This is a genomic window from Pseudomonas sp. GW821-FHT01A09, from assembly GCF_058986725.1.
On the sequence record NZ_JBYSWB010000035.1, the window covers coordinates 1 to 41,213 of the forward strand.

The 41,213-nt window shown below is 61.4% G+C and carries 37 protein-coding genes and 2 tRNA genes; 13 read left to right on the forward strand and 26 right to left on the reverse strand.

The features are described 5' to 3' along the window. Nucleotides 1–279: 279 nt before the first annotated feature. A complete protein-coding gene (locus AC3WJP_RS26245) occupies nucleotides 280–4,572 on the forward strand; it encodes a DEAD/DEAH box helicase (protein ID WP_493724118.1) in 4,293 nt (1,430 codons plus the stop codon). Nucleotides 4,573–4,578: 6 nt separating this feature from the next. On the opposite strand, the gene AC3WJP_RS26250 is transcribed toward AC3WJP_RS26245, so the two are convergent. Continuing rightward, entirely contained in the window at nucleotides 4,579–4,836 is a 258-nt protein-coding gene (locus AC3WJP_RS26250) for a type B 50S ribosomal protein L31 (protein ID WP_493724119.1), read from the reverse strand. A gap of 280 nt (nucleotides 4,837–5,116) precedes the next feature. On the opposite strand from AC3WJP_RS26250, the gene AC3WJP_RS26255 reads away from it, so the two are divergent. Continuing rightward, complete coding sequence (locus tag AC3WJP_RS26255) at nucleotides 5,117–6,736, forward strand: FMN-binding glutamate synthase family protein (RefSeq protein WP_493724120.1); 1,620 nt, start codon at nucleotides 5,117–5,119, stop codon at nucleotides 6,734–6,736. 285 nt (nucleotides 6,737–7,021) lie between these two features. Next, nucleotides 7,022–8,167: an OpgC family protein gene (locus tag AC3WJP_RS26260; protein ID WP_493724121.1), complete on the forward strand. Its 1,146-nt coding sequence runs from the start codon at nucleotides 7,022–7,024 to the stop codon at nucleotides 8,165–8,167. 1 nt (nucleotide 8,168) lies between these two features. Here AC3WJP_RS26260 and nadA read toward each other — a convergent pair whose 3' ends face one another. Both nadA and AC3WJP_RS26270 read right to left on the reverse strand, forming a co-directional pair. Beyond that, nucleotides 8,169–9,227, reverse strand: coding sequence for a quinolinate synthase NadA (nadA, locus tag AC3WJP_RS26265; protein ID WP_493724122.1), 1,059 nt, complete (start codon nucleotides 9,225–9,227; stop codon nucleotides 8,169–8,171). Between the two features lie 181 nt (nucleotides 9,228–9,408). Then, nucleotides 9,409–10,722, reverse strand: coding sequence for an MFS transporter (locus AC3WJP_RS26270; protein ID WP_493724123.1), 1,314 nt, complete (start codon nucleotides 10,720–10,722; stop codon nucleotides 9,409–9,411). A gap of 415 nt (nucleotides 10,723–11,137) precedes the next feature. Here AC3WJP_RS26270 and AC3WJP_RS26275 point away from each other — a divergent pair, with 415 nt between their 5' ends. From AC3WJP_RS26275 to araH, 4 genes are read left to right on the forward strand one after another with little or no spacing between them, the layout of a single operon-like run. Next, nucleotides 11,138–11,956: an SDR family oxidoreductase gene (locus AC3WJP_RS26275; protein ID WP_493724124.1), complete on the forward strand. Its 819-nt coding sequence runs from the start codon at nucleotides 11,138–11,140 to the stop codon at nucleotides 11,954–11,956. A gap of 57 nt (nucleotides 11,957–12,013) precedes the next feature. Beyond that, nucleotides 12,014–13,018 (forward strand): substrate-binding domain-containing protein, encoded by a 1,005-nt coding sequence (locus tag AC3WJP_RS26280; protein ID WP_493724125.1) that lies wholly within the window; start codon nucleotides 12,014–12,016, stop codon nucleotides 13,016–13,018. 15 nt (nucleotides 13,019–13,033) lie between these two features. Further along, on the forward strand, nucleotides 13,034–14,575 hold the full coding sequence (gene araG, locus AC3WJP_RS26285; RefSeq protein ID WP_493724126.1) for an L-arabinose ABC transporter ATP-binding protein AraG: 1,542 nt from the start codon (nucleotides 13,034–13,036) through the stop codon (nucleotides 14,573–14,575). A 9-nt stretch (nucleotides 14,576–14,584) separates the two neighbouring features. Continuing rightward, complete coding sequence (gene araH, locus AC3WJP_RS26290) at nucleotides 14,585–15,556, forward strand: L-arabinose ABC transporter permease AraH (RefSeq protein WP_493724127.1); 972 nt, start codon at nucleotides 14,585–14,587, stop codon at nucleotides 15,554–15,556. Between the two features lie 2 nt (nucleotides 15,557–15,558). Here araH and AC3WJP_RS26295 read toward each other — a convergent pair whose 3' ends face one another. From AC3WJP_RS26295 to AC3WJP_RS26390, 20 genes are all read right to left on the reverse strand, one after another. Further along, a complete protein-coding gene (locus tag AC3WJP_RS26295) occupies nucleotides 15,559–16,206 on the reverse strand; it encodes a phosphotransferase (RefSeq protein WP_493724128.1) in 648 nt (215 codons plus the stop codon). Nucleotides 16,207–16,392: 186 nt separating this feature from the next. Beyond that, the gene (locus AC3WJP_RS26300) at nucleotides 16,393–17,205 is read right to left on the reverse strand and encodes a lipopolysaccharide kinase InaA family protein (protein ID WP_493724129.1); all 813 of its coding nucleotides are present in this window, start codon (nucleotides 17,203–17,205) and stop codon (nucleotides 16,393–16,395) included. Between the two features lie 173 nt (nucleotides 17,206–17,378). Then, a tRNA-Lys gene (locus AC3WJP_RS26305) sits at nucleotides 17,379–17,454 on the reverse strand. A gap of 60 nt (nucleotides 17,455–17,514) precedes the next feature. Next, nucleotides 17,515–18,201 carry a 7-cyano-7-deazaguanine synthase QueC gene (gene queC / locus AC3WJP_RS26310; RefSeq protein WP_493724130.1) on the reverse strand — a complete coding sequence of 229 codons (687 nt, stop codon included), beginning with the start codon at nucleotides 18,199–18,201 and terminating at the stop codon, nucleotides 17,515–17,517. A gap of 1 nt (nucleotide 18,202) precedes the next feature. After that, entirely contained in the window at nucleotides 18,203–18,850 is a 648-nt protein-coding gene (gene queE, locus AC3WJP_RS26315) for a 7-carboxy-7-deazaguanine synthase QueE (protein WP_493724131.1), read from the reverse strand. Nucleotides 18,851–19,024: 174 nt separating this feature from the next. After that, nucleotides 19,025–19,852 carry a tol-pal system protein YbgF gene (gene ybgF, locus AC3WJP_RS26320; RefSeq protein ID WP_493724132.1) on the reverse strand — a complete coding sequence of 276 codons (828 nt, stop codon included), beginning with the start codon at nucleotides 19,850–19,852 and terminating at the stop codon, nucleotides 19,025–19,027. Nucleotides 19,853–19,858: 6 nt separating this feature from the next. Next, nucleotides 19,859–20,359 (reverse strand): peptidoglycan-associated lipoprotein Pal, encoded by a 501-nt coding sequence (gene pal / locus AC3WJP_RS26325; protein WP_226505013.1) that lies wholly within the window; start codon nucleotides 20,357–20,359, stop codon nucleotides 19,859–19,861. A gap of 59 nt (nucleotides 20,360–20,418) precedes the next feature. After that, a complete protein-coding gene (gene tolB, locus AC3WJP_RS26330) occupies nucleotides 20,419–21,669 on the reverse strand; it encodes a Tol-Pal system beta propeller repeat protein TolB (protein ID WP_493724133.1) in 1,251 nt (416 codons plus the stop codon). A 47-nt stretch (nucleotides 21,670–21,716) separates the two neighbouring features. Next, on the reverse strand, nucleotides 21,717–22,793 hold the full coding sequence (gene tolA, locus AC3WJP_RS26335) for a cell envelope integrity protein TolA (RefSeq protein ID WP_493724134.1): 1,077 nt from the start codon (nucleotides 22,791–22,793) through the stop codon (nucleotides 21,717–21,719). Further along, the gene (tolR, locus tag AC3WJP_RS26340; protein WP_226505010.1) at nucleotides 22,793–23,248 is read right to left on the reverse strand and encodes a protein TolR; all 456 of its coding nucleotides are present in this window, start codon (nucleotides 23,246–23,248) and stop codon (nucleotides 22,793–22,795) included. Before tolR ends, tolA begins: the two co-directional genes overlap by 1 nt. A 14-nt stretch (nucleotides 23,249–23,262) precedes the next feature. Continuing rightward, entirely contained in the window at nucleotides 23,263–23,958 is a 696-nt protein-coding gene (tolQ, locus tag AC3WJP_RS26345) for a protein TolQ (protein WP_226505009.1), read from the reverse strand. A gap of 2 nt (nucleotides 23,959–23,960) precedes the next feature. Next, nucleotides 23,961–24,416 carry a tol-pal system-associated acyl-CoA thioesterase gene (ybgC, locus tag AC3WJP_RS26350; protein ID WP_493724135.1) on the reverse strand — a complete coding sequence of 152 codons (456 nt, stop codon included), beginning with the start codon at nucleotides 24,414–24,416 and terminating at the stop codon, nucleotides 23,961–23,963. Between the two features lie 138 nt (nucleotides 24,417–24,554). Further along, nucleotides 24,555–25,616, reverse strand: a complete 1,062-nt coding sequence (gene ruvB / locus AC3WJP_RS26355) for a Holliday junction branch migration DNA helicase RuvB (RefSeq protein ID WP_493724136.1) — start codon at nucleotides 25,614–25,616, stop codon at nucleotides 24,555–24,557. Continuing rightward, on the reverse strand, nucleotides 25,617–26,228 hold the full coding sequence (gene ruvA, locus AC3WJP_RS26360) for a Holliday junction branch migration protein RuvA (RefSeq protein WP_493724137.1): 612 nt from the start codon (nucleotides 26,226–26,228) through the stop codon (nucleotides 25,617–25,619). Nucleotides 26,229–26,347: 119 nt separating this feature from the next. After that, nucleotides 26,348–26,872: a crossover junction endodeoxyribonuclease RuvC gene (gene ruvC / locus AC3WJP_RS26365; protein ID WP_493724138.1), complete on the reverse strand. Its 525-nt coding sequence runs from the start codon at nucleotides 26,870–26,872 to the stop codon at nucleotides 26,348–26,350. Nucleotides 26,873–27,009: 137 nt separating this feature from the next. Then, the gene (locus AC3WJP_RS26370) at nucleotides 27,010–27,756 is read right to left on the reverse strand and encodes a YebC/PmpR family DNA-binding transcriptional regulator (RefSeq protein WP_493724139.1); all 747 of its coding nucleotides are present in this window, start codon (nucleotides 27,754–27,756) and stop codon (nucleotides 27,010–27,012) included. A 151-nt stretch (nucleotides 27,757–27,907) separates the two neighbouring features. Further along, entirely contained in the window at nucleotides 27,908–29,683 is a 1,776-nt protein-coding gene (gene aspS, locus AC3WJP_RS26375; RefSeq protein WP_493724140.1) for an aspartate--tRNA ligase, read from the reverse strand. Nucleotides 29,684–29,828: 145 nt separating this feature from the next. After that, entirely contained in the window at nucleotides 29,829–30,050 is a 222-nt protein-coding gene (locus AC3WJP_RS26380) for an FmdB family zinc ribbon protein (RefSeq protein ID WP_226505003.1), read from the reverse strand. A 117-nt stretch (nucleotides 30,051–30,167) separates the two neighbouring features. Beyond that, nucleotides 30,168–30,524: a ribbon-helix-helix domain-containing protein gene (locus AC3WJP_RS26385; protein ID WP_493724141.1), complete on the reverse strand. Its 357-nt coding sequence runs from the start codon at nucleotides 30,522–30,524 to the stop codon at nucleotides 30,168–30,170. 254 nt (nucleotides 30,525–30,778) lie between these two features. Next, the gene (locus AC3WJP_RS26390; protein ID WP_493724142.1) at nucleotides 30,779–31,249 is read right to left on the reverse strand and encodes a Dps family protein; all 471 of its coding nucleotides are present in this window, start codon (nucleotides 31,247–31,249) and stop codon (nucleotides 30,779–30,781) included. Between the two features lie 397 nt (nucleotides 31,250–31,646). Between AC3WJP_RS26390 and AC3WJP_RS26395 the strand changes: the two genes are divergently transcribed. Then, nucleotides 31,647–32,249, forward strand: a complete 603-nt coding sequence (locus AC3WJP_RS26395) for a cold-shock protein (protein ID WP_493724152.1) — start codon at nucleotides 31,647–31,649, stop codon at nucleotides 32,247–32,249. A 75-nt stretch (nucleotides 32,250–32,324) separates the two neighbouring features. On the opposite strand, the gene AC3WJP_RS26400 is transcribed toward AC3WJP_RS26395, so the two are convergent. Both AC3WJP_RS26400 and AC3WJP_RS26405 read right to left on the reverse strand, forming a co-directional pair. Further along, nucleotides 32,325–32,531, reverse strand: a complete 207-nt coding sequence (locus AC3WJP_RS26400; RefSeq protein WP_493724143.1) for a SlyX family protein — start codon at nucleotides 32,529–32,531, stop codon at nucleotides 32,325–32,327. Further along, nucleotides 32,528–32,959 (reverse strand): HIT domain-containing protein, encoded by a 432-nt coding sequence (locus AC3WJP_RS26405; protein ID WP_493724144.1) that lies wholly within the window; start codon nucleotides 32,957–32,959, stop codon nucleotides 32,528–32,530. Before AC3WJP_RS26405 ends, AC3WJP_RS26400 begins: the two co-directional genes overlap by 4 nt. Before the next feature lie 907 nt (nucleotides 32,960–33,866). On the opposite strand from AC3WJP_RS26405, the gene AC3WJP_RS26410 reads away from it, so the two are divergent. The 4 genes from AC3WJP_RS26410 to AC3WJP_RS26425 all read left to right on the forward strand — a co-directional run bounded on the left by AC3WJP_RS26410 (nucleotide 33,867) and on the right by AC3WJP_RS26425 (nucleotide 39,586). Beyond that, a complete protein-coding gene (locus AC3WJP_RS26410; RefSeq protein WP_493724145.1) occupies nucleotides 33,867–35,186 on the forward strand; it encodes an OprD family porin in 1,320 nt (439 codons plus the stop codon). Between the two features lie 219 nt (nucleotides 35,187–35,405). After that, a complete protein-coding gene (locus AC3WJP_RS26415) occupies nucleotides 35,406–36,740 on the forward strand; it encodes an OprD family porin (protein WP_493724146.1) in 1,335 nt (444 codons plus the stop codon). A 145-nt stretch (nucleotides 36,741–36,885) separates the two neighbouring features. Then, the gene (locus AC3WJP_RS26420; protein ID WP_493724147.1) at nucleotides 36,886–38,601 is read left to right on the forward strand and encodes a proline--tRNA ligase; all 1,716 of its coding nucleotides are present in this window, start codon (nucleotides 36,886–36,888) and stop codon (nucleotides 38,599–38,601) included. A 13-nt stretch (nucleotides 38,602–38,614) separates the two neighbouring features. Beyond that, a complete protein-coding gene (locus AC3WJP_RS26425; RefSeq protein WP_493724148.1) occupies nucleotides 38,615–39,586 on the forward strand; it encodes a hypothetical protein in 972 nt (323 codons plus the stop codon). Between the two features lie 16 nt (nucleotides 39,587–39,602). Here the strand turns inward: AC3WJP_RS26425 and dinB are convergent, their stop codons facing one another. Then, nucleotides 39,603–40,664, reverse strand: a complete 1,062-nt coding sequence (gene dinB, locus AC3WJP_RS26430) for a DNA polymerase IV (RefSeq protein WP_493724149.1) — start codon at nucleotides 40,662–40,664, stop codon at nucleotides 39,603–39,605. Between the two features lie 277 nt (nucleotides 40,665–40,941). On the opposite strand from dinB, the gene AC3WJP_RS26435 reads away from it, so the two are divergent. Then, a tRNA-Met gene (locus AC3WJP_RS26435) sits at nucleotides 40,942–41,018 on the forward strand. Nucleotides 41,019–41,213 lie beyond the last annotated feature (195 nt).

Genomic DNA, 41,213 nt, shown 5'->3' on the forward strand with positions numbered 1-41,213 from the left:
TGGAAGGCCCATCGGGGCGTGCCCCGCGCAAGCGTGCCGGAACGCGGGAACCCCTCGCCCCAGCGAGGGGCCAATGGTGGGGGCGGCGACCCCAAGGCCGGCTCGAAAGCAGAACCACCCCGATCTCAAGCCCACCATGCCGAAGTGCGAACCTAGGGCCAATTACCCGCCGCCGCTGATCGATGCTTTTAGACGATGCCTGCAGTCCCCCAGGCGCCCCACCCGAGCAATCCGACGAACAACCTTGCAGCCGCCCGCCCCACACCCCATTAATCAGCCATGAACGCCCTACTCGACACCGCCCCGCTGCCGGGCTTCCATCCTGCGGTCCAGGCCTGGTTCCACCAGCGCTTCCCGGCACTGACGCCTGCCCAAGCACAAGCCTGGCCGTTGATCCAGAGTGGCCAGTCGACGCTCATCGCCGCGCCGACCGGTTCCGGCAAGACCCTCACCGCCTTCCTCGCGGTGCTCGACGAGTTGATCCGCGAAGGCCTCGCCCACGACGGCACGCTCCCCGAGCAGACCTTCGTGGTCTACATCTCGCCGCTCAAGGCGTTGTCCAACGACATCCAGATCAACCTGCAGGCACCGCTGCAAGGCATCAGCGAGCAACTGCAGCGCATGGGCCTGCCGCCAGTGCCGATCAGCACCGCCGTGCGCACCGGCGACACCCCGCAAAAAGACCGCGCCGCGATGCGCAAACGGGCACCGCATATCGTCGTCACCACCCCGGAATCGCTGTACGTCTTACTCGGCTCCGACAGCGGCCGGCAGATGCTCGCCAGCACCCACACAGTCATCGTCGATGAAATCCACGCCATCGCTGCCAGCAAGCGTGGCAGCCATCTGGCGTTGAGTCTGGAACGGCTGCAAGCACTCTGCCCGCGGCCACTGCGGCGTATCGGCCTGTCCGCCACGCAAAAGCCGATCGAGGCAGTGTCGCGCTTTCTGGCCGGCAGTCAGCGCCCGTGCGCCATCGTCGACATCGGCCATGCACGCCCACGAGATCTGGGCATCGAAGTGCCGCCGGTGGAGCTCGGCGCCGTCATGGCCAACGATGTCTGGGAGCTGGTCTACAACCGCCTCGCCGAACTCGTCAACGAGCACCGCACCACCTTGGTGTTCGTCAACACCCGCCGCCTGGCCGAGCGCTTGACCCGCCACCTCAGCGATCGCCTGGGCCGTGACGTCGTGGCCGCGCACCACGGCAGTCTGGCCAAGGAGCAACGCCTGGACGCCGAGCAACGCCTCAAGCGCGGCGACTTGCGGGTGCTGGTGGCCACCGCGTCGCTGGAGCTGGGGATCGATATCGGCGACGTCGACCTGGTCTGCCAGATCGCCTCGCCGCGCTCGATTTCGGCGTTTCTGCAACGCGTCGGGCGTTCCGGACACTTTGTCGGCGGCACGCCCAAAGGCCGGCTTTTCGCCACTTCTCGCGATGACTTGATCGAATGCGCGGCGTTGCTGGACTGCATCCAGCGCGGCGAACTGGATGTGCTGCATATCCCCGAAGCGCCACTGGACGTGCTGGCCCAGCAGATCATCGCCGAAGTCAGCTGCCAGGAATGGTCCGAGCAGGGGCTGCTGCAACTGTTCCGCAATGCCACGCCCTTTCAGGATGTCCAGGAAGCCGATTATCAGGCGCTGCTGGCAATGCTGGCCGAGGGCTACAGCGGCCGCCAAGGCGTGCGCAGTGCCTACCTGCACCGCGATGCCGTCAGCGGCCTGCTGCGCGGGCGACGGGGCAGCAAACTGACCGCAGTGACCAGCGGCGGCACCATCCCCGACAACGCCGACTACAGCGTCATCCTCGAACCCCAGGCGCTGAGTATCGGCAGCGTCAACGAAGACTTCGCGGTCGAGAGCATCGCCGGCGATATCTTCCAGCTCGGCAATACCTCCTACCGCATCCTGCGCATCGAGACCGGCCGCGTGCGGGTCGAAGACGCCCAGGGCATGCCGCCCAACATTCCCTTCTGGCTGGGCGAAGCGCCGGGGCGCAGCGCCGAACTGTCGCTGTCGGTGGCACGCTTGCAAGGGGCTATAGACGAGCGTCTGCAGGCCAGCGCGGGCAAGCTGGCGCCGGTGATCGACTGGCTATGCGAGACGCTCGCCCTGAACCTGGCCAGCGCCGAGCAACTGGTCGACTATCTGGCCCGCACACGCCTGGCGCTGGGTGCGCTGCCGTCGCAACAGACGCTGATCATGGAGCGGTTTTTCGACGAGTCCGGCGGCACCCAACTGATCATCCACACGCCCTTCGGCAGCCGCGTCAATCGTGCCTGGGGCCTGGCGCTGCGCAAGCGCTTCTGCCGCACCTTCAATTTCGAGCTGCAGGCCGCGGCCAGTGAAGATGCCATCGTGCTGTCGCTGTCGACCACCCATAGCTTCGAGCTGGATGACATCTGGCGCTATCTGCATTCGGCCAGCGCCGAGCAGATCCTCATCCAGGCGGTGCTCGATGCACCGCTGTTCGGCGTGCGCTGGCGCTGGAACGCCGGGACTGCCCTGGCCCTGCCGCGCTATGCCGGTGGGCGCAAGGTGGCGCCGCAGATCCAGCGGATGAAAAGCGAGGACCTGATCGCCACGGTGTTCCCGGACCAGATCGCCTGCCTGGAAAACATCGTCGGCGAACGCGAGGTGCCCGACCATCCGCTGGTCAAGCAGACCCTCGCCGACTGCCTGCACGAAGCCATGGACAGCGATGCCTGGCTGGCCCTGCTGCGGCGCATGGAACAAGGCGAAGTGCGCTTGCTCAGCCGCGACTTGCCCGCGCCATCGCCGTTGGCCGCGGCCATCCTCAACGCCCGGCCCTATGCCTTTCTCGATGACGCACCGCTGGAAGAACGGCGCACCCAGGCGGTGCTCGGCCGGCGCTGGAGCGACCCCGAGTCGGCCGATGATCTCGGCGCGCTGGATGCCCAGGCGATCGAGGATGTCCGCGAGCAGGCCTGGCCCGCCCCTACCGGCGCCGACGAGATGCATGAAGCGCTGATGCAACTGGCGCTGATCGAACAGGCCGAAGTCGATGCGCAACCCGCCTGGCAAGGTTGGCTCGAGCACTTGGCCAGCCAGGGCCGAGCGGCTAGCGTGCAGACCGGCGAACGGCGATTGTGGTTCGCCTGCGAACGTCTCACCTGCGTGCGGGCGGTCTATCCATCGACGGCCCCGACGCTCCCCGCACTGGCAGGTTTCGATCAGCTCTGGGAGGCCGATGCCGCGCGGGTCGAGGTGATCCGTGCGCGCCTCAGCGGTTGCGGGCCGATGCTGCTGGGGGACATCTGTCGGCCGCTGGCACTGGCGCCGATCGAAGTCGAACAAGCGCTGGCAGTGCTGGAGGGTGAAGGCTATGTACTGCGCGGGCAGTTCCGCCCGGGGGTACGCGATACCCAATGGTGCGAGCGCCACCTGCTGGCGCGCATTCATCGCTACACGGTCAAGCGCCTGCGCCGGGAAATCGAACCCGTGGCGCTGCAGGACTTCATGCGCTTTCTGTTCGATTGGCAGCATCTGTCCGAAGCCACGCGCCTACAAGGTCCGGCGGCCTTGGGCGCCGTGCTGCAACAATTCGAAGGGTTCAGTGCCCCGGCCGGTGCCTGGGAAAGCGAGCTATTGCCCAGCCGGGTGAAGGGGTATGCCCTGACCTGGCTGGACGACGCCTGTCGCTCCGGCAAGACCGTGTGGACCCGCCTCGGCGGCCGTGCCGGGGCCGGCAACACCCTGCGCAGCACGCCCATCGTGCTGTTGCCCCGGGCGCAGGTCGGCCTCTGGCGCAGCCTCGATGCTGTCCCTGCAGCGAGAGGGCTTGCCGCCGAAAACCCATCCGTCAACGAAGTCTCCCTGCGGGCGCAAAAAGTTCTCGACGTGCTGGCTGACCAGGGCGCGCTATTTTTCGACGAACTGAGCAGCGAAGCCCACCTGCTGCGCAGCGAGCTGGAAAACGCCCTGCAGGAACTGGTCGCCACCGGCCAGGTGAATGCCGACAGTTTCGCCGGCCTGCGCGCACTGATTACGCCCGCGAGCAAACGTCAGGCGCACAGCAGTCGCCGCGGGCGCGGGGCGTTCATGGGTGGGATGGATGATGCCGGACGCTGGGCCCTGCTGCGCAAACCGAGTGCCGGGCTGGCGCGCGATGAGGTACTCGAACATGTCGCCATGACCTTGCTGCGGCGTTATGGCGTGGTGTTCTGGCGGTTGCTGGAGCGTGAGGCCGGCTGGTTGCCGAGCTGGCGCGAGCTGCTGCGCACCTTGCATCGCCTGGAAGCGCGCGGCGAGATCCGCGGTGGGCGCTTCGTCAGTGGCCTGGCCGGGGAACAATTCGCCCTGCCCGAAGCCATACCGCTGCTGCGCGAAGTGCGCAAACGGCCCCTGGACGAGGCGCTGGTAACGGTGAGTGCGGTGGATCCGCTGAATCTGGTAGGGACCTTGCTGCCGGGCAGCAAAGTGCCCGCCATCAGTGGCAACCGCCTGGTCTACCGTGATGGTATTCCGGCGGCGGCGATGATCGCGGGCAAACCGCAGTACTGGATAGACGAAGACCCCGCGTTGCGCGAGGCCTTGATCCGTCGATAGTCACTTTCAAGCCTTGCTGCCAAAGCCTGCGAAGCGCTTGTTGAAGCCAGCGATGCGGCCTTCGGCCTGGGTCTTGCGCTGCTGGCCGGTGTAGATCGGGTGCGAGGCGCTCGACACATCGAGGGCCAGGTAAGGGTACGTGACGCCGTCGGTATGGGTGTGCGTGCGATCGGTATCGGCCGTCGAGCCGATCAGAAAGAACACGTCGGCGGCGGTGTCGTGGAACAGCAGTGGACGGTACTCAGGGTGGATTCCAGGTTTCATGATCAATCTCCAGACAGTGGAACAACTTGTTACATCATAACATAACAATAATATTGCGTAAGATCGATTGCTGATACCGGTCAGCCTCAGCGGCATAACGCATTACCGTCATCCATCCTTGGCTATTCTCCCCTGTTGATTCTTGACCGTCGCGAGATGGACTGTTGCGCTCAGCGCGCTTGTTTTCCCGCCAACCCAGGGAACAGAATGCCCATGGCACCGACGAAATATCGCAACCAGGACCCATCACCTAAAAAAAGAACCACTCCAAGGAAACCGTATGAGCCTTTCGTTGTTAAGTCGTTACGCTTTTTTTGCGGCATGCGTTCTGTTCACTCTCGTCACCCTCCCCTTCGAACATCATGAATGGCTCTGGCCGTTTACCTTGCTTACCGCCGTATTAAGCCTGATCGGCTTGATCGATTTGCTCCAGACCCGCCACGCGGTGCGCCGCAACTATCCGATCCTGGGCAATATCCGCTATCTGGTCGAGACCATCCGCCCGGAGATCCGCCAATACCTGCTGGAGTCCGACAGCGACGCGCTGCCCTTCTCCCGCGCCCAACGCTCACTGGTCTATTCACGGGCCAAGAACGAAACGGCTGACAGGCCCTTCGGTACCCTGATCGATGTCTATCATCCGGGCTTCGAATTCATCAGCCATTCCATGCGCCCGGCGCCCCTGAGCGACCCCACCGGCTTTCGGGTAACGGTCGGCGGCCCGCAGTGCAGCCAGCCCTACAGCGCCTCGATCTTCAACGTCTCGGCCATGAGTTTCGGCTCGCTGAGCGCCAACGCCATTCGCGCCCTCAACAAAGGCGCCAAGCTCGGCAACTTCGCCCACGACACTGGCGAAGGCAGCATCAGCCCTTATCACCGCGAAAACGGCGGCGACCTGACCTGGGAACTGGGCAGTGGCTACTTCGGCTGCCGGACCCGTGACGGTCACTTCGACCCCGAGCGCTTCGCTCAGCAGGCCCGCGATCCGCAAGTGCGGATGATCGAAATCAAGATGAGCCAGGGTGCCAAACCCGGACACGGCGGCATCCTGCCCAAACACAAGGTCACCCAGGAGATTGCCGACACCCGCGGCATCGAGATGGGCGAGGACTGCATCTCGCCCTCACGCCACAGCGCGTTCAATACGCCCATCGAGCTGATGCACTTCATCGCCCAACTGCGTGAACTGTCGGGCGGCAAACCGGTGGGCTTCAAGTTGTGCCTGGGGCACCCGTGGGAGTTCATGGGCATCGCCAAGGCCATGCTCGAGACCGGCATCCTGCCTGACTTCATCGTCGTCGATGGCGCCGAGGGCGGCACCGGCGCGGCGCCCGTGGAGTTCACCGACCACCTCGGCATGCCGATGCGCGAGGGCTTGCTGTTCGTTCACAACACCCTGGTGGGCCTGAACCTGCGGGACAAGATCCGCCTAGGCGCCAGCGGCAAGATCGTCAGCGCGTTCGACATTGCCAGCGTGCTGGCGATCGGTGCCGACTGGTGCAACTCGGCCCGCGGCTTCATGTTCGCCATCGGTTGCATCCAGTCGCAGAGCTGCCACACCAACAAGTGCCCGACCGGCGTCGCCACCCAGGATCCACTGCGCCAGCGCGCGCTAGTGGTCGAGGACAAGGCCGAGCGGGTGAAGAACTTCCATCACCACACCCTCAAGGCTCTGGCCGAGATGCTGGCGGCGGCCGGGCTGGAACACCCTTCCCAGCTCAAGGCCAAACACCTGGTACGGCGTTTGTCGGCGACCGAGATCAAGCTGTTTTCCCAACTGCACGTATTCCTCAAGCCCGGGGAGTTGCTAAACGGCGAACTGAGCGGCGAGTTCTATCCCAGGATGTGGGCGATGGCGCGGGCTGACAGCTTTGAGCCGAATGAAGAAGTAGCGGCCTGACCAACGGCTGTCATGGGCCTCACGCCAACGCAAGCGGGCGCTTCCCGGCGAAGCGTCCTGCGCCCCCACTGCAGCGTTCGAGTTAGCCGGCTACACCGGGGATAAGCAGGCAACACCACGCCCCGAGCGGCATGACCGTCTTGTGACATTCAGTAATACCCTCCCTTTGCAATTGCGCGCAAAAATGGGCACCCTGCGCCGCTGATCGATATCCCGCCCGCAAGCGGAACCACTGACTCGATCCCCCATCAGTTACTTAGACACCCCACGCTAGAGCGCACTGCCATGACTAACGGACGAGACCACCGGGTCGACTTTTTTCGTGGATTGGCCTTGATCTTCATTCTCTGGGATCACATTCCGCAAAACCCGCTGGGCAATTTGACCCTGCGCAACTTCGGCTTCAGCGATGCGGCGGAGATTTTCGTATTCCTCGCGGGTTACGCGGCCGTGCTTGCCTACGGCAAGATTGCCGTGCGCGATGGCTATCTGATCGCCAGCGTGCGGATCCTGCGGCGCGCCTGGACGCTGTACGTGGTGCACATCTTCCTGCTGGTGCTGTTGATGGGCATCGTGTTCTTCGCCAATGAGCATGTCGAGACCCGCGACATGGTCCAGGAGATGGGCCTGCTGCACTTCGTCAGCAACCCGCAACAGGCGATGGTCGACGAGCTGCTGCTGCGCTTCAAGCCCAATCTGATGGACCCTCTGCCGCTCTACATCGTCCTGCTGGGCTGCCTGCCGCTGGCGCTGCCGATTCTGGTCAAGTGGCCCAACCTGGCGGTCGGCCTGTCGGTGATGCTCTACGTGCCGGCAACCGTCCTGGGCTGGAACCTGTCGTCCTACGAGGGCGGCGGCGTGTGGTACTTCAACCCGCTGGCCTGGCAGATCATGTTCGTGCTCGGCGGTGTCGCGGCGCTACATGCGCAAAAGCCGGCAGTGGCGGATACTCGCCCGCTGCTGCGCCAACCGTTGTTCGTGGTCTGTGCACTCTATGTGATCGCTGCGGCGCTGATCGCGCTGGGCTGGAAATGGGCCCCGCTGCACGACCTGCTGGTACCCCGCAGCCTGGCCGACAAACTCTATCCCATCAGCAAGACCAATCTGGCCCCGGTGCGCCTGCTGCACTTTTTGGCGCTGGCCTACTGCACGGCCAAGTTGCTGCCCAAAGGCACCTGGGTCATGCACTGGAGCAGCCAGCAACTTTGCCTGATGGGCCGTTATTCGCTAGAGGTGTTCTGCTTCAGCGTGCTGCTGGCGCCGATGTCGGACATGGTCAACGCGCTGTCGGGCGATCGCCTGCCCATGCAGCTGGCAACCGCCATCGGCAGCGCCGGACTGATGCTGCTGCTGGCGGTATGGCTGGAGTTCAACAAGGGCTTGGGCAAACAGCCAGTGGCCCCGGCACCGCAACCGGTGCCGGTGACCTGACTCAGGCGTTGCCGGACAGCTTCATGCGCGCGGCCTGGGTGAAATCCAGCATGCGCCTGAGGGGCCGCACGGCATGGGGCACCACGGCGGGGTCGACGAAGATCTCATTGGTGCCTTCCTGCAGACACTGCAGAGTGCGCTCCAGCGTGTTCATCGCCATCCAGGGGCAATGCGCGCAGCTGCGGCATGCCGCGCCATTACCCGCGGTAGGTGCTTCCAGAAAGATCTTGTCCGGGCACAACTGCTGCATCTTGTAAAAGATGCCACGGTCGGTGGCGACGATAAAGTGCGTGTTCGGCAAACGCTGCGCCGCCGCAATCAGCTGGCTGGTGGACCCGACCGCGTCGGCCAGCTCGATCACCGACTCTGGCGACTCCGGATGCACCAGGATCGCCGCTTCCGGGTACAACGCCCTCATGTCCTCCAGTTGCCGCGACTTGAACTCCTCGTGGACGATGCAGGCACCGTCCCACAACAGCATGTCGGCGCCGGTCTGCTTCTGGATGTAACGCCCCAGGTGCTTGTCCGGGCCCCAGATGATGGTCTCGCCGTTGTCCATCAGGCTCTCGACGATTTCCAGCGCGCAACTGGAGGTCACCACCCAATCGGCCCGCGCCTTGACCGCCGCGGAGGTGTTGGCATACACCACCACGGTGCGCTCTGGATGCTGGTCGCAGAACGCCGAAAATTCGTCCACCGGGCAGCCCAGGTCCAATGAGCACGTGGCCTCGAGGGTCGGCATCAGGATGCGTTTTTCCGGGGTGAGGATTTTCGCCGTCTCGCCCATGAAGCGCACACCGGCCACGAGAATGGTCTGCGCCGCGTGCTGAGCACCGAAGCGTGCCATCTCCAGGGAGTCGGACACGCAACCGCCGGTTTCCTCGGCCAGCGCCTGGATCACCGGATCACAGTAATAGTGAGCCACCAGCACCGCATTGCGAGCCTTGAGCTCGGCGGCGATGGCAGCGCGATAGTGGGCTTCTTCTTCGGGTGTCAGCGGCTTGGGCTGCTTGGCATCTAAATGTGCCTGGACCAGAAGGCGTTCGGATATCTGCGTCATAAGGCTAGACCTGCGGGCGCGCGTGCGCGAAAGTCGAACATGTCACCCGGTCTGACACGAGAGCCGGGTGCGCAACCCCTGAAACCACGGTGTTTCAGGGGCTGGCGAAGGCTACAGAGGTTTACCTCAATGCTAAAGACCTTTTTGCCAGTGAACCACCAGCGCCGCCGCACAGCAATCGTCAGTCCGCCGAGGTGACCAGACGCAGGCCACTGGAGATCGCCCCGACCGCGGCAAACCCTGCGCCGATGCTCAAGGCCAGCAACGGGCCGCCGCCGGTGCCGGCGATACCGAAACTCAAGGCCACCAACGCTGCGCCCGTGGCCTGGCCGATCAAGCGCGCCGTGGCTACGGTGCCACTGGCGCCGCTGGCTCGCTCCCGCGGTGCGCTGGTCATCAAGGCCTTCTGGTTGGGAGCCTGGAAGAAGCCGAAGCCCGCCCCGCAAATGATCATCCGCGCGATGATGTCGCCGGCGCTGGGATCGGCCGGCAACAGCGCCAGCGATACCATGCCCGCGCTGAGGATCGCCAGGCCGATACCGCCCAGCAACCCCGGTGGATAGCGGTCGGACAGCCGGCCGGCAATCGGCGCGAAAAGCGCCACTACTACCGACCAAGGCGTCATCAGGAAACCCGTCTCGACCGGATTGCGCCCCAGAGTGGTCTCGAAAAAAAACGGCAGCGACACGAAGGCCAGCCCCTGAGTGGCGAACGAGCAGAACGCCGTCAGCGTCGACAGCGCGAACATTGGCCGCTTGAGCAGATCCAGCGGAAACATGGGCGCCGGATGGGCCCGCTCGCGATGGAGCATCAAGCCGCCGGCCACGAGGAATATCGCGAAGGCCAGCAGCACGCTGAAGCGCGAGCCCATTTGCGCGGCCTGGCCCAGGGAAAAGATCAGGGCCCCGAACGCGATCACATTGAGGCTCGCGGTGAAGTAGTCGAACTTCTGCGCGCGGACCTGACCCAGCGGCAAGGCATTCCAGGCAAACACCAGGGCAAATACGCCGATGGGCAAGTTGATGGCGAACAACCACGGCCAATTGGCCACCGACAGGATCAGCGAGGCGATGGTCGGCCCGGCAGCGAACGATGTGCCCACCACCAGCGCATTCATGCCCAGGCCGCGGCCCAGGCGCTCGCGCGGGAAGATCGAACCGATCAGCCCGGCGTTGACGCTCATGATCGCGCTGGCCCCCAGGCCTTGCAGCACTCGGGCACCGGTAAGGCTCGGCAGCGACCAGGCAAAGGTGCACATCAGCGACGACACCACGAACAGTATCAAACCGGCCAGGTAGACCTTGCGCTGACCGACGATCGACCCCAGCGCGGCGAACGGCAGGATGGTCGCCACGGCAGCCAGCTGGTAGGCATTGATGATCCACACCGATGCGGCTGGCGAGGCGTTGAGGTCGGCCGCGATCGCGGGCAGTGCGGTATTGGCGATGGCCGTGTCCAGTGTCGCCAGGGCGATGGACATCAGGATCGCCAGCATTCCGCGAAATTCCTGAGAGGTCAGTTTGGTCGAAGGAGAGCTTGCAAGGGAGTCCGCCATAAGTCCTCTATAGGGGTGATCGATGTCCGCGGTGCCCGCATGATGGACTATTGCGCGGGATTTGCAGATTAAAAACCACACCGCCAAGCAAATCCCACATTGAGGGACGCAAAATCATAGTTTGGGATTTTACTAAACTGGGTCTATATTGATTGCCAGCAGCTCAACGCACACAAAAAAAATAATACCGGTGATGCAATGCAACGCTATTCCCACGCTTGTTCCTGCGCGGCTCCCCTTGCTGATCGCCTCGGTCCGCGCGACCGCGCCTGCCTGAACCTCATCCTTCTTTCATACCGGCCCTCTCTGGATCGCCGGCGTTCGTCGTGCCTTTGTATAACAGGAGTCCGGATCCATGGCTGAACCTCTTTCCCTGCCCGCCGTACCTGAACCCCCGCGCGGCGAGCGCCTGAAAAACAAGGTGGTGCTGCTGACCGGCGCCGCGCAGGGCATCGGCGAGGCGATCGCCGCCTGCTTCGTCGCGCAACAGGCCAAACTGGTGATCAGCGATATTCAGGCGGAAAAAGTCGAAGCCGTGGCCGCCCGTTTGCGTGAGCGCGGTGCCGACGTCCAGGCCCTGCGCGCCGATGTCTCGCAGGCACGGGATCTGGAGGCCATGGCCCGCCATGCGCTGGAGCTGCATGGCCGCATCGATGTACTGGTCAACTGCGCGGGGGTCAACGTGTTCCGCGACCCACTGACGATGACCGAAGAAGACTGGCGCCGCTGCTTCGCCATCGACCTGGACGGCGCCTGGTATGGCTGCAAGGCCGTGTTGCCGCAGATGATCGAGCAAGGCGTGGGCAGCATCATCAATATCGCCTCGACCCATTCGAGCCACATCATCCCCGGCTGCTTTCCCTACCCGGTGGCCAAGCACGGGCTGCTGGGGCTGACCCGCGCCCTGGGCATCGAGTACGCGCCCAAGGGCGTGCGGGTCAATGCCATCGCGCCGGGCTATATCGAGACCCAACTCAACGTCGACTACTGGAACGGCTTCCCCGACCCGCACGCCGAACGTCAGCGCGCCCTCGACCTGCATCCACCGCGGCGCATCGGTCAGCCGATCGAAGTGGCCATGACCGCAGTGTTTCTGGCCAGCGACGAAGCGCCCTTCATCAACGCCTCGTGCATCACCATCGACGGCGGCCGTTCGGTGCTTTACCACGACTAAGCCCTGCAAGAACCCGAATCCGATACGGCTGTGCCCAATAAAAATAAGGAGTTGCCCATGAATCGTCGTAGTTTTTGCCGTACCGCCCTCGCCGTCACCGCCCTCAGCCTTGGCGCCAGCCTGTTTACGCTGGCCAGTGCCGCCGATCCGATCAAGATCGGTTTTCTGGTCAAACAGGCAGAAGAGCCATGGTTTCAGACCGAATGGGCCTTCGCCGAAAAAGCCGCCAAGGACAAAGGCTTCACCCTGATCAAGATCGCCGTGCCCGACGGTGAAAAGACCCTCTCGGCCATCGACAGCCTCGCCGCCAATGGCGCCAAGGGCTTTGTCATCTGCCCGCCGGACGTTTCCCTGGGCCCGGCGATCATGGCCAAGGCCAAGATGAACGACCTCAAGGTCATTGCCGTGGACGACCGCTTCGTCGACGCCAACGGCAAGTTCATGGAGGACGTCCCTTATCTGGGCATGGCCGCCTTCGAAGTCGGCCAGAAGCAAGGCAACGCCATGGTCGGTGAGGCCAAGCAGCGCGGCTGGGACTGGAAGGACACCTACGCGGTGGTCAATACCTACAACGAGCTGGACACCGGCAAGAAGCGCACCGACGGCTCGGTCAAATCCCTGGTAGATGCCGGCCTGCCCAAGGATCACATCATCTACGCCGCGCTCAAGACTCTCGACGTGCCCGGCAGCATGGACGCCACCAGCTCCGCCCTGGTCAAGCTGCCCAGCGCGGCGAAGAACCTGATCATCGGTGGCATGAACGACAACACCGTGCTCGGCGGCGTCCGCGCCACTGAAAGCGCCGGCTTTGCCGCGGCCAATGTGATAGGTATCGGCATCAATGGCACCGACGCCATCGGCGAGCTGAAAAAACCTGATAGCGGTTTCTTCGGCTCGATGCTGCCCAGCCCGCACATCGAGGGCTACAACACCGCCAGCATGATGTTCGACTGGATCAGCACCGGCAAGGAACCGCCCAAGTACACCGCCATGGACGAGGTCACGCTGATCACCCGCAAGAACTTCCAGCAGGAGCTGGAAAAAATCGGCCTGTGGAATTGATGCGGGAGCGCGCTCATGCAAGCACAACTCAGCACTCCCTCGCAGCCTGAAGCCTTTGCCAGCCTGAGCTTCAAGGGCATCGGCAAGAGCTTCCCGGGCGTGCAGGCCCTGGCCGATATCAGCTTCACCGCTCGGCCGGGCACCGTGCACGCGCTAATGGGCGAGAACGGCGCGGGCAAGTCGACCCTGCTGAAGATTCTCGGCGGCGCCTATACGCCCAGCAGCGGCCACTTGCAGATCGGCGACCGACAGGTAAGCTTCAGGTCCACCGCCGAGAGCATCGCCAATGGCATCGCGGTGATTCATCAGGAGCTGCATCTGGTGCCGGAAATGACCGTGGCCGAGAACCTGTTCCTCGGCCATCTGCCGGCGCGCTTCGGCCTGGTAAACGGTACCGAACTGCGCCACCGAGCACTGGCCCTGCTCAAGGGCCTGGCCGATGAAATCGATCCGCAGGACAAGGTCGGGCGCTTGTCGCTCGGCCAGCGGCAGCTGATCGAGATCGCCAAGGCGCTGTCCCGCGGCGCGCACGTGATCGCCTTCGACGAACCCACCAGCAGCCTCTCGGCAAGGGAAATCGACCGGCTGATGGCGATCATCACGCGCCTGCGCGACGAGGGCAAAGTGGTGCTCTATGTGTCGCACCGCATGGAAGAGGTGTTCCGCATCTGCGATGCGGTCACGGTGTTCAAGGACGGCCGCTACGTGCGCACCTTCGAGCAGATGAGCGAGCTCAGCCACGATCAGCTGGTCACCTGCATGGTCGGCCGCGATATCCAGGATATCTATGACTATCGGCCCCGGGCCGCAGGCGAGGTGATGCTCAAGGTCAGCGGGCTGCTGGGCCCTGGTTTGTCGGCGCCGGTGGACCTGCATGTGCGCCAGGGCGAGGTGCTGGGCCTGTTCGGCCTGGTGGGCGCGGGCCGTACCGAGTTGCTGCGCCTGCTCAGTGGCCTGGCGCGCACGAGCGCCGGTAGCATCGAGCTGGCGGGCAAGGCACTCACTTTGCGCTCCCCTCGGGACGCGATCGCTGCGGGGATTCTGCTCTGCCCCGAGGACCGCAAGAAGGAAGGCATCCTGCCGCTGGCCAGTGTCGCCGAGAACATCAATATCAGCGCTCGCAGTGCCCATGCTTACGCCGGGTGGCTGCTGCGCGGCGAATGGGAGCGTGCCAATGCGGACAAACACATTCGTGCCCTGAAGGTGAAAACCCCTTCGGCCGGGCAAAAGATGATGTTCCTCTCCGGTGGCAACCAGCAAAAAGCCATCCTTGGCCGCTGGCTGTCGATGCCGATGAAAGTCCTGTTGCTGGACGAACCTACCCGCGGCATCGACATCGGCGCCAAGGCCGAGATCTACCAGATCATCCACAACCTGGCGGCCAGCGGAATTGCCGTGATCGTGGTGTCCAGCGACCTCATGGAGGTCATGGGCATCTCCGACCGCGTGCTGGTGCTCTGCGAAGGCGAGTCACGCGGTGAAGTGGCCCGCGCGGATGCCAATGAAACCCATCTGCTGCACATGGCCCTGCCACGCCAGCGCTACCAAGCCCCCTGAGAGGTGTCTATGACTACGCAACACACTGCGCTGCCCAAACCCCACAAGAGCGTCAACCTGCGGCGCTTTCTCGATGACTGGGTGATGCTGATCGCGGCCATCGGCATCTTCGTGCTCTGCACGCTGCTGATCGACAACTTCCTCTCGCCGCTGAACATGCGCGGGCTGGGGCTGGCCATTTCCACCACCGGCATCGCCGCCTGCACCATGCTCTATTGCCTGGCGTCGGGGCATTTCGACCTTTCCGTCGGCTCGGTGATCGCTTGCGCCGGGGTGGTGGCGGCGGTGGTCATGCGCAGTACCAACAGCGTCTTGCTTGGGGTGAGTGCGGCGCTGCTGATGGGCCTGGTGGTCGGGCTGATCAATGGCATCGTGATCGCCAAGCTGCGGGTCAACGCGCTGATCACCACCCTGGCGACCATGCAGATCGTTCGCGGCCTGGCGTATATCTTCGCCGATGGCAAGGCGGTGGGCATCTCGGCGGAAAAATTCTTCGTGTTCGGCAACGGCCAGCTGTTCGGCGTGCCGGTACCGATCATCATCACCGTGCTGTGCTTCATGTTCTTCGGCTGGTTGCTGAATTGCACCACCTACGGTCGCAATACCATGGCCATCGGTGGCAATCAGGAAGCGGCGCTGCTGGCGGGGGTCAACGTCGATCGCACCAAGATCATCATCTTCGCCGTGCACGGGCTGATCGGCGCGCTGGCCGGGGTGATCCTGGCGTCGCGGATGACCTCAGGCCAACCGATGATCGGCCAGGGCTTCGAGCTGACGGTGATTTCCGCATGCGTGCTGGGGGGCGTGTCGCTGAGTGGCGGTATCGGCATGATCCGCCACGTGATCGCGGGGGTGTTGATTCTGGCGATCATCGAGAACGCCATGAACCTCAAGAACATCGACACTTTTTACCAGTACGTGATCCGCGGCTCGATCCTGCTGCTGGCAGTGGTCATCGACCGCTTGAAGCAAGGGCGCTAGCCTCAGGCTGGAATGGCGATGGCCGAGGCCAGTTTCACTGCGGTGCTTGCCTGCTGATCCTGCAGGTAGGCATCCAGAAACCCGCTGGTGTCGCCATCCAGCAGCAGCGCGCGATCCTGTTCCAGGCGCAGGACGTGCTTGAAGTTGCGCACCCGCAAGTTGCGCCGCAACGGCCGCTTGTAGGCGCGCAGATCGGCGCAGTCGATCAGGCCCAGTTGATTGTCGGGCGTCAGGATGATGTTGCCCAGGTGGGCCGAGCGGAAATAGATGCCCTTGTCGTGCAGCGTCGCCAGAAAGTGCCCCAGTTGCTTACGCAGCGCCTCGGGGTTTGCGGACTTTTTCAACGCCTCGCGCAGGGTGATGCCCGGCAGCGGGTCGTAATGCGCCGCATGGCTGGCGAGCGGCTTGATCCGGTAGACCGACAACACCCGGGGGCAAGGGATGTCGCGCTTGGCGAGCAATGTACAGTTGTCGGCAAAGCGTACCGCGTAGGGATACAGCGCAGCGGAAGTCAGCAGACGTTTACGGCGGAACAGCTTCAACATTGTGCCATCGGTGAGGCGCAGCACTTTGTCACCCGAACGGTCAGCTTCCAGAACCTCGGCACCTTCGCGCAGCATCATGTAGCGGGGCAGATCGAGGGTTTCCATCCGGGTGTCCATCGTAGGCGCCTAGTGTGGCTTAACGGTGCACATTTTATTACAAATTCGTATTTTCAGAAAGGTTGTGAAAACTTTGTCACGGGCGTCATAGAAATTCATTGATAGCCAGCATTCACTGGCTATTGAGCCGAGCACGAGGAGACGAACACTGGACTCCCCGACCAGCGGTAGCGATTATTGCGCAGCCAGCTTGCCGCCCTTGACCTTTTGGCCGGTCACTTCCTTGCGCATCGAGTGCCGATCGAGCTTGCCAGCCAGCCAGCGCAGGTAAGGCCGCAGTGGCGAGCCTTGCAGGTACTCACGAAGGAAGAACATGCGATCACTGCGGCTCAGAGCCCCGCTGTGGCGATTGAGGGTACCCAAGTCGCGCATACTCGGGATGAAGGGTACGAACACCCGGCGCGATTTTTCCAGGTCGATCAGTGCAACCTCATAATCGCCGTCCTGCTCCTTGACCATCAGATGCTTGGGGTACAGGCAACGGTGCTGGATACCGGCTTCGTGCATCTTGCGCACCGTACGAGCTACCGCGCTCAGCAGACGCCGACGCTGCCGCACGGGCATCGCCAGGGCCTCGCCTTCGTACATGATGTCCTCCATCGAGCGATAACCTTCCAGCGACTCGGTCATGAGCATCGCCTGCAGGTTGCCGTCACGAAAGCACTGGGCGAAGCACACCGGATTGAGCGTTGGCACGTTGTGCTTGCGCAAATGGCGGATGTTTCGGAACTCGCGAACGAAGGTGCCTTCGCCCCGGATCGGGTGCAACAGCGTGCGGTGGCCGTGGTTTTCCTGGCGCTTGAGATAAACGTTGGTCGACGTGCCTTCCGGCGTCGCGAAATTCATGCGGCACACGCCGCTCCAGCCACCCCGGCGGTAATTGGGCGGCTCGACCCAGTCGCCGCTCAAATCCCAGATTTTTTCATAGTCGTTCAAACCATTGAATTGCAGGAACGCCTGCCATTGCGGTGGAATAATAAACTTCACGCGAGGCTCCGATTCACAATTTGTCAAAATTTTCCCACGCAATTGTAAACCAAAGGTGATTTTTCAGAAGAATTCTTAAGAGCCTAATAACCGGGCATGGCTGAACGGCAAATCGCAGGCAAAAAAAAGCCGGAAAACACTGTGTGCTTTCCGGCTTTTCTCTTGATTCGAAATGGTGGGTCGTGTGGGATTCGAACCTACGACCAATTGGTTAAAAGCCAACTGCTCTACCAACTGAGCTAACGACCCGTTTCGTGGGGCGCATAATACTTCTTTTTACAGCTAATTCAACCCCTTACCGAAAATAAATCAAAAATAAGGCGTTGGATCGCTTACACCGGCGTTGGCAAAACCCTCGGCGCGCAGGCGGCAGCTGTCACATTTGCCGCAGGCCTGACCCTGATCGTTCGCCTGGTAGCAGGACACGGTCAGGCTGTAATCGACGCCAAGGGCAATGCCCGCCTTGACGATGTCGGCCTTGCTCATGTTCTGCAATGGCGCCTGGATAGTGAAGCCCTGCCCTTCGACACCGGCCTTGGTCGCCAGGTTGGCCAGGCGCTCGAAGGCCTCCACGAATTCGGGACGGCAGTCTGGATAGCCGGAATAATCCACGGCATTGACGCCGATGAAGATATCCCGCGCGCCGAGCACTTCGGCCCAGCCCAGTGCCAGCGACAGAAACACGGTATTGCGCGCTGGCACATAGGTGACCGGGATACCTTCGCCAGGGACTTCAGGCACATCGATGCTGCTGTCGGTGAGGGCCGAGCCGCCCATGCCGTCCAGATCCAGGCCGATGACCTTGTGTGCGACCACACCCCGCTCCCTGGCGACCCGAGCCGCAGCATGGAGTTCGGCGCGATGGCGCTGGCCGTAGTCGAAGCTCATGGTGTAGCACTGGTAACCTTGGGCCTGGGCCATGGCAACCACAGTGGCGGAGTCCAGGCCACCGGACAGCAGAATCACGGCTTTTTTCACGGTAGGTGTAGTGGTCATATCAGCGCCCCGGCTCGTCATTCCAAAGATATTTGTGCAATTGCATCTGCAGCCTGACCGGCAGGTTGTCGGCCACGATCCAGTCGGCCAGATCGGTGGCGCGCAGCTCGTGGTGGCTGGGCGACAACAGCACCTCGCCCGCCCGCTCCGCCAGACCGTACTGGATCATCTTGGAAACCGACCAGTCGTAGTCTTCCCGCGAGCAGAGAACGAACTTGACCTGATCGTTGCGGGTCAGTAAACCGATATTTTCATACAGATTGCGATGGGACTCCTTGGAGCCCGGCGTCTTGAGGTCCAGGACGCGGCTGACCCGTGGATCGACCTTGGAGATATCCAGCGCCCCGCTCGTTTCGAGCGATACCTCGTAGCCCGCATCGCACAATTGCTTGAGCAACGGGATAGCATTGGGCTGCGCCAGCGGCTCGCCACCGGTCACGCACACATAGCGCGGGCGATAGCTGGCAACCTGCTCGAGGATGGATTCGAGACTGCGCACCGTACCGCCACTGAAGGCGTAGGCGCTGTCGCAATACTGGCAGCGCAATGGGCAGCCGGTCAGGCGTACGAAAACGGTGGGCAGGCCAGCCGTTCGTGTTTCACCCTGCAACGAGTAAAAGACTTCGGTAATTCGTAGTGTGTCTTGCATATCCGCCACGGGCGTGACAGCTGAACAGGCTGTCCGCCTCCGTCAGGCACCTTGAAGAACCCGCGAGCGCGTGATCCCAAAAGGCGTGTTTCAGTAAAAGGGCGCAAATTCTAACGAAAAAACCCGCGACGAGCGCGGGTTTATTCAATCGGCCGGGCCGCAGCCCGACAGCGCTTACATATGTTGCAGATCGCGCTGAGCCAGTTGTGCTGCAGAAGTGCCCGGGTATTGGGTCACCACCTGCTGCAGAATCGGTTTGACCCGGTCGGTATGGCCAAGCCGACGCTCTACGTCAGCAAGCTTGTACAGCGAATCCGGCACCTTGGCATGCTTGGGGTACAACTGGCTGACCTTGGCGAAGGCCTGACCGGCACCTTGCAGGTCGCCCTTGGCCAGGTTGACTTCACCCAACCAGTACTGAGCATTGCCCGCATACTGGCTGTTAGGGTACTTGCGCAAGAACGCGGAGAAAGCCTGGCTGGCCTTGTCGAAGTCCTTGGCCTTGATCAGGTCGAAGGCAGCATCGTAATAGAGCTTTTCCTTCGCCGGATCGCCGGGTTCGCTGCTGCCCGCGCCTTGATCGGCGGGAGCGGCCGGGGTGCCAGCGGCGTTGATATCGCCACCAGCAGGAGAATTCTGTGCGGGAGCCTGCTGCTGTGGAGCATTGCTGGCACCGGCTTGTATACGACTGTCGAGATCCTGATAGCGCTGCAGTGCTTCTTGTTTCATCTGCTGGATATCGTTCTGCTGGACTTCGACCTGACCGCGCAAGCGGTTGATGTCTTCCTGCATTTGCTGCAGCTGCATGAACAGCTCACCCTGCGCCGAGACAGGAGCGCTAGCTCCTCCCCCGGCCGAGGCGCCGCTCGTACCATAACCCGTCGGCGGATAATTGCTGCCCCCGCTGGAGGCGCCATTACCATCGACTACAGGAACTGCTGCACCTGCCATAAGCGGCAGGGACAGCGCCAGGATCGTTACAGCACGGCGGCACGTTCGCATATCGAATTACTTACGCAGTTCGACGCGACGGTTTTGAGCCCAGGACTGCTCGTCGTTGCCGGTAGCGACTGGACGCTCTTCGCCGTACGAAACGACTTCCAGCTGAGCTGGCGAGACGCCTTGCAGTACCAGGTAACGCTGAACAGCTTTGGCGCGACGCTCGCCCAGAGCCAGGTTGTACTCGCGAGTACCACGTTCGTCGGTGTTACCTTCCAGAACGACTTTGGCGCCGCTGGCTTTCAGGTCTTTAGCGTGAACGTCCAGAGCGCGCAGGGCTTCTGGTTTCAGATCCGAGCTGTCGTATTCGAAGTAGAAAGTGGTGATCGCGCGCAGAGCAGCTTCTTCGCTCAGGCTACCGTCAACGGCACCAGTGTTTGCGCCGTAACCAGCGTTAGGATCAACAGCGGCGCTTTGGCCAGCGTTGTCACCACCTTTGGACGAGCAACCTACAGCTACAGCCATGGCCAGGGCCAGCGCAGCGAACTTACCAAACTTCAGCATTTCCATCGTGAAACTCCTAATGAACCCCAGTGTGTTAAGTACAGCTTATTTGTTACATCGCCGCGTCAGTTCAGGTAAGGGGACCAGGACGGTTCTCTGACTTCGCCTTGAGCGGTAGGAAGCGGGAGCCTTACGCGTCCGTTAAGGGACACGAGCATCAAGACTCCCCGGCCCTGCTGGCGGGTGGCGTAGATTACCATGGTGCCGTTGGGCGCAACAGTAGGCGACTCATCAAGACTTGAATCTGTGAGCACTTTTACGCTCCCACGGGCCATATCTTGTGCTGCCACCTTGAAATTGGTGAAGCCATCCTGACGGTGGATCATGACTAGAGTCTTTTCATCCGCCGAAAGTTTAGGGTTGGCATTGTAGTTACCGATAAAAGTCACTCGTTCGGCGTTGCCACCACCGACCGACTGTTTATAAATCTGCGGTTTGCCGCCACGGTCGGAGGTGAAGTAGATGGTGTTGCCATCCTTGCCCCAGAACGGTTCGGTATCGATGCCTGGGCTGTTGGTGACGCGAGTCAGCGCACGGCTGTTGAGATCCATCACGTAGATCTCCGGGTTACCGTCCTTGGACAGTACCAGCGCCAGGCGGTTGCCATCAGGCGAAAACGCCGGAGCACCGTTGAGGCCATCGAAGTTGGTCAGCTGTTCACGGCGACCGGTATCGATATGCTGGATGAAGATACGCGGGCGACGCTGCTCGAACGACACGTAGGCAATACGCTTGCTGTCCGGTGCATAACGCGGCGACAGGATCGGCTCGCGCGATTGCAGCAGGGTCACCGCACGGGCGCCATCGTAGTCGGAGCGCTGCAGGGTGTAGCGGGTATTGTTCTCGGAGAAACGCTCGGCCGTTACATAAAGGATGCGAGTGGAGAATGCGCCCTTGATGCCGGTGAGTTTTTCAAACGACTGGTCGGCGATGTAGTGCGACATGTCGCGCAGCTGATCGGTGCTGCCCGACACGCTGCCAGTCAGCACAGGCTGCTCGGTGGCGACGTTGAACAAGGCGTAGGACACCTGCAGGCGGCCCCCGGCCGGCACGATGCTGCCGACCATTACGTATTGAGCGCTCAGCGCCTTCCAGTCACGGAACACGACTTCGCTGGCCTGGGTCGGCTGGCTGATCATGTTCTGCTTTGGAATCGGCGAGTAGTAACCGGAGTTGCGCAGATCATTGCCGATGATATCGGCCATGTCCTCGGGCAGCACGGAGCCACCCTGCCAACCGAAGGGCACTACCGCGATCGGCGTTGCACGGTCACTGCCGCTGGTGACCAGGATGTTCTTTTCATCGGCTGACGCCATACCGGCCGCACAACAGAGAACGACAAGCAGTCCTCGAAGAAGGTTAATCACAAGGCTAGATCCTCAGGTGTGAATGTCATCTTGAATGAACGATAAGCATTGAAATCGGCAGGCGACATGCCCTGCATTTCAGTTAAGCGACCGATGTTTTTCACCGCCGCCACTGTTGAAGCGTCAAACGGACCGTCGCCGCTGGAATTCAGCACGCTGACGCTGGTAATCGTACCGTCCGGCAGCATTTTAATCTGCAGAACGACGCGCATACCCTTGCGGGCCGATGGCGGCCGCGCCCAACCCTCTGCCGCTCGCGAGCGGATCAGATCGTCGAAATCGCCGGCAGTCTGGTCGCCTTTCTCGTCGGCCAGAGCCTGCTGACGCTGCGGAGTATCGGAAAGCAGGTCGGCCAGTGCTTGCGCCTTCTTGTCTTCCGCGGCCTTGCGTGCTGCGTCCTGGGCCTTTTTCTTCTGAGCGTCGGCAGTGGCTTTCGCCTTGGCAGCATCGGCTGCCTTTTTCTTCGCGTCTTCAGCAGCAGCCTTGGCGTCTTCCGCGGCTTTCTTCTTGGCGGCGTCGGCGGCGGCTTTCTTGGCTTCGTCGGCGGCCTCTTTCTTGGCCTCCTCCTCGGCTTGTTTCTTGGCTTCGTCTTCGGCCTTTTTCTTGGCGATGTCGGCTTGCTCGGCTTTCTTGGCCTCCGCAGCCTTGGCATCGGCGGCTTTCTTGGCGTCGTCGGCTTTTTTCGCTTCATCGGCCTTGGCGGCGGCGTCAGCCTTTTTGGCGTCGTCGGCGGCCTTGGCGGCTTCGGCCTTTTGAGCGGCGTCGGCTTTCTTTTGTTCCGCTGCCCTTATTTCTTCCTGCTCGACCTTTTTCTGCTCCATCTGCTCGACTTCCGTCTGGCGCGCGGCCGACTTCTTGGCCTCCCCGGCAATCTTCTGATTGGTCTGGGTGACCGCCTGGCTTTTGGACTTGAGCTGATAAAGGGTCGCCTGCACGATCGGTTTCGACGGTGGCAGGTCAGGGGTCATGGCGAAACTGACGAAGAGCATCCCGAAAATCAGGATGTGCAGGCCTATGGCCCAGACACTGGGCCAGAAATAGTTTTCCGAGGCAGTGGGCTCTCGCTGCTCCATTACGGCGCCTCGGTAATCAAGCCAACGTTACCGACACCGGCCTTTTGCAACCCGCCCATGGCGCCCATGACGGAGCCATAGTCGACGGACTTGTCACCACGGATGAACACCTGGGTGCGCTTACCGTTCTGATTGCCTTGCGCGATGATCGCAGTGACCGCCTGGGTCATCTGCGGCAAGGTCATGGCCTTGTCCTGCACTTTGTCGGTGTCGACTTCGCTGCCAAGGTTCCAGTAGTAGGTCTTGTCAGCCTTGATGGAAATGGTCAGGACCTGAGTGTTGTTGTCCTGCGGCAAGGCTTCGCTGGAAACCTTGGGCAGGTCGACTTTCACGCCCTGATTGAGCATCGGTGCGGTAACCATGAAGATGACCAGCAGTACCAACATCACGTCGATGTAAGGCACCACGTTCATCTCGGCGACCGGCTTGCGTTTGGGACGGCGACCTCGAATCATTGGGATTTACCTGCTCACTCTTCGCTGGTGTGCACTTTACGGTGCAGGATGGCCTGAAACTCTTCGGCGAAGGTGTAGTAGCGATTGATGAGGGTTTCGCTGCGCGCGGCGAAGCGGTTGTAGGCGATCACCGCCGGGATGGCCGCGAACAGACCGATAGCGGTGGCCACCAGGGCTTCGGAAATACCCGGAGCAACGGTCGCCAGCGTGGCTTGCTGCACGGCAGCCAGACCACGGAAGGAGTTCATGATCCCCCACACGGTACCGAACAGGCCGATATACGGGCTGACCGAACCGACGGTGGCGAGGAACGGCAAGCTGGTTTCGAGCTTTTCTTCTTCACGCGAGATTGCCACGCGCATGGCCCGGCCAACGCCTTCCATGACCGCGTCAGGATCGACACCGGCTTGCTGGCGCAGACGCGAGAACTCTTTGAAGCCGGCACGGAAGACCTGCTCGACGCCCGAGTCCGGGTCCGGATTACTGCCCGCCTGACGGTACAGCTTGGACAGGTCGATACCCGACCAGAAACGTTCCTCGAACAGATCCAGGGCACGCTTGCCCGCGCGCAGCATGTTGCTGCGCTGAAAGATCATGATCCACGAGGTGACCGAAGCCCCCACGAGAATCAACATGACCAACTGCACCACGATGCTGGCATTGCTGACCAAACTCCACATGGAGGTATGGTCGACGGCGGTAGCTTCCACGCTTAATCTCCTGCTGTAATGTGATTACCTGGGCCGCCTGCGTCGGCCAAGGCCGCCCGCAAGGCTTCTGGAATGGCCCGGGGTCTGAAATTGTCGGCGCGCACGCAGGCCACCGTTACCTGCCCCTCACAGAGCAGTGTCGCATCCGTTGCCCGCCTGACCTGCTGATGAAATCGCAGGCTGACACGGTTCAATTCGATTACTTCGGCGCTGACGGTCAGCTCGTCGTCCAGGCGCGCTGGCGAGTGATAGCGCGCCTCGCAGGAATGCACGACGAACAACAGGTTGTCGCCGGCCATCGAGTGCTGGGAAAAGCCCAGCTCCCGCAGCCGTTCGGTGCGAGCCCGCTCCATGAACTTGAGGTAATTGACGTAGTAAACGATGCCGCCCGCATCCGTGTCCTCGTAATAAACGCGACAGCGGTGTGCGAACGACGGAACCCCGTTTTGCGCGCGCATACTCTAGTGCTTACTCCTCAGGTTGCCAATCCGGCCAGGCAACTGTTTTTCATAGAATTAGCGATTGATGCAGGGACATCTCAAGCGCCTGCCCTTCGGACCACCGAAAAGCCGAATAAATCTGTCGGCTTCAAGGTTTCATGCCTCATCGAGCGGATCGCCGGGCAGGCTCGCATTCAATTCGCCCAGCCGTCCGGGAATGTTCAGGCCGAAGTGCAGATAGGCATGCCGGGTCACCACACGGCCCCGCGGCGTGCGCATGATGTAGCCCTGCTGGATCAGGTAGGGCTCAAGCACATCTTCGATGGTATGACGCTCCTCGCTGATCGCCGCCGCCAGGCTGTCGACGCCCACCGGACCGCCGTCGAACTTCTCGATCATGGTCAGCAGCAGGCGCCGATCCTGGTGATCGAAGCCACGCTCGTCGACGTCCAGCAGATTGAGCGCCAGATCGGCGATCGGCTTGGTGATATGACCTTTGCCACGCACCTCGGCGAAATCGCGCACGCGCCGCAACAGGCGATTGGCGATCCGTGGCGTGCCGCGAGCACGGCGAGCGATTTCGAACGCGCCTTCATCCTCGATGGGCAAGCCCAGAATCTTGGCCGAGCGGATGACGATGGTCGCCAGATCGGCCGTGCTGTAGAACTCCAGACGCTGGACGATACCGAAGCGATCGCGCAGCGGATTGGTGAGCATGCCCGCGCGGGTGGTGGCGCCGACCAGGGTGAAGGGCGGCAGGTCAAGCTTGATGGAGCGCGCCGCGGGGCCTTCGCCGATCATGATGTCGAGCTGGAAGTCCTCCATGGCCGGGTACAGTACTTCTTCGACGATCGGCGACAGGCGATGGATTTCATCGATGAACAACACATCATGGGGCTCTAGATTGGTCAACATCGCCGCCAGGTCGCCAGGCCGCTCCAGCACCGGCCCCGATGTGCTCTTGATCGATACGCCCATTTCCTGCGCGATGATGTTGGCCAGGGTGGTCTTGCCCAGTCCGGGCGGGCCGAATATCAAGGTATGGTCGAGGGATTCGTTGCGCCCGCGGGCCGCCTGGATGAACAGCTCCATCTGTTCGCGTACGGTCGGCTGACCGATATAGTCGGCCAGGCTCAGCGGACGGATCGCACGGTCCTGCTGCTCTTCGCGATCGCGGCCACTGGGGGCGGCGGCGATCAGTCGGTCGGCTTCAATCACTTAGATCATTCCCTTCAGCGCACGCCTGATCAGATCTTCACTGCTCAGGCCCTTCTCTTTGATGGCCGACACGGCCTTGCTCGCTTCCTGCGGCTTGTAACCCAGGGAAATCAGCGCGCTGACGGCGTCGGTTTCGGCGGTGGCCACTGGCACGCTGCTGCCTTGCGGGCCATCGGACACCAGCTGGAACATGCTCGGCACGGTTTCCCACGCCTTGAAACGATCCTTGAGCTCGACCAGCAGGCGCTCGGCGGTCTTTTTGCCGACGCCAGGGATCTTCACCAGCGCCGAGGTATCCTGCGCCTGGACGCAGCGTACCAGTTCGTCGACATCCAGACCGGACATCAACGCCAGTGCCAGCTTGGGCCCGACGCCATTGAGGCGAATCAGCTCGCGGAACAGTTCGCGTTCGCGCCGCTCGAAAAAACCGTAGAGTAACTGAGCATCCTCGCGCACCACCAGATGGGTGTGCAGGGTCACCGGCTGGCCGACGGGCGGCAACCGATAAAGGGTGGTCATGGGCACTTCGAGCTCATAGCCGAGGCCATTGACGTCGATAATCAGGTGCGGCGGCTGTTTTTCGGCAAGGGTGCCGCGCAAGCGTCCAATCACGTTTTTTCAATCCTGGGTGTTTCTGACAAGGGCGCAGACCGGGCCTGCACCCACAGCGGTGGTCATCATTGCAGGACTGTAGCGGCCTGCAATTGAATTTTTGTTAATCGATGATGCTATCAGAGCCGCAAGCGTCCGCCGCGGCTGCGCGCACCGCTCAAGCCATGAGGGATCAGGCTGGAACGGGTATGGGCATGGCACAGGGCGATGGCCAGGGCATCGGAGGCGTCTATCTGCGGTTTCTGGGTGAGCTTGAGCAAATGCATGACCATCAACTGCACCGCCTCTTTGTTGGCGCCGCCGCTGCCGGTGATCGCCTGCTTGACCTGAGTGGCCGAATACTCGGCGATCTCCAGCCCCTCTTCGCCTGCCGCGACAATCGCTGCGCCACGGGCCTGGCCGAGCTTGAGTGCGGAATCGGCGTTGCGCGCCATGAACACCTTTTCGATCCCCATGGTCACCGGGCCGTGCAGCTGGATCACCTCGCGCACGCTGCGATAGACAATCTGCAGGCGCTCGTGCAGTTCGCCACTGCCGGTTCGGATACAGCCCGAAGCGACGTATTCGCAGCCGCGGCCGATGTCACGCACGACCCCATAGCCGGTGATGCGCGAACCGGGGTCGATGCCAAGTATTAATGTCATAAAGCTCGCAGCATGGTGGAACGGTCGGTGGGACCCTTGAAAAGCCAAAAGCCGACGGGGCGCGGCGCGCTGGCGGCGCCGAACCTCGACGGCTCGCATGATACTCGCTGAGGGCGGCTAATACTCGCCCAAAGCTCTCAGCCCAGCTGTTCCATGACCGCTTCGCTGATATCGGCGTTGGAATAGACGTTCTGCACGTCATCCAGATCTTCAAGCATGTCGATCAGCTTGATGATCTTTTCCGCGCCCTCGACATCCAGCTCGGCGCTGGTGGTCGGCAGCATGACGATTTCCGCGTCGGCCGCTTTGAAACCCGCAGCTTCCAGCGCGTGACCCACGGCATAGAAGCTGGCGAACGAGGTAAATACGTCGACGGAGCCATCGGGATTGCTGACCACGTCATCGGCATCGGCCTCCATGGCCGCTTCCATCAGCGCATCTTCGTCGACCCCGGCGGCGAAGGACAACTGCCCCTTGCGGTCGAACAGGTAGGCCACCGACCCGTCGGTGCCCAGATTGCCGCCGCACTTGCTGAAGGCATGGCGCACGGCCGCTGCCGTGCGATTGCGGTTGTCGGTCATGCATTCGACCATCACTGCCACACCGCCGGGGCCGTAGCCTTCGTAGCTGAGCTCTTCGACGTCGTCACTGCCCGCTGCGCCGGTGCCCCGGGCGACGGCGCGGTCGATGATGTCGCGGCTCATGTTGGCGCCCAGCGCCTTGTCCAGCGCCAGACGCAAGCGCGGGTTGGAGCCCGGATCGCCACCGCCGGCGCGAGCGGCGACGGTCAGCTCACGGATCCACTTGGTGAAGATCTTGCCTCTCTTGGCATCCTGACGCTCTTTGCGGTGCTTGATGTTCGCCCACTTGGAATGACCTGCCATAACGCAAACTCCGAATTCTGCTCGTGACATACAACAGTAGATGTAGCGAGGGGGCTTGCCCCCGATGGCGGCATATCAGGCGCCTTGGCGTGGCTGATGCACTGCTATCGGGGGCAAGCCCCCTCGCTACAGGGTAAGGCTGACGACGTCTTTACTCAGCCTTGGTCTGCTCGCGCAGACGGATGTGCAGCTCGCGCAGTTGCTTGGCGTCCACCAGGCCCGGGGCCTGAGTCATGACGTCGGCAGCGCTCTGGGTTTTCGGGAAGGCGATGACTTCACGAATCGACTGCGCACCGGTCATCAGCATCACCAGACGGTCAAGGCCGAAGGCCAGACCACCGTGGGGCGGCGCACCGTACTTGAGGGCGTCGAGCAGGAAGCCGAACTTCTCTTCCTGTTCTTCCGGCGAAATGCCCAACAGACGGAACACTGCCTGTTGCATTTCCTTGCGGTGAATACGGATCGAACCGCCACCCAGCTCGGTGCCGTTGAGCACCATGTCGTAGGCACGGGACAGCGCGCCTGCCGGGTTGGCTTCAAGCTCGGCCGGGCTGCACTTGGGCGCGGTGAACGGGTGGTGCAATGCGCTGAAGCTGCCGTCGTCGTTCTCTTCGAACATCGGGAAGTCGACGACCCACATCGGTGCCCACTCGCAGGTCAGCAGGCGGAGATCGTGACCCAGCTTGATACGCAGCGCGCCCAGGGCTTCGCTGACGATCTTGGCCTTATCGGCGCCGAAGAAGACGATGTCGCCATCGACCGCACCGACGCGATCGAGGATCACGTTGAGGTTGGCTTCAGGGATGTTCTTGACGATCGGCGACTGCAGGCCTTCGACGCCCTTGGCGCGTTCGTTGACCTTGATGTACGCCAGACCGCGGGCACCGTAGATGCCGACGAACTTGGTGTAGTCGTCGATCTGCTTGCGCGGCATGCTCGCCCCGCCCGGAACGCGCAAGGCGGCCACACGGCATTTCGGGTCGTTGGCCGGGCCGCTGAAGACTTTGAATTCGACATCGGTGAGCTGGTCGTTGACGTCGACCAGTTCCAGCGGGTTGCGCAGGTCAGGCTTGTCCGAACCGTAGCGACGCATGGCCTCAGCGAAGGTCATGTGCGGGAATTCGCCGAATTCCAGGCCCAGCACTTCCTTGAACAGGTTGCGGACCATGGACTCGGTGATGCCGATGATGTCCTTTTCGTCGAGGAAGCTGGTCTCGATGTCGATCTGGGTGAATTCCGGCTGGCGGTCGGCACGCAGGTCTTCGTCGCGGAAGCACTTGGCGATCTGGTAGTAACGGTCGAAGCCGGCGACCATCAGCAGTTGCTTGAACAGCTGAGGCGACTGCGGCAGGGCGAAGAAGCTGCCGGGGTGGGTGCGGCTCGGGACCAGATAGTCGCGAGCGCCTTCCGGCGTGGCGCGGGTCAGGATCGGCGTCTCGACGTCGAGGAAGCCATTTTCATCGAGGAAGCGGCGGATGCTGGTGGTCATGCGCGAACGCAGACGCAGCTTTTCGGCCATTTCGGGACGACGCAGGTCCAGGAAGCGATAGCGCAGGCGGGTTTCTTCACCCACGTCGGAGTATTCGTTGAGCGGGAACGGCGGGGTTTCCGACTCGTTCAGCACTTCGAGGGAGTAACCCAGCACTTCGATGGCGCCCGAGGCCATGTTCGGGTTGACCGCGCCTTCGGGACGCAGACGCACCTTGCCGGTCAGCTTGACCACATATTCACTGCGCACACGGTCGGCAACGGCGAAAGTGTCGGCACGATCGGGGTCGAAGACCACCTGGGCCAGACCTTCACGATCACGGATATCGAGGAAAATCACCCCGCCATGGTCGCGACGACGGTGGACCCAGCCGCATAGGGTAATTTCCTGACCTTCCAGGCTCTCGTTCAGTTGGCCGCAATAATGGCTGCGCATCATGATGGTGGTTTCACTTCCAGTAATTCGAATTTCAGTCAGCACTCGGCAGAGCGCTGACAGATGTAGACGCAATAGTGCAAGACCCGGCGGGCCCAGGCAACCCGTGCAGCCCGACGGCTACAGATGCTGCGGGCCCGCGAGCGGGCTATTCAGCCTTGTCGCCGCCGGCCAGGTTCTTTTTCGCGCCGGTCTTGAAGTCGGTTTCGTACCAGCCGGAACCGCTGAGGCGAAAGCCCGGCATGGACAGCATCTTCTTGAGTTCGGGCGCGGCGCAGGCCGGGCAATCGGTCAGCGGCGCGGCGCTGATTTTCTGAATGACTTCCATCTGGTGACCACAGGAAGCGCATTGATAGTCATACATGGGCATGGGGATGTCTCGGCAAGCAAAAAGCCACGGCAATGGGGCGCCGCGCGGCAAAGCGCGGGATTATATCCGGATAATGATCGCGGGTGCAGCCATGCACCGCAACCGCCATCGATATGATCACGCCTGGGCGATCGCTGCCTCCATGGAACCTTCCCGAAAGCCGTTCTGCAGATGCACCACGCAGACCACGCGCACCAGACCGCTGAAGTTCTTCACCCCGCCGTAGCGCAGATGCACTTCGCGGTCGATGTACGACAGCAAGGCGTTGATGGAGCAGGCGTTGGCCCGTGCAATGGTGGCCAGAATGTTCCAATACACCGATTCCAGCCGCAGGCAGGTGGCGAAACCATTGAGCCGCACGGATTTGGACTGCGGTTGCGCCAGGGTCATGTTGAAACTGTCGACGAAAGGATCGACTGCGGGCCGCCCGCGAGCGATACCGCGTTTTCTCGCTGAAACTGATTCCTTGTCCATAAAAAGCGCTTCCTTGAGCTTTTTCCCGACAGGCGCCACGGATGCATTGCGCCTGCTCCCGGGTTTCATGAAGCCCGATCAGGCACAGCGCTTGCTATCGGTGAAGGCGTCAATGGATGTAGGAAGTGTCTCTATGGATGTAAGAATTTGCCGTGTTTGAAAGGTAGCGAGGGGGCTTGCCCCCGAACATCGTGCCAACAATACATGCAATGCCGACACACCGTAATCGCAAGCAAGCCCCCCCCTCGCTGCAATCAGCCCTCGAGCAGCGAGCGCAGCATCCAGCCGGCCTTCTCATGCACCTGCATGCGCTGGGTCAGGAGGTCGGCGGTCGGCTCATCGCTGACCTTGTCGAGCAGCGGAAACAGGCTGCGTGCAGTACGCGTTACCGCTTCCTGGCCTTCGACCAGCTTGCGGATCATTTCCTCGGCGCTCGGCACGCCCTCGTCTTCCTTGATCGACGACAGACGCGCGTAAGTCGAATAGGTCCCCGGTGCCGGGAAACCCAGGGCACGGATGCGCTCGGCGATGGAGTCGACCGCCAGTGCCAGCTCGTTGTACTGCTCCTCGAACATCAAGTGCAGGGTGCGAAACATCGGCCCGGTCACGTTCCAGTGGAAATTGTGGGTCTTGAGGTAAAGCACGTACGTGTCGGACAGCAGGCGCGACAGACCGTCCACGATGGATTTGCGGTCTTGTTCGCTGATACCGATATCAATGGCCATGAAGATCCCCTTTCAATGAATGGCATTCACCTGATCTGGTGTGCGCGCCACTCTAGCAATAGCTGTGCTGAGGCGCACCCCCGAGGCCGTTTTGCGCACCATTGTGGCCTGTAAGCCGCTCATCGCAGGAGGGTCTGGATGTGATCTGCACATATCTTGAAACGACCTATCCGACAAATAGCCGGATTGTCGTAACCGCTTGATTTGAGAAGACCTCGCCTTTGCTGTTAAATAGGTCGGTGCACCCGAGCTGCTTCCGGCTCTCGCTTTCCGGGCTCTTGTTTTCAGAGCTCGGGTGCCCTGGCTGATCGCTCCCCTTGCAGTCGCTTCTTCTATTCATGGGCGTTGGGTGCGACATCAGCTCTTCCTCGTGATCCGCCTGAGTGAGTCAATCGACATGTTGAAAATCGTTCACCTACTGACCGGGGCCGCCGCTTTGCTGCTGTCCTTCATTCCCAGCCTGCGCGCCGAAGCGCTTCCCTACCTTTCCCAACCTGATGCTATCTACCTGGCCTTTTTCGGCCTGCTCAATCTTTTGATCGCCCCCGTCGTGCCGCAATGGCACAGAGGCACCCGCCAGCAACTGCAAATCGTTGCCAGCGCGCTGCTGATCCTCGCCGTGGTCCTGCAGACCATTACCCTGCTCGCACCGCTGCCGATGCTGGCAGGCCAGCCTGCCATCCTGCTGAGCCTGCTGTGCGCCGTGGCAGCCGTTGTCCTGCATCTGGGCGCAAGCTTCTACCGCGCCCGCACGCCTGCTCCAGCAGTCAGCTATGACATGACCAACCGCGATACCGGCACGGTGAAGTGGTTCAACACCTCAAAGGGCTTCGGGTTCATCTCCCGGGACTCCGGTGATGATATCTTCGTGCACTTTCGCGCTATCCGCGGTGAAGGCCATCGCGTACTGGTCGAAGGCCAGCGCGTCGAGTTCTCGGTGATGAACCGCGACAAGGGCCTGCAAGCCGAAGACGTGATTGCGGCCTCGCCGCGTCGCTGATCCGCCGCTGTAAAAAAACCGCGAAGCCTGTGCAGGGTTCGCGGTTTTTTTTGCCTTCAAGATCGCGACCGCATATCAATAGTGCGGCGGCGGCGCGTCCTGCTCGCCGATCTCGAACTGCCCGACCGTTTCTTCCTGACGCTTGATCAGCGCGGCTATCTGCGCTTGCAGCCGTTCGATATCACGCTGCTGCTTGATCAACTCATCGCTGAGTGACTGGATGGTGTCATCCTGAAACGCCAGGCGGCTCTCCAGATCGTTTACCCGCTCTTCGAGGCTCACGAGGCATCACCTGCCAGCGTCAAGCCGGCCAGCTGCAATGCACGAAGTCGGGACTTGATCTGCACAACCTCGGCATCACTCCACGGCACGGCAGGCACCTTGCCCCAGACCGGACTCGGCCAGGCGACATCAGTCTTGAAGCGCACGATCACATGCATATGCAATTGCGCCACGACATTGCCCAACGCACCGATATTGATCTTGTCGGCGGCATAACTCTCATGCAGTGCCGCAGCCAGCGTCGAGGTTTCGTGCCACAGCTGTTGCTGCTGTTCGGCGCTCAGTTGGAACACTTCAGTGATGCCGGCCTGACGCGGCACGAGAATGAACCAAGGGTAATTGGCATCGTTGCTGAGCAGCAAACGACTCAGCGGAAAATCACCCAGTAACAGGGTGTCTTGTTGCAGACGGGCATCGAGAGAAAACACTGCAGGATCTCCAGGGCAGCAGGGGTTGCCTGGCCCGATGATCGAAATCGAGCCGCTGCGCGCAGGATACGCTCGATTGGCTCGCGGATCACCGTTCTTGCAAGCGCCCCGTTTTGGCCACCGGCGCACCAACATTCATCCGCCTATCGTCCTCTCGAGCAACGATGCCCCGTTATCGCTCGCGGTTACCATTTTTCGCACCGTTACCGATCACGCCTCATGGTCCACTCGCCATCCGGCGTAGCGCACGTCGGCCAATCCCTTCAAACCAAAACTTTGATTTGCCACCGGACGCTCTAACTCAAGCATCAAATGGAATAACTCAGGGAGTTGCCAAACGCGAGACCTCGACTAGGATCAAGCAGCCCAGTGCTACCTTTCGCACCATTAATGAACAGGTAGGGCGATGGCAGTGCGCCAGCTTGACGTTACAAGACTCGTTTCAATAGCCATGCGGTAACAAAATCGTAAGCTTGCTAAAGATAATTTAAACAAAATTGGAGGTTCGTGGAAAAATCGAAACCCAATGACAGCCCGGTTTTACGGGGGTTCCGAGCGCCAAATGAAAAAAAGTGAAAATTTTGTTGGCAGCTGGCACGTTTGTGCACGCTTGTTGCTAAGACTATTTAGACGAGAACATCGAAGGGTTTAAACACCCGTTGAAGGTTCCAGGCAAACAGGAAGGTTAAAGACGCTTTTTATTTTAGCGGCCGACACAAAAAGCGTCTTTTGCGACATTCAGGATTGTAATTGCGACATTGAGATAAAAAGTCCAATACAACCCGCTGCATAAAGATTATTGAATTGGGCCGGAATGGCGAGTCGCCATCCGACACGAAAAAAAGAGCTAGTCGTTACCTATATAAAGACGACAGCTCACCGACTAAAACCAAAGGAGCAATCACCGATGAAAGTGATGAAGTGGAGCGCAATCGCTCTGGCAGTTACCGCCGCCAGCACCCAACTGGTCTACGCCGCACCGTTCGTATCCGACCAGGCTGAAGCGAAGGGCTTTATCGAAGACAGCACCGCGACTGTGCTGCTGCGCAGCTTTTATTGGAATGCTGACGGCAAGAACGGCAACCGCGACAACAAGGACTGGACCACCGCCGCTCTGGGTAACTTCAGCTCTGGCTACACCACTGGCACCATTGGTGTCGGCTTCGACGCCTTCGCTTACGGCGCCTACAACATCAACACCAAAGGCGGCGGCACCGGCAACATGCCTTACAACGCCGACGGCGAGCATGACAACAGCGGCAAGGCCGGCGGCGCAGTCAAGTTCCGTATCTCCAAAACCGAGCTGAAAATCGGCGATATGCAACCTAGCACCAGCCCTGTCTTTGCAGTCGGTGGCTCGCGCATCCTGCCGCAAACCGCTAGCGGCGTAAGCTTGCAGAGCAGCGAGATCAAAGGTCTTGACGTCGAACTGGGTCACTACACCTCGTCGACCTCCGCTGCTTCGACCAACCGCGACGGTGGCATCTATGCTACTTACGCAGGCGTGGAAACAGACGCAGTCAACTTCGGCGGTGGTCGTTACAGCATCAATGACCAACTGACCATCGGCGCCTATATGTCGCAGTTCCACGACATCTGGAACCAGTACTACGGCAACGTGAACTACGTATTGCCAATCACCGGCGACCAGTCGGTGACCTTCGACTTCAACTACTACAACACTCAGGACACCGGTAAATCCCTGGCGGGCGATATCAACAACAATACGTTCTCCCTCGCGGCAGCGTATTCGTTCCTGACCGCGCACACCGTGACCCTGGGCTTCCAGAAGGTCAACGGTAACACCGCGTTCGACTACGTCGGTGTAGGTGACAACCGCGCAGGTGGCGGTGGCGACTCGATCTTCCTCGCCAACTCCATCCAAGTCTCTGACTTCAACAGCCCGGGCGAGCGTTCGTTCAAGCTGCAATATGACTTGTCGATGGCTAGCTACGGCGTGCCTGGCCTGTCGTTCATGGCTCGCTACGTCTATGGCGACCAGATCAATGCCAGTAACAATCCGTACTACCAAGCTGTCGGTTTCAGCCAGGACGGTGGTACCCACAACGAAACCAACGTAGAAGCCAAATACGTGATCCAGGAAGGTCCGGTCAAAAACCTGTCGTTCCGCACCCGTCTGGCCTGGCACAACTCCAGCGGTGGTCAAGCTGACGGCGACACCAACAACTTCCGTCTGATCGTCGACTACCCGATCACCATCCTGTAAAGAATGCGTTGAATCGGTAGCAACACCCAGAAGCCCGGCCACTGCGCCGGGCTTCTTCATTTTCTGAAGCGCTGATCGGCCCGCCCCTTGCATATCCTGCCCCGCAGCATCTCTTGAATCATGTCGCAATGCCGAGTCGCTATGCGGCAGAGGAACATCTTGGCCGCTACCTCCACAAAGGACGGCAGATTCACGACTCACTCAAAGGAGCAATCATCGATGAAAGCAATGAAGTGGAGCGCAATCGCGTTCGCCGTAACGGCAGCAACCAGCCAACTGGCCTCGGCCGCTGCTTTTGTAAGCGACCAGGCAGACGCCAAGGGCTTCGTTGAAGACAGCACCCTGAACCTGCTGCTACGCAACTACTACTTCAACCGCAACACTCTTGGCGGCGGCAATGACCCGCGTGACTGGACGCAGAGCTTCCAGGGCGTATTCAGTTCGGGCTTCACCCAGGGCACCGTTGGCTTCGGCGTCGACGCATTCGGCTACGCCACCTACAAACTCGACGGCGGCGATGGCCACACCGGTTCCGGCAACCTGCCTGCCGGCGATAGCCAATACGGCAAAGCCGGCGTAGACGCCAAAATGCGCTTTTCCAAGACTCAGCTGACCATCGGCGACATGCAGCCCACCACCAGCCCGGTATTCGCCGTGGGCGGCAGCCGCATCGTTCCGCAAACCGCAAGCGGTATTCAGATCCAGAGCAGCGAGATCAAAGGCCTGGACCTGGAAGGCGGTCACTTCACCTCCTCCACCAGCGGCACCAGCACTGCCCGCGGCGGCAACCTGGGTTCGGCCTATACCAGCATCTCGGCTGACTCGATCGACTATGTCGGCGGCCATTACGCCGCCACTGACGCGCTGACTTTCGGCCTCTATGCGTCGAAACTCGAAGACATCTGGAAGCAGTACTACGCCAACGCCAACTACGTGCTGTCGCTGCCTTCCGAACAGTCGATAACGTTCGATTTCAACTACTACAAGACCAAGGATGAGGGTTCGGCCAAGCTGGGCGACATCGACAACAACACCTTCTCCCTGGGCGCGGCCTACACCTTCCTGACTGCACACACCGTGTCCCTGGGCTTCCAGAAGGTCAACGGTGACACGCCGTTCGACTACATCGGTGTCGGTGGTCGCAAGGACAATGGCAGCGGAATGGCCTTCGGCGACTCGATTTTCCTCGCCAACTCCGTCCAATACTCTGACTTCAACGGTCCGGGCGAACGTTCATGGAAGGCCCAATATGGCCTGGACATGAACAGCTACGGCGTGCCGGGCCTGAGCTTCATGAGCCGTTACGTCTATGGTGACCATATCAACGCCGTGGCGTCCGACAGCGTCTATACCGGTTATGGGTTCTCCAGCACCTCCGACGACGCCAGCCACCACGAGTGGGACCTGGAAGCCAAGTACGTCGTGCAAAGCGGCCCGGTCAAGAACATGTCGTTTCGCATGCGTCAGGCATGGCACCGCTCGAGCGGCGGCCAGGCCGATGGCAGCGTCGACGAGTTCCGCCTGATGGTCGATTACCCGATCTCGATCCTGTAACCCAGGCTTCGAAGATCGCAACCACTGCAGACAGCCCGGCCCGCGCCGAGCTGTTTGCATACGCACGCCCTGCCCTGTACGTCTCCAGACCAGCACCGTACAATGCCCGCCTTATATAAAATTCAGCAACAGACAACGGCCTACCATGCGCACCAGTCAATATTTGCTCGCCACCCTCAAAGAAAACCCTTCCGACGCAGTGGTCATCAGCCACCAGTTGATGCTGCGTGCCGGGATGATTCGCAAACTCGCGTCGGGCCTCTACACCTGGCTGCCGATGGGGCTGCGCGTCATGCGCAAGGTCGAGCGCATCGTGCGCGAGGAAATGGACGCCGCTGGCGTTCTCGAAGTGCTGATGCCCGGCATCCAGCCCGCCGAGCTGTGGCAGGAATCCGGCCGCTGGGAGCAATACGGCCCCGAGTTGCTGCGCCTCAAGGATCGCCACGGTCGCGAGTTCTGCGCCGGCCCGACCCACGAAGAGGTGATCACCGACATCGCCCGCAACGAGTTGAGCAGCTATAAACAGTTGCCGATCAATCTGTACCAGATCCAGACCAAATTCCGCGACGAGATTCGCCCACGCTTCGGTGTGATGCGCGCTCGCGAGTTCATCATGAAGGACGCCTACTCCTTCCACGCCGACCAGGCGTCGCTGCAGGTCACCTATGACCGCATGCACCAGGCCTACTGCAACGTCTTCACCCGCCTGGGCCTGAAATTCCGCCCGGTGGAAGCCGACAACGGCTCGATCGGTGGCGCCGGCTCCCACGAATTCCACGTGCTGGCCGAGTCCGGTGAAGACGACATCGTCTTCAGCGACGGCTCCGACTACGCCGCCAACATCGAAAAGGCCGAGGCCGTGCCACGGGAAACCGTGCGCCCTGCCCCGAGCGAAGAACTCCGCCTGGTCGACACGCCCGATGCCAAGACCATCGCTGCGCTGGTCGAAGGCTATGGCCTGGCCATCGAGAAAACCGTCAAGACCCTGATCGTGCGCGCCGCCGAAGAAGGCAAGCTGATCGCTCTGGTGATCCGTGGCGACCACGAGCTCAACGAAATCAAGGCCGCCAACCATCCGCTGGTGGCTAGCCCGCTGGTCATGGCTAGCGATGCCGACCTGCGTGCCGCCATCGGTGCTGGCGCAGGCTCGCTGGGCCCGCTGAACCTGCCGCTGCCGTGCATCGTCGATCGCTCGGTGCAGTTCATGAGCGACTTCGGCGTCGGCGCCAATATCGACGACAAGCACTACTTCGGCGTCAACTGGGAGCGCGATCTGCCGCTGCCGGAAGTGGCCGACCTGCGCAACGTCGTCGATGGCGATCCGAGCCCGGACGGCAAAGGCACCCTGAGCATCAAGCGCGGTATCGAAGTCGGGCACATCTTCCAGCTCGGCAGCAAGTACAGCGAAGCGCTCAAGTGCCAGGTGCTGGGTGAAAACGGCAAGCCAGTGACCCTGGCCATGGGTTGCTACGGTATCGGTGTGTCCCGCGTGGTGGCCGCCGCCATCGAGCAGAACAACGACGCTGGCGGCATCATCTGGAGCGACGCCCTGGCACCGTTCCAGATCGCCCTGGTACCGCTGCGCTATGAAACCGAACAAGTGCGCGAGGCCACCGACAAGCTGTACGCCGAGCTGACCGCCGCAGGTTTCGACGTGCTGCTGGATGACCGCGACAAGAAGACCAGCCCCGGCATCAAGTTCGCCGACATGGAGCTGATCGGCATCCCGCATCGCATCGTGGTCAGCGACCGCGGTCTGGCCGAAGGCAATCTGGAGTACAAGGGCCGTACCGACAGCGAGCCGCAAGCGCTGGCCGTCACCGACGTGCTCGCGTTCATCCAGGCTCGCGTGCGCCGCTGACGGCAGACCGACCATGGACAGACCAAAGCCCCTGGCGGCCAGCCCTGCGCTGCCGCTAGCGCTTAAAAGCGCCGCCTTGTGCGGTGCTTTGTTCCTCACTGCCTGCGCCAACCACATGTCGCCGCGCAATGAACACGAGGAACGCGTAGAGCGCAAACTGCTGGAACACAGCGTGCAGATCGACGTCGGCGAGCCGACGGTTCTCGACGAGCCGCAGCGCCGCGTGCGCGTCAACGAACACAAGACGTTCGAAGTCACCGAGTTCGAAGTCACCCGCAATTATGACCGTTACACCCCCTATCAACCCTGGCGCAAGATCTACGAGATCCCCTTGGGCGCTGTCGCTATCGTCGGTGGCGTGGGGGCCAACGTGGTCAACATATTCGCCTTGGGACGCCTGCCCGACAGCGTCACCCACGACCGGATCACCGATGGCCTGGCGGGCCTCAACCCGGCCATGAACATGCCGTCCAGCGGGCGCGCCGAGCAGAATCTGGCCAGCGTCAAGGAGGTGCAGAAGGACAAGCGTCAGGAGGTCATCAATCTGCCCTGGAGCAATCGCCCGGTGGACGTGACCGCCGGCAGCCATCTGTACTCGCTCAATACCGACCGCGACGGCTTCGTGCGGGTCAATCTGCTCGACAGCCCGTTTGCCGACAACAGCCTGCGCAATGTCGCGCGCCTGCAGTTCAGCGCCAAGGATGACGACGACCACACCCATGGCGAGGCGTCGCTGGACCTGAGCAGCGCGTTGCGTAGCAAGCTGGTGGAAGCCCGGGCACTGATTTTCGATGACCTGGAAGACGACGAAGTCGGCCAATGGGTGCACCGCGTCAAGCGCCTTTCGGAGCTGGGCTTCGAGGCCGAGGCGGCCGATCTGGAGCAAAGCCTGATCGAGCTGACCCGCAACGATCCGGAGCTGCAGCATGATTTCCTGCGGGCATTGGCCCGTGCCGGCCGCCACGTCACCGTACCGAATCACTGATCAGGCAAAGCGGCGTTCAGGAACTGAACAGCTCGAGCTGCTCATGGGCGCCGCGCAGATCCTGCAGGCGCACGCCGATGCCCAGCAGGCGCACCGGCTTGGCGCCGCGCGCGAACGCCTGGGTCAGCAATTGCTGGTAGCTGTCCAGGTCACGCCCAGCGCCAGCCTGCTCGAGGGTGGTCTGGGTGAAGTCGTGGAACTTGACCTTGACGAAGGGCTTGCCGGGCCGATAGCTGCTGTCGATCCGCGCCATCCGCCCTTCCAGCGTCGCCATCAGCTCCGGCAGCTTGTCCAGGCAACTGGCCAGGTCCGGCAAGTCCTTGTCGTAGGTGTTTTCGACACTCACTGACTGACGCCGACTGTCGTTCTGCACCGGGCGATCATCGATGCCCCACGCCAGGCTATGAAGACGCTCGCCAAAACTGCCAAACTCGCGCACCAGCTTGAGCTTGCTCCACTGGCGCAGATCCAGGCAGCGTTCGATGCCCTGGCGCTGGAGCTTGTCGGCGGTGACCTTGCCGACACCGTGCAACTTGCTCACCGGCAGGTCGGCGACAAAGTCTTCGACTTCTCCGGGCGTCACCACAAACAAACCGTTGGGCTTGCGCCAGTCACTGGCGATCTTGGCGAGGAACTTGTTCGGCGCCACCCCGGCCGATACGGTGATATGCAGGCGCTGAGAGACCTTGCGGCGGATATCCTGGGCGATGCGCGTGGCGCTGCCGGCAAAATGCGCGCAGTCGGACACATCCAGATAGGCTTCATCCAGCGACAAGGGTTCGATGAGGTCGGTGTACTCGCGGAAGATCGTGTGGATTTCTCGCGAGGCTTCTTTATAGGCGTCCATGCGCGGCTTGACGATCAGCAGGTCCGGACACAGCTTGAGCGCGTGCCGCGACGACATCGCCGAGCGCACTCCGTAGGCGCGCGCCTCGTAGTTGCAGGTGGCGATCACTCCCCGACGCTCGGCCGAGCCGCCGACCGCCAATGGCCGGCCGGCCAGTTGCGGGTCATCGCGCATCTCGATCGCGGCATAAAAACAATCGCAATCGACGTGGATGATTTTGCGTTGGGTCATGATCGAATGGAGCTCTGCACTGGCAAACCGTGTGAACTGGTATTTTGTACAGTATCGCATCGCCTGCCAGACGCCGCATCTGTTGTAGGAAAATTCACTAGCCGCTTGGCCTACCTATTTATTTCTTCAATCAAAATTAGCCCACCGATAGCCCTCAAAGCCCCGTCCCTGCTGACTTTGAGCACCTCACTGGGTCGCTAAGCGATTGAACGAAAAGAATTTTCTGAAAATCATCGTTTGACAAGGCAGCGCGTCCCTGTAGAATCAGCACCACAGACGCGGGATGGAGCAGTCTGGTAGCTCGTCGGGCTCATAACCCGAAGGTCGTCGGTTCAAATCCGGCTCCCGCAACCAAACATCAGAAAAGGCCACTTGAAAAAGTGGCCTTTTTTGTTTCTATCGATTTTCAGCTATTTTCAGCTTTTATCGCTTCTATCCTTGACATGCAGTCAGTTATCTATAGAATGCGCCTCCACAGACGCGGGATGGAGCAGTCTGGTAGCTCGTCGGGCTCATAACCCGAAGGTCGTCGGTTCAAATCCGGCTCCC

Coding starts and splice junctions, on each gene's coding strand:
- AC3WJP_RS26275 (WP_493724124.1), top strand. CDS start 11,138: ATGGCTGAACCTCTTTCCCTGCCCGCCGTACCTGAACCCCCGCGCGGC.
- aspS (WP_493724140.1), bottom strand. CDS start 29,683: ATGATGCGCAGCCATTATTGCGGCCAACTGAACGAGAGCCTGGAAGGT.
- dinB (WP_493724149.1), bottom strand. CDS start 40,664: ATGACCCAACGCAAAATCATCCACGTCGATTGCGATTGTTTTTATGCC.
- tolB (WP_493724133.1), bottom strand. CDS start 21,669: ATGGCGTCAGCCGATGAAAAGAACATCCTGGTCACCAGCGGCAGTGAC.
- AC3WJP_RS26280 (WP_493724125.1), top strand. CDS start 12,014: ATGAATCGTCGTAGTTTTTGCCGTACCGCCCTCGCCGTCACCGCCCTC.
- AC3WJP_RS26295 (WP_493724128.1), bottom strand. CDS start 16,206: ATGGAAACCCTCGATCTGCCCCGCTACATGATGCTGCGCGAAGGTGCC.
- AC3WJP_RS26250 (WP_493724119.1), bottom strand. CDS start 4,836: ATGAAACCTGGAATCCACCCTGAGTACCGTCCACTGCTGTTCCACGAC.
- araG (WP_493724126.1), top strand. CDS start 13,034: ATGCAAGCACAACTCAGCACTCCCTCGCAGCCTGAAGCCTTTGCCAGC.
- pal (WP_226505013.1), bottom strand. CDS start 20,359: ATGGAAATGCTGAAGTTTGGTAAGTTCGCTGCGCTGGCCCTGGCCATG.
- tolR (WP_226505010.1), bottom strand. CDS start 23,248: ATGATTCGAGGTCGCCGTCCCAAACGCAAGCCGGTCGCCGAGATGAAC.
- queE (WP_493724131.1), bottom strand. CDS start 18,850: ATGCAAGACACACTACGAATTACCGAAGTCTTTTACTCGTTGCAGGGT.
- AC3WJP_RS26410 (WP_493724145.1), top strand. CDS start 33,867: ATGAAAGTGATGAAGTGGAGCGCAATCGCTCTGGCAGTTACCGCCGCC.
- AC3WJP_RS26425 (WP_493724148.1), top strand. CDS start 38,615: ATGGACAGACCAAAGCCCCTGGCGGCCAGCCCTGCGCTGCCGCTAGCG.
- AC3WJP_RS26255 (WP_493724120.1), top strand. CDS start 5,117: ATGAGCCTTTCGTTGTTAAGTCGTTACGCTTTTTTTGCGGCATGCGTT.
- queC (WP_493724130.1), bottom strand. CDS start 18,201: ATGACCACTACACCTACCGTGAAAAAAGCCGTGATTCTGCTGTCCGGT.
- araH (WP_493724127.1), top strand. CDS start 14,585: ATGACTACGCAACACACTGCGCTGCCCAAACCCCACAAGAGCGTCAAC.
- AC3WJP_RS26415 (WP_493724146.1), top strand. CDS start 35,406: ATGAAAGCAATGAAGTGGAGCGCAATCGCGTTCGCCGTAACGGCAGCA.
- nadA (WP_493724122.1), bottom strand. CDS start 9,227: ATGACGCAGATATCCGAACGCCTTCTGGTCCAGGCACATTTAGATGCC.
- ruvC (WP_493724138.1), bottom strand. CDS start 26,872: ATGACATTAATACTTGGCATCGACCCCGGTTCGCGCATCACCGGCTAT.
- AC3WJP_RS26370 (WP_493724139.1), bottom strand. CDS start 27,756: ATGGCAGGTCATTCCAAGTGGGCGAACATCAAGCACCGCAAAGAGCGT.
- ybgC (WP_493724135.1), bottom strand. CDS start 24,416: ATGCGCGCGCAAAACGGGGTTCCGTCGTTCGCACACCGCTGTCGCGTT.
- AC3WJP_RS26385 (WP_493724141.1), bottom strand. CDS start 30,524: ATGGACAAGGAATCAGTTTCAGCGAGAAAACGCGGTATCGCTCGCGGG.
- AC3WJP_RS26395 (WP_493724152.1), top strand. CDS start 31,647: ATGTTGAAAATCGTTCACCTACTGACCGGGGCCGCCGCTTTGCTGCTG.
- AC3WJP_RS26390 (WP_493724142.1), bottom strand. CDS start 31,249: ATGGCCATTGATATCGGTATCAGCGAACAAGACCGCAAATCCATCGTG.
- AC3WJP_RS26245 (WP_493724118.1), top strand. CDS start 280: ATGAACGCCCTACTCGACACCGCCCCGCTGCCGGGCTTCCATCCTGCG.
- AC3WJP_RS26380 (WP_226505003.1), bottom strand. CDS start 30,050: ATGCCCATGTATGACTATCAATGCGCTTCCTGTGGTCACCAGATGGAA.
- AC3WJP_RS26260 (WP_493724121.1), top strand. CDS start 7,022: ATGACTAACGGACGAGACCACCGGGTCGACTTTTTTCGTGGATTGGCC.
- ybgF (WP_493724132.1), bottom strand. CDS start 19,852: ATGCGAACGTGCCGCCGTGCTGTAACGATCCTGGCGCTGTCCCTGCCG.
- AC3WJP_RS26270 (WP_493724123.1), bottom strand. CDS start 10,722: ATGCTGGCGATCCTGATGTCCATCGCCCTGGCGACACTGGACACGGCC.
- AC3WJP_RS26420 (WP_493724147.1), top strand. CDS start 36,886: ATGCGCACCAGTCAATATTTGCTCGCCACCCTCAAAGAAAACCCTTCC.
- tolA (WP_493724134.1), bottom strand. CDS start 22,793: ATGGAGCAGCGAGAGCCCACTGCCTCGGAAAACTATTTCTGGCCCAGT.